38 protein-coding genes (2 of these 38 running past the window's edge) are annotated in these 57,671 nt (G+C 36.6%); 6 read left to right on the top strand and 32 right to left on the bottom strand.

Going from position 1 to position 57,671, the window contains the following annotated elements; genetic code table 11:
• The 7 genes from K412_RS0110045 to K412_RS0110015 all read right to left on the bottom strand — a co-directional run.
• Positions 1-1,471 carry the 5' portion of a calcium-translocating P-type ATPase, SERCA-type gene (locus K412_RS0110045; protein WP_024832990.1) on the bottom strand. Its footprint begins 1,256 nt before the window's first position, so the window shows 1,471 of its 2,727 coding nt (coding positions 1-1,471); the start codon lies at positions 1,469-1,471; its stop codon lies beyond the left edge, outside the window.
• A 124-nt stretch (positions 1,472-1,595) separates the two neighbouring features.
• The gene (locus K412_RS0110040) at positions 1,596-2,291 is read right to left on the bottom strand and encodes an MgtC/SapB family protein (RefSeq protein WP_024832989.1); all 696 of its coding nucleotides are present in this window, start codon (positions 2,289-2,291) and stop codon (positions 1,596-1,598) included.
• 144 nt (positions 2,292-2,435) lie between these two features.
• Entirely contained in the window at positions 2,436-3,122 is a 687-nt protein-coding gene (spoIIR, locus tag K412_RS0110035; protein ID WP_024832988.1) for a stage II sporulation protein R, read from the bottom strand.
• Between the two features lie 226 nt (positions 3,123-3,348).
• On the bottom strand, positions 3,349-4,953 hold the full coding sequence (locus tag K412_RS0110030; RefSeq protein WP_024832987.1) for a CTP synthase: 1,605 nt from the start codon (positions 4,951-4,953) through the stop codon (positions 3,349-3,351).
• Between the two features lie 177 nt (positions 4,954-5,130).
• On the bottom strand, positions 5,131-6,597 hold the full coding sequence (locus K412_RS0110025) for a S41 family peptidase (RefSeq protein WP_024832986.1): 1,467 nt from the start codon (positions 6,595-6,597) through the stop codon (positions 5,131-5,133).
• Positions 6,598-6,623: 26 nt separating this feature from the next.
• On the bottom strand, positions 6,624-8,237 hold the full coding sequence (locus tag K412_RS0110020) for an S-layer homology domain-containing protein (protein WP_024832985.1): 1,614 nt from the start codon (positions 8,235-8,237) through the stop codon (positions 6,624-6,626).
• A gap of 27 nt (positions 8,238-8,264) precedes the next feature.
• Complete coding sequence (locus K412_RS0110015) at positions 8,265-10,988, bottom strand: S-layer homology domain-containing protein (protein ID WP_024832984.1); 2,724 nt, start codon at positions 10,986-10,988, stop codon at positions 8,265-8,267.
• A gap of 267 nt (positions 10,989-11,255) precedes the next feature.
• On the opposite strand from K412_RS0110015, the gene K412_RS0110010 reads away from it, so the two are divergent.
• Both K412_RS0110010 and K412_RS0110005 read left to right on the top strand, forming a co-directional pair.
• The gene (locus tag K412_RS0110010) at positions 11,256-12,950 is read left to right on the top strand and encodes a methyl-accepting chemotaxis protein (protein ID WP_024832983.1); all 1,695 of its coding nucleotides are present in this window, start codon (positions 11,256-11,258) and stop codon (positions 12,948-12,950) included.
• 322 nt (positions 12,951-13,272) lie between these two features.
• A complete protein-coding gene (locus K412_RS0110005) occupies positions 13,273-14,199 on the top strand; it encodes a polysaccharide deacetylase family protein (RefSeq protein ID WP_024832982.1) in 927 nt (308 codons plus the stop codon).
• A gap of 69 nt (positions 14,200-14,268) precedes the next feature.
• Here K412_RS0110005 and argS read toward each other — a convergent pair whose 3' ends face one another.
• The 15 genes from argS to K412_RS0109925 form a co-directional block, all read right to left on the bottom strand.
• Positions 14,269-15,963: an arginine--tRNA ligase gene (gene argS / locus K412_RS0110000; protein ID WP_024832981.1), complete on the bottom strand. Its 1,695-nt coding sequence runs from the start codon at positions 15,961-15,963 to the stop codon at positions 14,269-14,271.
• On the bottom strand, positions 15,926-16,393 hold the full coding sequence (locus K412_RS0109995) for a YwiB family protein (protein WP_024832980.1): 468 nt from the start codon (positions 16,391-16,393) through the stop codon (positions 15,926-15,928). The genes argS and K412_RS0109995 overlap by 38 nt, the downstream gene beginning before the upstream one ends.
• Before the next feature lie 71 nt (positions 16,394-16,464).
• Positions 16,465-17,595 (bottom strand): D-alanine--D-alanine ligase family protein, encoded by a 1,131-nt coding sequence (locus tag K412_RS0109990; protein ID WP_024832979.1) that lies wholly within the window; start codon positions 17,593-17,595, stop codon positions 16,465-16,467.
• Positions 17,596-17,780: 185 nt separating this feature from the next.
• Positions 17,781-18,605, bottom strand: a complete 825-nt coding sequence (locus K412_RS0109985; protein WP_024832978.1) for a M23 family metallopeptidase — start codon at positions 18,603-18,605, stop codon at positions 17,781-17,783.
• 71 nt (positions 18,606-18,676) lie between these two features.
• Positions 18,677-19,705, bottom strand: a complete 1,029-nt coding sequence (gene spoIID / locus K412_RS0109980) for a stage II sporulation protein D (protein ID WP_024832977.1) — start codon at positions 19,703-19,705, stop codon at positions 18,677-18,679.
• A gap of 183 nt (positions 19,706-19,888) precedes the next feature.
• On the bottom strand, positions 19,889-21,151 hold the full coding sequence (murA, locus tag K412_RS0109975; RefSeq protein ID WP_024832976.1) for a UDP-N-acetylglucosamine 1-carboxyvinyltransferase: 1,263 nt from the start codon (positions 21,149-21,151) through the stop codon (positions 19,889-19,891).
• Positions 21,152-21,191: 40 nt separating this feature from the next.
• The gene (locus K412_RS0109970; RefSeq protein ID WP_024832975.1) at positions 21,192-21,944 is read right to left on the bottom strand and encodes a YwmB family TATA-box binding protein; all 753 of its coding nucleotides are present in this window, start codon (positions 21,942-21,944) and stop codon (positions 21,192-21,194) included.
• 135 nt (positions 21,945-22,079) lie between these two features.
• Positions 22,080-22,928, bottom strand: coding sequence for an S-layer homology domain-containing protein (locus K412_RS0109965; protein ID WP_024832974.1), 849 nt, complete (start codon positions 22,926-22,928; stop codon positions 22,080-22,082).
• An 18-nt stretch (positions 22,929-22,946) separates the two neighbouring features.
• Entirely contained in the window at positions 22,947-26,903 is a 3,957-nt protein-coding gene (locus K412_RS0109960) for a fibronectin type III domain-containing protein (RefSeq protein ID WP_024832973.1), read from the bottom strand.
• Between the two features lie 50 nt (positions 26,904-26,953).
• Positions 26,954-31,846, bottom strand: a complete 4,893-nt coding sequence (locus K412_RS0109955) for a hypothetical protein (RefSeq protein WP_024832972.1) — start codon at positions 31,844-31,846, stop codon at positions 26,954-26,956.
• A gap of 452 nt (positions 31,847-32,298) precedes the next feature.
• Positions 32,299-33,009 carry an ABC transporter permease gene (locus tag K412_RS0109945; RefSeq protein ID WP_024832971.1) on the bottom strand — a complete coding sequence of 237 codons (711 nt, stop codon included), beginning with the start codon at positions 33,007-33,009 and terminating at the stop codon, positions 32,299-32,301.
• Positions 33,010-33,025: 16 nt separating this feature from the next.
• On the bottom strand, positions 33,026-33,772 hold the full coding sequence (locus K412_RS0109940; RefSeq protein ID WP_024832970.1) for an ABC transporter permease: 747 nt from the start codon (positions 33,770-33,772) through the stop codon (positions 33,026-33,028).
• 51 nt (positions 33,773-33,823) lie between these two features.
• Positions 33,824-34,729: an ABC transporter ATP-binding protein gene (locus K412_RS0109935; RefSeq protein ID WP_024832969.1), complete on the bottom strand. Its 906-nt coding sequence runs from the start codon at positions 34,727-34,729 to the stop codon at positions 33,824-33,826.
• A 133-nt stretch (positions 34,730-34,862) separates the two neighbouring features.
• Positions 34,863-37,682, bottom strand: coding sequence for a type 2 lanthipeptide synthetase LanM family protein (locus K412_RS0109930; protein WP_024832968.1), 2,820 nt, complete (start codon positions 37,680-37,682; stop codon positions 34,863-34,865).
• Between the two features lie 26 nt (positions 37,683-37,708).
• Positions 37,709-39,832: a type 2 lanthipeptide synthetase LanM family protein gene (locus K412_RS0109925; RefSeq protein ID WP_024832967.1), complete on the bottom strand. Its 2,124-nt coding sequence runs from the start codon at positions 39,830-39,832 to the stop codon at positions 37,709-37,711.
• Between K412_RS0109925 and K412_RS21820 the strand changes: the two genes are divergently transcribed.
• The 4 genes from K412_RS21820 (at position 39,792) to K412_RS22310 (ending at position 41,996) form a co-directional block, all read left to right on the top strand.
• On the top strand, positions 39,792-40,688 hold the full coding sequence (locus K412_RS21820; RefSeq protein ID WP_081741752.1) for an ATP-binding cassette domain-containing protein: 897 nt from the start codon (positions 39,792-39,794) through the stop codon (positions 40,686-40,688). The two genes, K412_RS0109925 and K412_RS21820, sit on opposite strands and share 41 nt — an antisense overlap.
• Before the next feature lie 10 nt (positions 40,689-40,698).
• A complete protein-coding gene (locus K412_RS0109915; protein ID WP_024832965.1) occupies positions 40,699-41,433 on the top strand; it encodes a flavodoxin family protein in 735 nt (244 codons plus the stop codon).
• A 210-nt stretch (positions 41,434-41,643) separates the two neighbouring features.
• Positions 41,644-41,817 carry a septum formation initiator gene (locus K412_RS22170; protein WP_117385195.1) on the top strand — a complete coding sequence of 58 codons (174 nt, stop codon included), beginning with the start codon at positions 41,644-41,646 and terminating at the stop codon, positions 41,815-41,817.
• 41 nt (positions 41,818-41,858) lie between these two features.
• Positions 41,859-41,996: a hypothetical protein gene (locus tag K412_RS22310; RefSeq protein WP_157833820.1), complete on the top strand. Its 138-nt coding sequence runs from the start codon at positions 41,859-41,861 to the stop codon at positions 41,994-41,996.
• Between the two features lie 280 nt (positions 41,997-42,276).
• Here the strand turns inward: K412_RS22310 and K412_RS0109900 are convergent, their stop codons facing one another.
• The 10 genes from K412_RS0109900 to atpF form a co-directional block, all read right to left on the bottom strand.
• Positions 42,277-43,494, bottom strand: coding sequence for an IS256 family transposase (locus tag K412_RS0109900; RefSeq protein WP_024832964.1), 1,218 nt, complete (start codon positions 43,492-43,494; stop codon positions 42,277-42,279).
• 210 nt (positions 43,495-43,704) lie between these two features.
• Positions 43,705-46,203, bottom strand: a complete 2,499-nt coding sequence (locus K412_RS0109895) for a BslA/BslB family hydrophobin (protein ID WP_024832963.1) — start codon at positions 46,201-46,203, stop codon at positions 43,705-43,707.
• A gap of 21 nt (positions 46,204-46,224) precedes the next feature.
• A complete protein-coding gene (locus K412_RS0109890; protein ID WP_024832962.1) occupies positions 46,225-48,573 on the bottom strand; it encodes an S-layer homology domain-containing protein in 2,349 nt (782 codons plus the stop codon).
• 158 nt (positions 48,574-48,731) lie between these two features.
• A complete protein-coding gene (locus tag K412_RS22515) occupies positions 48,732-52,202 on the bottom strand; it encodes a hypothetical protein (RefSeq protein WP_024832961.1) in 3,471 nt (1,156 codons plus the stop codon).
• A 244-nt stretch (positions 52,203-52,446) separates the two neighbouring features.
• On the bottom strand, positions 52,447-52,851 hold the full coding sequence (locus K412_RS0109880) for a F0F1 ATP synthase subunit epsilon (protein WP_024832960.1): 405 nt from the start codon (positions 52,849-52,851) through the stop codon (positions 52,447-52,449).
• A gap of 55 nt (positions 52,852-52,906) precedes the next feature.
• Entirely contained in the window at positions 52,907-54,304 is a 1,398-nt protein-coding gene (atpD, locus tag K412_RS0109875; RefSeq protein ID WP_024832959.1) for a F0F1 ATP synthase subunit beta, read from the bottom strand.
• A 59-nt stretch (positions 54,305-54,363) separates the two neighbouring features.
• Complete coding sequence (gene atpG / locus K412_RS0109870) at positions 54,364-55,248, bottom strand: ATP synthase F1 subunit gamma (RefSeq protein ID WP_024832958.1); 885 nt, start codon at positions 55,246-55,248, stop codon at positions 54,364-54,366.
• 92 nt (positions 55,249-55,340) lie between these two features.
• Positions 55,341-56,849: a F0F1 ATP synthase subunit alpha gene (gene atpA, locus K412_RS0109860; RefSeq protein ID WP_173585621.1), complete on the bottom strand. Its 1,509-nt coding sequence runs from the start codon at positions 56,847-56,849 to the stop codon at positions 55,341-55,343.
• Between the two features lie 32 nt (positions 56,850-56,881).
• Positions 56,882-57,409: a F0F1 ATP synthase subunit delta gene (locus K412_RS0109855; protein ID WP_024832956.1), complete on the bottom strand. Its 528-nt coding sequence runs from the start codon at positions 57,407-57,409 to the stop codon at positions 56,882-56,884.
• Positions 57,409-57,671, bottom strand: the 3' portion of a protein-coding gene (gene atpF / locus K412_RS0109850) for a F0F1 ATP synthase subunit B (RefSeq protein WP_024832955.1). 223 nt of this gene lie beyond the right edge of the window; only the last 263 of its 486 coding nucleotides appear in the window; its start codon lies off the right edge, out of view; the stop codon is at positions 57,409-57,411. The genes K412_RS0109855 and atpF overlap by 1 nt, the downstream gene beginning before the upstream one ends.

Below are 57,671 nucleotides of genomic sequence, written 5' to 3'. Positions count from 1 at the left end.
CACCCCGAGAAGACAGTATTCTACTGCATTTGTCAATAATCACGTCAGGTGCTCCCTTTGTAAACACAAGCAACTCTCCACCGCTATTTTTGCATATGATGGACATACATTTTCTTTCAGAGTCAAAAGGTATCTCATCAATACGTTTATATGACCTGTTTAGGTAACTTTCATTTATTCCGGCCTTTGCAGCAGCTATGGTCAAAGCTATTTCAGTAGGGTCCCCTGAAATTTTGAAGTTTTCTTGCTTTGAAAAAATTGATTTTATTTTTCCCACAGTGGTATGCTCAGGGGTAGGACGTGAAATTACCGAGTTATTGCATAGTGCACCTATTTCAAGAGCCAGTCGGACTCCGTCAACTCTTAAAGGGTCAGAGGGTTTGTTATCAACAAGAAATTTCCCCTCCAGATTATAGCCGTTTCCTGTTATGTCAAGCTGGTAGCCAGATGCATACATTTTCCTCACTGTCATTTTGTTTTCAGTAAGAGTTCCTGTTTTATCTGAGCAGATAACACTGGCGCAACCAAGAGTTTCTACTGCTGGCAGCTTGCGTATCAACGCATTTCTTTTCAGCATTCTCTGAACACCCAAGGCCAGAGATATTGTTACTATTGCTGGCAATCCCTCAGGAACAGCTGCAACTGCTAAACTTATTCCTGACAATAGCATGTTGAACAGCTTTTCGCCCCTCATTATTCCCGTAACGGACACTATTGCACATATAATCAAACATCCTATTGCTATAAATTTGCCCAAATGCCCCAAACGCTTTTGAAGTGGAGTTTGGTCGTCCTCTATATTTTGAATCATGTCCGCTATGCTTCCCATTTCTGTTTTCATGCCTGTAGCATAGACTACTGCTTTAGCCCTTCCCCCAGTTACAACTGTCCCCATGTATACAGAGGTATTCTTATCAAAAGGGTCCATTAATTCATTCGGGTTCATTAACCGGTGTTTTTCTACTGGCAGTGATTCACCGGTCAAAAGAGATTCGTCAATGGTAAGGCTGTTACATTCTAGTATAGCAGCATCAGCTGCCACCCTGTCCCCAGTCTCAAGTACAAGGACATCTCCTGGAACTATATCCTCTGCAGGTATACTTGCTTGCTGCTCATTTCTAATGACCTTTGCATAGGGTGCCGCAAGAGATTTTAACGCCTCCATGGTTCTCTCAGTCCTGTACTCCTGCACAAATCCCATTATTGCATTTACTACGATTATTGCTATTATTGTGATTGCTTCTGTCATCTCACCCATAAAGCCCGAAATAACAGTTGAAATCATAAGGATTATAACCATTAAATCAGTAAACTGCTCAAATAGAATTTTAATCGGGGAAATTTTTTTTCTTTCCGACAACAGATTGGGTCCGTGTTTTTCAAGTTTGTGTCTGGCCTCCTTATCAGTAAGGCCCTTTGATAAAAGGTTGTCGGAGTTAGTAAAGTTAAGCATGGATTCAGTTACACTCATCTTGTCACCTTTGAAAATCACCTTTCTTATATTCTAGAAATATGTCTATTCGATGAATTACAAAAATAGTACAAGATTTTACTTGTTGTCCATACATATATTATGTTTATTTATTTAAAATTTTCTAGACTTCTTCGTAAACACGCCTTACTGACTCATTACAAAGGATAGCTTCTATAATTTCGGCAACCGAAACCTGCATATTTGGAGCTAAAGTAAATCTGAGAATCATTTCCCCATCTCTTTCACTGCTTATAAAATCCGTCTTTTTTACCTGTGCCCCCATTTCACGAATAATCGTTGACAGCTCGTTTACTTCCCCTTTTTTAATTTGGGTGTGTACATATATTCGTGTACTTTTTTTCACAGTCATTCTGCTTTGTGTCTTCTTTGCCACACCAAGTGTAAGAAAAATACAAGCAGTGGCAATAAAAGCTCCTACATAAAAACCTATTCCTACTGCAATTCCTATACAGGACACAGCCCAAAGGCTTGCTGCTGTGGTCAGCCCCTTTACACTTATTCCTTCTTTTATTATTGTTCCTGCCCCAAGAAAACCGATTCCGCTTATTACCTGCGCTCCAAGCCTTGCAGGGTCAGTGTTTACATGAGAAGAAAAATTATAATATATATATTCGGAAGTTATCATAACTAGTGCTGAGCCGACACAAACCAATATATGGGTTCTGAAACCGGCTGGCCTATGTACATGTTCCCTTTCAAAACCTATAATCCCCCCTAGCAAACAAGCCAGTGCCAGCCTTATAATCATTGATAAATAAAATTCAGAGTTACTGTTAAACCAGTTTATAATCCACATAAATTACCGCCATTCCTATTTTATAGATTTATATATTTTACTTAAATTATATCAGTACTTATTAAAATTAGAATAATTAATTCTTTGGAAATATAAAAAGCTATGCAGCAAACAACACTACATAGCTTTTTAGCACGGGAGGATTTAATTAAACATCTTGTTTATAACTCCAGATATTCTTACTTTAGAACCTTCAAGGAACTCCACCAATTTAAACTTAATTTTTACAGGTATCTCCTCATCAGATGTGGTAATAAGTTTGTACTCTTCCGCAGATAATGATGTTTTTAGATCCTTCTTAACTGAATCAGGAATAGTACCGTGCGTTGCATCAATAAAGCAGAGAGGCGGGAAAAGCACACACCACCAGTTTGCTCCGGTTCCTTCTCCTATAACCACTCTTAATGCTTGATACTCTCCAGCCGGAAGAGCTATATCACCATAAGTCTTTGTAGGAAAGGTGTAGTTCCCTAACGAAGCCTTAACGGAATAATTGCTTTTATTCTTTTTAATTACATCTCTTGAAATATTTTCAATGTTCGATAAGTTCTCATTTATTATTTTTTTTGTTTGATCAATATTTTGTGAAGTTGCAAGTTTATCTTTCATATATTCAATAATTGCATCTCGTACTTTAAGCTTTAGTTCCTGGTCTGCTGCAGAATCACTGTTCGCTATTACATGAAGTCTTACAAGATTCTCTGACAATCCTGCATTTACATCCTCTGCATATGTGTAAGATAGCATCCACAAAGAAAATACTATCAAAATCGCTACTATAATGCATACCTTTAAAATACTTGATTTATTTAGTGACAAACCCTTATTCATTTGATTCCCCTCCATATCCCCAATGTGCCTTTTTTACTATGGCACTAACAGAAATTTTTAAATTACTAAAATTATGTCCCTTGTTCATAATTATAGTAAATAAGTATCTATGAATAATTGTTGACAACTATAAGGTTAATTATGCAAGAAATGAAAAAAAAGCTTCCATAAAAAAACTGCTGCCGATGAATATTTATTCTTCGTGCAGCAGCTTTTTTATCTGTATTTATTTATTTTTATATTCATATGCGGCTCTAATAAAGTCTTTAAACAATGGATGAGGCTTGTTTGGCCTCGACTTGAATTCAGGATGGAACTGAACTCCGATAAACCACGGATGTTCCTTTATTTCAATAGTCTCAACAAGCTTTCCGCTTGGAGACAAACCTGAAAGTGTCATTCCGTTCTTTATAAATATATCGCGATATTCATTATTGAACTCATATCTGTGTCTGTGTCTTTCATATATAAGCTCATCGGCATAAATGCTCTTTATCATTGTGTTTTCAATAATCTTACACGGATAAACACCCAGTCTCATTGTCCCACCCATTTCATCTATATCACGCTGGTCAGGCATAAGGTCAATTACTGGATATGGTGTTTCTCCGAATTCTGAGCTGTTTGCATCATGAAGACCTGCAACATTTCTTGCAAATTCTACAACAGCCATCTGCATACCAAGACAAATACCAAAGAAAGGTATTTTGTTTTCTCTTGCATAAGTTATAGCCTTTATCTTTCCTTCTATTCCTCTATCACCAAAACCGCCGGGAACAAGGATTCCATCTACTCCCTGAAGGAATGTGTTTACATCTCCGTTTTCTATTTCTTCGGAATTAACCCATCTTATGTCTACTTCAACATCATTTCCGATACCACCGTGACGAAGTGATTCAGCTACACTTAAATAAGCATCATGAAGCTCAACATATTTCCCAACCAAACCTATAGTAACAGAACTCTTTGGATTCTTCTGTCTTCTCACCATTTCTTCCCATTCAGTGAGATTTGGTTCTTTACATTCAAGTCCTAACCTCTTGCACACAATCTTGGCAAGTCCTTCTTTTTCCAACATTAATGGAACTTCGTATAGAACCTCTGCATCAAGATTCTGTACAACTGCACCTTCAGGAACATTACAGAACAGACTGAGCTTGTCCTTCATATCCTGAGACAGATACTTTTCAGTTCTGCACACTATTACGTCAGGCTGTATTCCGATACTTCTCAATTCCTTGACACTGTGCTGTGTAGGTTTGGTTTTTAATTCTCCTGATTTCCCCAAATATGGTACTAATGTAACATGTATATACATTACATTTTCTCTTCCAACCTCTGTAGCAACTTGTCTGATTGATTCAAGAAAAGGAAGACTCTCGATATCACCTACTGTTCCTCCTATTTCGGTAATAACGACATCTGTTCTCTCGGATTTTCCAACCCTGTAAATTCTATCTTTTATTTCATTTGTTATGTGTGGAATTACTTGAACCGTACCTCCGAGAAAATCACCTTTTCTCTCTTTACTGATAACTGACCAGTAGATTTTCCCTGTTGTAACATTACTGTTTTTGCTAAGATTTTCGTCAATAAACCTTTCATAATGACCTAAGTCAAGGTCTGTTTCTGCTCCATCTTCAGTTACAAAAACCTCTCCATGCTGATAAGGGCTCATAGTTCCGGGATCAACATTTATATACGGGTCGAATTTTTGGATAGTGACATGTACTCCTCTTGCTTTTAGAAGCCTTCCTAATGATGCTGCTGTTATTCCTTTGCCTAAGCCAGAAACCACACCACCAGTTACGAAGATATACTTTACCGACATTGTTCTGCTCCTCTCAATATGTTCACATAATTACAATATATAGAAATGCATTGTTTAATTAATTATTAATAATAAGACAATACTTATCCATTTTACTCATACTTTTAATATTTTATATTTTGGCAAAACAAAGGTCAATATATTTATTTGAATTACTTAATTTTTTCAAATTAATACTCACTTCAATAATTCAGAAACTGCTCTGGAATATACTGCATCCTGTTTTTGCTTAAGCTCACTTATCTTTGTGTTAAGAAGCTTTTGAGTAGTAAAGTCAAGAATACCTGAACTGCTCAGATTATTACTTTTCTGAAATTTCTTTATAGCCTCTACGGATTTTGCATCAAGTATGTAGTCAGGTGTGTCTATATCATATTTCAGAAGCTTTAATGCACATTCCGCATTTAATACATCATAATAAAGAGTTCCAAGTGTAGGCTTTACTGTTACAGACATAGGCTCCAGCAGATTAACACGTATTCCAAATGGTGTTGACTCCTTTACTTGTATATCAGGTTCAATTCCCTTTAAGTCAATACAATTTCCATTAGGAGTATAATAAAGACCTATAGTCATTTTTGCCCATCCTGACAAATCAGTCATATATGAATCGAAGTCATAGGCATTTGCAGACTTTTTGTCACTGCCTTCATTAAATCTACCATATGCATCATATGACAGAATTGGTAATGATTCCTGAACTTTTGCCTTTCCAAAGGTTTTGCTGCCGATTACCACACCTGCTTTTGTGTCCTTTATTGCCCCTGTTAATATTTCCGCAGCGCTGGCTGTGTTTTCGTTTACCAGCACGGCAAGTTTATATTTTATCTTCTCTAATTTAGAATAAAACTTTTTATCTTCCAAGGTTGAATCTTTATAGTCCAGGGTAGTTATTATCCCTTTTGGTACAAAGTTCTGGGCCACCGCTATGGCCTGGTCAAGATATCCTCCAGGATTATTACGTAAGTCCAAAACAACTGATGTAATTTTTTTACTGTCAAAATAGCTCAATGCTTCTGATACGCCTTTTGATGTATTCTGGCTAAAGGAATCTATAAGAATATATCCTATCTTTCCTCTTATTTCATAATGCACACTTGGCAAATCAACTTGTGCCCTGTACATTTCAAGAGTTATCATATTCTTTATTCCCTGTCTCACTAGCCCCAACTTGACTTTAGTTCCGGCAGTACCTTTAATCTTTGATGCAACCTCTTGCATTTCCTTTCCTTGAACCGATTCACCGTTAACCTGTACTATCCTGTCTCCTGAAAGAACCCCTGCCTTTTTGGCAGGGGAATTTGCAAAAACTTTGTTAATTATCAAATTATTGTTAATTAATTCCATAGAAATACCGACTCCTTCAACTGCTCCTTCAAGAGAGCCATAGAATTTATCGAATTCCTCGGGTGTATAATATTCGGAATACTGATCCAGAGTAGTGAACATACCTTTCAAAGCTCCCTGTAAAAGCTCCTCATCAGTGATATTTCCATTGTACTTCTGTTTTATAAGGTTTATAACGCTTTGCAGATATTCTCCATCTGAAGATTTGCTGTCAGCTGCAAAAGCTGCTGAAGTAAATACTGTCAATGATATGGATATTACAAGAATTATCACCGTAATTCGCTTTAATTTGTTCATTTTTCAATGTCCTCCATACAGGTTTCTTATTTGTAACTTATAATACGCTCCATATATTCTTCGCGTATTCCGCTGTTCATATATTCAATATATACTTTCATAAGTCTAGCCGCATTTGCCTTAGTTATTTTGGCTGTAGGATAAATGTATCCTTTGCTGTCCTCCTGAATCAAGCCTATTTTTTCGGCAACATACATTGGAGCTCTTGCATAACTAGGTATTTTGTCGTTATCCTTGAAGCTTGTAACAGGTGACGGGTTAGGAGCTAGCCCTTTTAGTCCCAATGAATTAATTATCATGGTAACTGCTTCGGCTAAGGTTATTTTTGCATCAGGCCTAAAGTTTCCTCCTGTTGATATAATTCCTCTGTTAGCAGCGTCATTTATACTTGCAAAGTATTTGTTCTTTTCCGGAACATCCTTGAAAAGCAATACCACAGGTGTTTTCTTTTTGCTGGAGCTTGTGGTGGTTTTTGTAGTCTTAGCCTTGAAAACCGGATCTAGAGGTACTGCTGGTGCAACCTTGGTGAAAGCATCAACAAACTCGCCTCTGCTTATATATTCCTGAGGATTAAAGCTGTCTATATCCTTAAATGCTTCAAGACCAAACATTATAGCAATACTCTCTTCAGCAGGATGGCCTTTTATCTTTTTAAGATTCGGCGCAACCAACGGGTCATTAAATGGAAAACTTTCCAGCTTTAGGCTTTTTGTATATGTTACGGTTTTACTTGTAGGTACACCGTTTTTATCCAGTTCTTTTAGATTAGCTGTATATTTTAAGACATTTTCATTGTACTGTGTCTTATAATAGCCACCTTCAAAACTGATTTGCTCAGGTTGATTTTCATAGTATTTCAACTGTTTTGTAGTAGTAGTTGATATGTCTATGTTTGCATTTCCCAATACTATTGAAGCCTGCCCTGCTTTACGGCTGGTAATTGTCTGCTGTATGGTTTGGGTTTCTGCAGTACTCCAGTATTCATCATATCCAAATGTATTACAAGTGGAATCTACTATAATTACGTCTGCACTGTTGCTGCTTCCTACATGGTAAGTCTTTTTACCTATAAGTGTTCCGGCAAAATAGTTAACCGCAGGCTGATAGTCGTTTGTAATGGCCTTTGATATCATATAATCGTTAGGATTGCTTTTTGATATATAATAACTTGTTCCATTGAGCTTGAGAGTTTCCGAAGCACTTGTCAGCTTTGTTGTTTCTGTTTTCTGGCCGTTATCTCTGGGAGTTATTGTGGTAGTCATTACTATGTTTCTCACCAGAGAATTGTTATTTGAGTTTGGTACATTATAATCGTATGTAGTTGTAAGTGTCTGAACACCAGTCTTTGAATCAGTTTTAAGTGCCTTTTTTATAGTCATTGTTCCAGTAAGAACTATGGGGACTCCTGTAAGAAAAAATGGCTCCTGATATTGATAACTGATTTTGCTTGTTGTTGATGTTACTGTAACATTTGGGTTTTCCCCTGAGGATATACCTCCTTCGTAGCCGCTGTCTCCACGGAGTGCGTAGGCAGTTCCGGGAGCTGCCATGCCTATTGTCAAGGCAGCTGATAAAACAAGGCCTGCAGTTTTTGCTAATATGCTGTATTTGTTATTTCTTTGGTAAAGTATGTTCCTCAATTTAATACCCTCCACTCTTTTATCCTGTTATTCCACTATAATAATGTAAGCATCTCCAGTAACTGCATTATCCTTCTTGAGTATCCTTAATGAATCTCCCTTTTTAAGTTCACTGGGATTAATTTTTTTGTTGTTTTTGAGTATCAATGAATTTGGAAGTATTTTAAAATTACTGTCCCCCATAGTTACCCAAAGGTGTGATGAAGTATTGTAATACCGGCAATTTTTCAAAAGGATTGATTGAGGCTCCTGTATAACTGAACCGTCTTCTGCCAAAGTACCACCTGTAGTACCGCTCACTGTACCTTGTATATTATAGTTGCCAAATGGTGCTGTACTTATTTCTACCGCATCTGTTCCATCACTAAGTATATATACCGTCCTTCCCTTAAAGGTATTTTGGGTATTTTCAGCAGTAAAGTCTCCCTGTCCTATTATTCCATCCGTATCCGTAATACGTGTATTGGAGGACAAGCTGAATGTCATTGGTGTATTTGCATAATCCCAATTTGTGCCATTAAGTTTAGAATAAGATTCCAATGTTACCGTCTTGTATTCGTCTATACTGCTGATTCTTCCTCTGTATAACTGAACTGCCTCTGTTCCCGGCCTCTGTTCTATTGAAACTACTCCTGCTACTAAAGTACTACCGCTGCCGGAATTGTCTCTGTTAGCCATAACATAAGCATAGTCGTCTGTTGATACACTGCTTCCCTGAACAAGGCGTCCATCTTTAATAACAATTGTTCCTGGATTATATGTGATATTTACCAAATTCTTTTCAAGTACAAATCTGTTTGTTCCAGTTATGTAAACCTTGTCGTCATATGGTACTTCCTTGTCTGAGCTGTCCATAAAGGAAGCCATAACAGCAAGCTCACCATTACCGTAGTCTTTTTCACTTGCAATATAAACTGTATTATCTTTTAATAGAGAAAGATCTTTTAAATCTCTTTTTTGTCCGTCAAAATACGCCGTAAAACCGTTTCCAAGCTCAATTACCTTTGAACCGTTAGTTTCCTTTATCCAACTTCCGTTTCTGAAAGTCCACGGATCATTCAGGTATATTGTGTTTGATATACTATTATAGTTATCAAAAGTTCCTTTATACACATTAGAAACAAGCTTGTCTCCGCCTTCTATCATGATTTCTTTTAGAACCGTCAGATTTGGGGCTTCGTTTATCAAAAGCTTTACATTATCTCCATCTTTGAGTTGACTGTATTTTACAAGTTTTCCATCTTTTATAATATTTGTGCGGTCAATATTATAGGACTTCTGCTGCTTCTTATCAAATTCTACTATTATAGAACTAAGCTTTTTTGAAATAATCTTTCCATATCTTACAGTGTAGTTTGCAACACTACTTACAGAGGTAACCAGGTTATTTGAATCAACCCTTATAAATACCGTATCCCCTGCTTCAATATCATCAAGTTGAGCTTCTACATGATTTTTATATACCTGAATATCATTTGGGTCCGCATAGTTATATGTTCTAAGTTTTGAAAGTACAAGGGGAGTTTTTCCTGTTCCGTCCTCATTGTAAAGTGTAATATATCCTAACTGCGGGTTGTTTTCCTCAACTATTCCTGCATATAAGCCTTTTTCAACTTCGTCGGGCACCACTTCATTCTTTGCCAGAACGCGGACATAACTTACTATCTGATCTTCCATCCCTGCTATGTATTGTATTTTGTCTCCTGTTTTCAAATCAGCAGAGCTTGTTATTTTACCATTCTTAAATACGGGCAGTTCCGAGCTGTATGATGCCGAAGCAGAACCAGTAAGTTCATTTGTATTTGATACGGGTTTCCTGCTGCTTTTCACCACAGTGATTTCATCCAGAAGTCCCTCGGAATTTCTTAAAGTAATCGTAGTGTATGTAGTGGTGCTTCCGTTGGAATTATCTTTTCCCTGTTGAATACCTGTTACAGTTGCATTCCTTTGTTCAAGGCTTCTAAGAGGTAGTATAATATCTTCCGCATTTTTAAGGATTGCTGCCGCCTGCTGACGTGTAACCAGTCCTGTGGGAAGGAATTTTCCTGAGCCGTTACCGTTCATGATTTTTGCTCTTAACACAGCCTCCAGATAAGGTACATTTTCAGGCTTGCAGCTTTCCCAGTCAGAAAAGTTGTTTAGTAATTCCTGTTGCTGTGGTTCAGGCGGTATCATTAATGCTTTTGCAATCCATGTTGCAAACTCTTGTCTTTGAACGGGAGCACTTCTCTTAAAGTCTGATGCACCAAGATTATTTTGGTTTGCCTGCATTGCATCAGCCAAATCTGTTTCTGATATAAGTCCGTCATTTGCAGCCAGTTGCAAGCTGCCGTCAAAGAGTACATCCTGAGGGTTAGTTTTCTTTACTGTTCTTTCGCTGTTAAGCGCCTGGCCCTGTTCATCTATCTCACGGACTCTGTTTGCAGCGGTATATATTAAATAAAGGGCCATTTCTTTTGAAATATAACCTTTTGGGTTAAATTTTTTACTTCCTGGTGTTATGTAAATTCCCAAGGCACCATTTTGAAATATGGAATTTTTTGAATTATTATCAAGGCCATCTATATCAGTATATTTGAGATTATTTATAATGGCCTGTCCAGTTGATACTGCATTATAAGAATTTATGACCTTCTCATTTGCAGCACTCACAGTAAAGGTCTGAGTAATAAGAGTCATACTCAATACTGTTGCAGCTACCTTTAAAATGATATTTTCTCCCTTTTTATTTTTCAGCTTAAATAGATTCATTTTTCTGACTCCTGTTTTCCAAGTAAGTTATAATATTCATATTAATTATATCGGGTTTTTGCCATATTTTTTTATTAAAGTTTTATTACAACTATAATTTGGTAAAAAATAGCACTATAGTACTATTTTTATGGTACCGATATGAACATGTGAAACTATGTTTGATTTTGTGATTTTGTGGTAAAATCTAGGGTATATTATGTCTTAGTAACTTTATAATGTTACATAAAATATTTTTATCCATAGATTAACAAAGGAGACGGTATAATGAAAATAAAAACTAAACTCGTTTTATCTTTTTCATCAGTACTACTGTTATTTGCTCTAGCTATATTCCTGCTTATGAATTTTATGGTTTCAAAATTGGTTAAAGACCAATATGAGTATAATATAAAATCCAATGCAAATTTAGCTCTGTCATTTCTTAATGAGAAATATCCCGGAGCTTGGAAAGTTTCCGGAGATTCTCTATTAAAAGGGGATCATGTCATTAATGATGATACTCTGTTTGTAGATCACATTAAAGAAAGTACCGGAAACCTGGCAACAATATTCAGAAATGACACCAGAGTATCTACAAACGTACTACAGGAAAATGGAGAAAGAGCTATTGGTACAAAAGCATCTAAGGAGGTTATAGAGCAAGTTCTGGTAAAAGGCAATGTTTATAGTGGTGTTGCCTTGGTTGCAGGAAAAAGTGCATTTACATACTATACTCCCTTAAAGGACGTCAGCGGTAAGGTGATTGGTATGTGGTTTACAGGTATAGACAAATCCGTGGTAGACAAGGAAATTAATAATATTCTTGTTAAAATAGCCACTATTGTATTAATTATACTACTGTTGGGAGCTGCTTTTTCCTATCTCATTGGAAATAATATGTCCAAATCTATCAAAATTATAAACGATTGCCTTAATAAATTCTCAGAAGGTGATTTCAGTGTGTCAGTACCCAAAAAGGTTCTCAAAAATTCAAGCGAAATAGGACATATGGCAAGATCAGCAAATACATTACATGATTCTGTATCAGGAATTATTAAAACTATTATAAGTGAGTCTGGAAACATAGACGATTCTGTTAAAAAGTCCGTTGTAAGTATAACTGATTTGAATTCATCTATAGAAGAAATTTCAGCAACCACTGAAGAATTGTCAGCAGGTATGGAAGAAACCGCTGCGGCTATGGAGGAAATGAATGCAACATCGGCAGATATAGAAACAGCAGTGGAAAATATTGCAACTAAAGCTCAGGAAACCTCCTTCGCAGCTCAAGATATTAGTAAGCGTGCTGAGGAGCTCATGGTTTCCGCTAAAAAGTCAAAGGACTATGCTTATAGTGTATATGAATCAGCAAACAGTGAGCTGACAACAGCTATTGAACATGCACAGTCCATTGAAAAAATCAGAGTATTGTCAGAGTCCATTATGCAGATAACCACTCAAACCAACTTGCTCTCATTGAACGCCGCCATTGAAGCCTCCCGCGCAGGTGAGGCCGGCAGAGGTTTTGCTGTAGTTGCCGATGAAATAAGAAAACTTGCTGAAGATTCCAAAATAGCAGTCAGTGAAATACAAGGTGTGACAAAAGAAGTGTTTTCATCTGTTGAAGATCTCATAACCAGTTCCAAAAACATATTGGCGTTTATAGAAAACACCGTTATTCCAGACTATACAAGCCAAACTGCCGCAAGCGAGCAATACAGTGACGATGCAGGACGTATTGACAATCTGGTTATGGAATTTACTTCTACTTCTCAGGAGCTTTTGGTATCAATTGAAAACATGCTAAAAGCCATTAATGAAGTAACAATTTCTGCTAATGAAAGTGCATCAGGTACAACAAATATTGCTTCCAGAACTTCTGATATGCTAGTCAAGGCTTCCGAAGTAGTAAATCTTTCAGAGGCCTCAAAGAAGTCGACTGAAAGTCTTAGGAAATATATTGCAGGTTTTAAAATTTAATTATTACGCATTTGTTATACTCAAACTCCTCTGTTGCTTTTATGCCAGAGGAGTTTTTTTATAAATTCTTTTATAAATTCTTTTATAAATATCTTTTACAAATAATAGTTTTTTACCTAGAAATTTCTATATGCCTGTTATATAATAATGTACAGGCAGTATAATCATTATATTATCAATATTATATTAATTATAATTCTCGGCTAATATCAAGCCCTAATCTGTCTCAAACTACTGTTTAATATCTAATTATAAGGAGGATGATAAAAGAGGTTCTTTTTTATTTCACAACAACTATTTTATTTTAAAAGGAGGCAAATTTATGTTTAATTTAAGAAAGGCTTTCAAGGGATTTCTAGCTATGTCCCTGGTTGCAGCTTCTGTGCTTGTAATGAGCCCAGCAAGTAACGCTGCAGATACCGTAAAATACGGTGATGTAAATAACGACGGAGTCGTTGATTCAATTGATTATGCAACTGTAAAAGCATACCTTTTGGGTAAAGGTACAATCGCTAACCTCGCAGCTGCTGATACTAACTTTGATAAGACAGTAGATGCCATCGATTTTGCTAATCTTAAAAAGTTCCTTTTAGGAGCTATTACTTTACCAGTGGGAAATCCGCCTATAACTGGAAAGGTTGTTGCTCTGACATTTGATGATGGTCCTGATGTAACACTTACTCCAAAAGTTTTGGATAAACTGGAAAAGTATAATGTTCCCGCTACATTTATGATGATAGGCCAAAAAATCAATGATTCAACAGCACCTGTAATTAAGAGAATAATAAGCTTAGGTTGTGAAATTGGAAACCACTCATGGGCATATGACACTATGAGCGGAATGTCCTATTCTGCTATCAAAAAGTCAGTGGATGATACAACTGCTGCTATTATAAAATATTCAGGAACTACTCCAAAATTCTTCCGTGCACCAAACTTGGCTATAGGAGGCTCAATGTTTGACGCAATCGACCTTACATTTGTTGGCGGTGTAACCTGTAATGACTGGTCTCAGTCAACTACTGCTCAACAGAGAGCAGATGCTATAATAGCAGGTGCAAGAGATGGTGCAATACTCCTTATGCATGATGTTCAACCTTTACCTCACCCAACTCCTGAAGCCCTTGATATTATAATCCCTACGCTTAAAAATCAGGGTTATACCTTTGTTACTTTGAGCGATTTGTTCGAAATAAAGGGTGTTAAATTAAGTCCTACAGATAATAAAATTTATACTTATGTTCCGTAATACATAAGTATACTAAAAAAGCCGGCCCCTTCACTTTCAATTTGAAGGGCCGGCTTTTTTATGTCATTGTTACATTCTCTCAGGAGCATTTATACTAAGCAAATCAAGAACATTTTTTATTACTGTTCTTGTACAGTTAACAAGCACAAGTCTTGCTTTCATAATCTCTTCTTCCTCTCCCCTAACTCTGCATGCATTGTAGAAGCTATGGAAGGTTGAAGCAACCTCGTGAACATATCTTGTAAGTCTGCTTGGTTCAAGAGTTTCAGCTGATATTCTTACTTCGTCTGGATATTCTGAAAGCTTCTTGATAAGTTCAAGTTCTTCTGGCTTATCAAGTAATTCAACTTTTATTTCACTTACAGCAGGAATCTTTATGCCTTCGCTTTCAAGAAGCTTAAACATGCTGCATATTCTGGCATGTGCATACTGTACATAAAAAACAGGGTTTTCATTGGACTCCTTGACAGCCAAATCAAGGTCGAAATCCAAATGACTGCCTGAAGCTTTTGTGTTAAAGAAGAATCTTACTCCGTCTCTTCCTACCTCTTCAACCAAGTCCATAAGTGATATTGACTTACCTGTTCTTTTGGACATCCTTGCAATCTCGCCATTTCTGTATAGTCTTACCAATTGGAACAATACTACATCCAGTTTATCAGGGTCAATCCCCAGTGCAGCCATAGCCGCTTTCATCCTGGCTACATGACCATGGTGGTCAGCACCCCAGAGATTTATTACCCACTCAAAACCTCTCTTTTCAAACTTATTTCTGTGATATGCAATATCCGCGGCAAAATAAGTAGGAATACCGTTATTTCTTACAAGTACCTCATCCTTATCGCTTCCAATTACTGAGCCTTTTAGCCAAAGAGCTCCATCTTTTTCAACGGTGCAATCCTTGTCTTTGAGAAGCTGTATTGTTTCTGCTACCTCACCGCTTTTGTGAAGTGTCTGCTCTGAAAACCACACATCAAAATGTATTCCGTAGCTTTCCAGGCCTTCTCTTATCCTTGCTATATTTCTTGGAAGTGCAAAGTCTACGAATACCTTCTTCCTCTCTTCGGAATCCACATTAATGTATTTATCGCCATGTATAGCAATAAAATCCTTCATATGTTCTATGATGTCTTCACCATGGTATCCGTCCTCTGGGAACTCTATGGCATCCTCACCCTTTATTAGCTGAATATATCTGGCTTCAAGTGAAGTACCGAATTTCTCTATCTGATTTCCGGCATCATTTATTAAGAATTCTCTTGTAACATTATAACCCGCAGCATCCAAAACGCTTGCTATACAGTCTCCAAGTGCTCCTCCTCTGGCATTTCCCATGTGAAGTGGTCCTGTTGGATTCGCACTTACAAACTCAACCATAACCTTTTTACCGTTTCCGATATTGATACGGCCGTAGTTTTCCTTTTCCTGCTCTATTATATTAATTGTTTCATAAAGGTATTTGTTGTCCAGTGTAAAGTTAATAAATCCAGGTCCTGCACATTCAACCTTTATTATATATGTTCCGTTAGTGTTTATGTTTTTTATTATAGTATCAGCTATTTGTCTCGGTGGTTTTTTAGCGGCTTTTGTAATTTGCATTGCCACGTTTGTTGAAAAATCACCATGACCTTTTTCTCTTGGTACTTCAATATTAATATCATTTATTTCCAGAAAAGGAAGCTCACCTGTTTCAACAGACTTGTTTATTGAATTGATAACAGCATCCTTAATTTGCTGGCGTATTTCCGAGTTTATATTTCTCATTTGCAGTTCCTGCCTCCCTGATTAACATATAAAAATCATTTCTTCCTGAACCTTGGTTGTCTATTTCAATCTGATAACCTATTCTGATTTCTCCACCTGCTTCATTTATATTTATATCTACATTATTTGCATAAACCCCTATTGTAAAGCTTCCATACTCAGTATTATAGCTTGAAACATGCTTTTGACCTTTCTGAAAAACAAACTGTGAATTAACCTTTCCAAATCTCATGAGGGTTACAACCCCCTCTCCCACCTTCAATGTAGTGGTAGTCCCTTCCATACCAGTTACTTCACTTTCTTTGTAGGTAATGTAATAATTACCGCCTTTCTGATAGTACTTCCCTTCTGTGATAAGTTCAAGGGTATTGGGGTCATTGTCGTCGCCAATCTGAACACCCTTTACATTTATTATCACATCTTTACTCATTAAGTCTCCTCCTTGAAACCTTTTGTACTTTCAATATAATATACATTTGCGGTAAATTTTTCAACATTTATTTAATCCAGTGTGTTTGTATACTCTCTTCTGGTGTCCTCATATCTCTCGAATGCCAGCTCAATCAATTTGTCAATAAGCTCTGAATAAGGGATACCGCTAGCAGCCCAAAGTTTGGGGTACATACTTATCTGAGTAAAACCCGGTAGAGTATTAATTTCATTTATATAAATTTTCCCTGTGTCTTTATGAACGAAGAAGTCTACTCTGGATAACCCGGCACAATCAAGGCACTTGAAGGCTCTTACCGCATACTCTCTGATTTTTGCTACAGTTTCCTCAGACAGATTTTCCGCAGGAATCACTACTTTTGAGCTGTCACCCACCTGGTATTTTGCCTCATAATCATAGAATTCATTGCAAGGTACTACTTCTCCCACCGTTGATGCTATTGGATTGTCATTACCTAGAACAGCACACTCGATCTCTCTGCCGTCGATAAATTCTTCCACAAGAATTCTCCTGTCATTTTTAGCTGCAATAATCAAGGCCTTTTCAAGACTTTCTCGGTCAGAGGCTTTGTTAACACCAACAGATGAACCAGCATTAGATGGTTTTACAAAGCAGGGATATGTAAGTCTGCCTTCTACCTGAGCTACAACTTCATCCATCTGGTTATATACCTGCTTTCTGTTAAATACAAGATAATCACCTTGAGGAAGGCCTTCCTTTTCAAATATTATCTTTGTATACGCCTTATCCATTCCAATTGCAGCACCTAGTACACCACAGCCTACATACGGAATTCCTGCAAGTTCAAAAAGTCCCTGAATAGTTCCGTCTTCACCGTTACAGCCATGTAGAACCGGAAATACAACATCAATGGGAGCTTTTGCATTGCCAACTATAACCTGCTTTGCTGAATTTATGGTAGTTATGTCAGATGGGGTTTCATTTGCTGAAATATTACTTCCCAGAAGCTTTTTCTGTGCAATGTCCTCCCATTCACCATTTCCTATTTTTTCAACAGGCCCGTCATATTTAAGCCACTGTCCGTTTTTTGTAATTCCTATGATTTCAACATCATATTTTTTCCTGTCTATATTTTCTATTACTGACTGGGCTGATATTCTTGATACTTCATGCTCGGATGATTGCCCGCCAAAAATAATAGCTACTCGTTTCTTTGACATCTGGTTACCCCCAAATATTCTAATTAATTATTAAATTATATTTACTATTTTACTATTTAAGTACCAATAATACAATAATGCCCAGAGAAAGCCCTTTCCATGAATTTTACATAAAGAAAAGTACCTCCATCTATTAATCCTAGATGTACGGTACTTCTTCTGTAATGTATTATGAGTGTTTTGTTTTATTTTTCTTGTCCATTAGCAGTTGACGGTACACTTAAATAGGGTGCCGGATCAACTGATTTACCGTTTTTCAAAACCTGAAAATGAAGGTGCGGTCCGTCTTCACACTCTATCTGAATTGGGTCACCTACAAGTCCAATTATCTCATTGGCTTTGACCTTTAATCCACAGCTTATGTCCTCAAGATTCTGCTTGGACAATCCCGCATATCTGGTTTTCAAGTTATTTGAATGGGTTATCTCAACAGTTATTCCATTGGCATTATCCTCTACCTTTGATATTGTTCCGGCTGCAACTGCTCTAACTTTTGTAAGCTTATCTACCTTGAAATCAATACCGTCATGTGCTCTTATATCTCCCAGAGTTTTTGATTCTGAGAAAGTATTAATATCACGGGTAAAGTCTTTCATAATAGGACCATCTACCGGCCTACAGCTGAACTTAACAATAGCATTTACATTTGCTGAGGTACTTTTACTTTTATCGGTACCTGATTTTGGTGGTGTTGGTGTGGACTTTGCAGTCTCATTTGCCGCCGACTGTGCAGTTTTTGCACCCGTAGTCTGATTTGCTGCTCCAGTCTTGTCCAATTTGCCGGACACTGCTTTTGATGCATCATCCTGACCATCATTAGCAACTTCACCAGGAATTATTTTACCGGTATCCATACCGACATCAGAGTTCATGTTTTGAGTTGTTAATAATATTGCCGTTGCCGCAACAAATATTATACAAACTGCCAAAACTATATAAAGCCCCTTGCCGCTGAAAAATTTAGACAATTTGTTTTTCCAATTATTTTCGTCTGGAATAAGTTTCTTCATATTGTATATTCCACCTCCATTAAATATTGTTTCCTATATTGTAAACAATATACATGGATATAATGGTGGATTTAATTTTTCCTCGATAAGTCCAGCTTTGTAATCTCAACACCTTTATAATAGTACTTCAAAATCTCCTTATATGTACTTCCCTTCTGAGCCATATAGTCTGCACCACACTGGCTCATACCCACTCCGTGACCATAACCGTATGTTGTAATGGATATTTTACCTCCAGCTATTCTTTTTAATTTAAAGTTGGTAGACTTTAGATTGAACATTTTACGAAAATCAGTTCCCTTTATTTTTACGTTGCCTATATTCATACTTAATACTCTATTCCCTGAAGAATATCCATTTATTTTAATATTTTCAAGTAGATTCTTGCCACTAATTTTAATCTTAGGATTATTTTTTTTCAAGGTATTTATCATTTCAGATTCCGACAACACAATAGTACTTTCATACTCCTTAAACTTATCCTCACCCATGCTTTTAACTCCCTTAAGGTATGGCTCACTTGTCCCACTCCAAACATCCTCCACATTCTCTGTGTGCCCTCCACTATTGGAATGGAATAGCGGGTTTATAAGTACTTTGTTATATTCGATAACCTGACCTTCTGTTTCATTAACCGCCTCGGTTATCTTATTCCAGTATTTAAAAGAAGATAGTAGTCCCCAATTTTTCATGGCCTGTTCCTTGCTTAACCACGCTTGACAATGTGTATGGTCAGTGCATACATCTGCATCATCATGTACACCCCTTGAACCATACAGCTTGGCCGCCCTTCCCAGTGCATATGTTCTGGCAGCCACAGCCTGTGCCTTTAAGGCCTCTATATCAAACTCAGCAGGCATTTCCGCTGCTAAAACACCCTTAATATAGTCCTCCAAGTACATCTTCACGGTTTTTTTTTGAGTATGTATGTAAACATTTATAGTAATTTCATTTTCTTGTTTTTCAGTACCGGTATTTGACTTTATTTTGTCCGGAACCTGTATTGGGCCTTCCTCTTTACCATTCATCTTGATAATCCCAAAAGGAACCAATACAACAATAATAGCCATTAATAATATATAGCTGATAACTTTTTTCATTTTAACCACCCATGTCCCAATGTACCTGTTCAAAATACGGACACTTTACAGTGCCATTGATTATATATATTCATAAAAAGATTTTTTATGAACTGGCATAATTATATATTAACATGCAAAAAACGAGCTTACCATATTAGCAAACCCGCTTTTAAATATATATTTTTATGTTTTTATTACCCTCTAATCCTCAACTCTTTCTATTTTCGCTCCAAGAGATCTCAGCTTTTCTGCAAATCCTGAATATCCTCTGTCTATGTGCTGTATTTCGCCTATTTCGGTTGCGCCCTCTGCTGCAAGGCCCGCCAGCACCAAAGCCGCGCCTGCTCTCAAGTCCGTTGCTTTTACACATGCTCCCGTAAGGCATGATTTTCCTTCAATTACGGCGGTTCTTCCATCAATCTTTATGTTTGCACCCATTCGCTTTAATTCACTTACGTGCATAAACCTGTTCTCAAATATAGTTTCAATTACCATACTTGTACCGGGAATACGTGAAAGCATTGATGTGATTTGAGCCTGCATATCAGTTGGAAATCCGGGATATGGCAGTGTTTTAACATCTATTGGTTTTAATTCTCCCGTACTTCTTACTGTTATTGCAGACAATTCCTCTGAAATTTCCAGTCCTGTTTCCTTTAGTTTTGCAACTACTGGTTTTAGGTGGTCTGGAACCACATTTTCAATTCTTACTTCACCGTTTGTAATTGCAGCAGCTATCATAAATGTACCTGCCTCAATACGGTCTGGAATGACAGTATGTCTACACCCCTTTAAACTCTTAACACCCTCTATTCTTATTGTATCTGTTCCTGCACCGATAACATTGGCACCCATTTCGTTGAGATAGCTGGCCAAGTCAACTATCTCTGGTTCATTGGCAGCATTCTCTATTGTTGTCTGACCTTCAGCCATTACGGCTGCCATCATAATGTTTTCTGTAGCACCTACACTGGGAAAATCTAGATATATCTTGTTTCCCACCAGACTTTTATTTCTTCTGGCTTCTATATAGCCGTGCCCCTGAGTTATTTCTGCTCCCAAGGCAGCAAAGCCTTTTAGGTGTAAATCAACAGGCCTTGAGCCTATGGGACATCCTCCCGGCAAAGCAACTCTCACATAGCCTGTTCTGGCAAGCATGGGCCCCATTACCAAAAAAGATGCTCTAAGCTTGTTTACCAGCTCATATGGAGCAGTTGCATTTGTTATTTCCCCAGTCTCAAAAGATATGGTTGTGGAGTCGGATTGCTTTTGAACATCTGTCCCCAGACACCTTAATAAATCACACATTACCCTTACATCATTCAAGTCAGGAACTTCTTCTATTATGCTTTTTGAATCACTTAGCAGGGACGCCGCTATAATTGGAAGAACTGCATTTTTTGCACCGTCTACTTTTACACTGCCTCTCAAAGGCACACCTTCACTGATTACATATTTAGCCAATTGAGCTCTTCCTTTCGTATTTTATTATTTTATCTTTTGTTTAATACTCTGCATTGACTACAGGTGTTGCCACCCATAAATATGTCCTGTTTTCTAGTTTGTTGTACCTAAAAGCTATTCCAAGATTTACATTTTTACCGCCAATTCTTAACTTATCTCCTATTAAAGGTGAAAAAGCTGATACACTGATTTCGTTTTGTTGTCTGAAGCTATCAATCTTTTTAGCTGAACTTTCATTAAGTATTTTTCTACATATATTTTCTAATTGCTCGTCTTTGAGATTACCTTCATATGTTCCGGTAATGCAAGAGTTTATTTCTGCTTTGAGTTTATGTCTTTTAAATACATCTTCGATTTTTTCCCTAAGCAGTAATGCTTTTCCATCTCCGGCCTCAGTTGCATCTATAGTTATATATTTGTCTCTATTACCTGACTTATTCCCAACAATACTTGCCATTGCAGATATTTTAACTCCATCCTTTGTTGTTCCTTGCATATCTGTTTTTGCCAGATAATCAGAACTAGTTGTATTCTTTGAGTACTTGGAAATTTCCAGAGTTTTGAATACATCCTCACATACTTTTGATAACTCACTTACAGTCTTATATTTGTCCGATGCCCTGGCGAAAAAATATACATCGTTAACTAACATTTTAGCGCCGGAGTAATTAAAAGCATCCTTAATAGAAATCTGTCCTTCATTAATGTTGTTTTTTTCCGTTATGTAATATGCAGTACCAATAATAGCTCCAACTAATAAAACAGCCACAAAAATAAAAGAAAACTTTCTCATATATACTCACCTTATAATAATTAAATTTCCTTGCCGATTTTGTCCGAATTTAATCAAAATCAGTTCAAGATAATAAAATTATTACCTTTTTGAAAAAGTCGTATACATGATAAGTTTTCTTACATTTTGTATCTATTAAAACGTAGAAAGCGCTCTGCTGAGCATCATTGCAAAGTTTCCTCTGGAAATATTTCCATTTTCGGAGAAGTTTTTGTATATACTATCCTCAATAGTTAAAATTTTTAAATTAAATACGTTTTGTACATAAGCTGAATACCATTGGTTTTTCTTCAATTTTCCAAATGTACCCTGAGCTTTTGTTTTAAAACTAAAGGATTTGCTTATTATTGTACAAACCTCTGCAACCGTTATTTTATTGTTTGGTCTAAATGTCTTGTCCGAGTAACCAGTCATTATGCCTTTATTAACAACGGCATTTATATACTTCTTGCCCCAATGATCGTTTACATCCTTCAGTTTGGTATTTTGAGAATCATCAGGTTTTAAGTTTAATGCCACCGATAGCATTGTAGCCGCCTCAGCACGTGATAGTGTATTACTCGGTCTAAATGTTCCATCTGAGAACCCTGAAGTTATACCCACATCGTGCAAGTGCCTGATATATTCATCAAACTCGGTATTAGCAATATCTGAAAATGGTCTTCCATCTATATCATCGGAGTTTGTTGTTATAACTCTGAAAGGTGCTAAAACCATTGACTCATCAATTTCTGTTGAAGCAGAAGTCACTGCACCCTTTTTTAATGTATAGGCAATATTAATTGTTTTACCTTTTGAAATACTGAATGCCAGTATGTTAACGCCTAAACCGGACTCTTGACTCGTAAGAGTGAGCTTGTATTTGCCGTCAATCTTCTGTGTAGTTACTTTAACTCCATGCGCCTGAACATCCTGTACTCCTATAGTAAACAATACTACTGCCGCTAATAATATGGCTATATATCTGGTAATGCGCTTTTTCATAAATTCTCCGTCCTTTGTTTATATGTCTCCTGCAAGTACCAGCGCTTTTTCCAACATATACATCAGTTCTCCCCTTGTAACACTTTGGGTTGGGTTAAACAGTGTAGATGACTGATAAGGTAAAAATCCGTTTTCAGCCGCAAAGGCAACTTTATTCAGGATTGTCTTATCTATCTTGCTGTAGTCTTTGTATGTTGAGATTACGTCCTTGTTTCCATTAACTCTTGTATTTGTTTTCATTTCATACAATACTGTTGCCAAGTACGCAGCATCCTGTCTTGTAAGAATTGCTGAAGCTGTTTTTCCGGACTTTATTAATCCCGTCTTTACTGCCAAATCCATAAAATCACTGCCATAGTTATATTCCATGCTGTCAAATGCAAGCTTTACTGCTTCTCCTACTGTTGCATTCTTATCAGGATTAAACATACGACTTGTTATACTTTTAAGATTGTGGGCCATGGCAACATTCAGTATAGAGTCTTCATAGGTATGGCCATATATATCATCAAACAAGTTATTAGTCCTGTCAGCAAGTGCATAAATTCCGGGTGTCTCTGCTTGGAAGCTTATAAAGCCCTTGCTGTTGTCTATGTCGAATTTGTTTGACGTAGCTTTTTTCTCCCAACTGCTTGTTACTCCGTTATATTGGTATCCCAAAGTTTTCCCCTCAACATAATCCTTTGAGTTTGTATAGGGATAACTGATTATCAACGGTATTGCAAATTTTGATATAGTCATTATACTTGCACCTGTGTCAAGTGTTACCCCCATCTGTGCCAGAGGCTGCCTTAGTATAAGCTCATTTGCCCGGGTATATGGTTTCTGAGGTGTTAGTACAATATCAAAGGTATATATCTGTTCCTTTTTAGTATCTGTGGTAGTTACATTTGAAAGTATTCCTGCTTTCAAATTATATGTGACAGCCGCAGTCTTAAAGGCAATATTCTCTTTAAGTTGTTCCAGTTTGTCAAACACCTTTTTTGATATCATAAGGGATATATTTGTTGCAGGCGCCGGCGGCTTGGATAAATCAACGGTGTAGTCAAGTATATTGTCAGTCATTATTATCTGTACAAGTCTGTCAGCATTTACCCCTGTTATCTTAACAACCCAAGTGCCATTTACAATGGTGGGCGCCTTCTCTATAACATCTCCTGTAATCGGATGGTCTACATCCTGGTCTGAATCATAGTCGTCACTGCTTCTCAATGTTCTGACGCTGATACTTTGAGTGGGCAGTGAGCGAAGTTTTTTAACCGGATCATATGCATATAGCCTTGCATAATATCTGAAGTTGGATGTAAGTCCTTCAACCTTGAATTCGGCAACACTTCCACACTCATATACTTTTGCATCGGAATAGTCAATTTTCCCTGCAATTTCAAGTATATAAGTAAGTCCCGGTTCCTGAATCCATTCAAAGGTTATACTGTTCTTGGTCACTGCATCCGCAGTATTCTTAACTCCAAAGCCTCTTGGTGTTGAAGGAGGTATCAGCTTTAATGTCCTTAAAGGCAGTGAATCACTCCATTCTGATTTTTCACTGGCTGATAAGTCAGAATTGAATGCTTCTGCTTGAATCCAGAAATAATACTGAGTATCTGCAGTCAATCCTGTTATCCTCACATAGTCAAGGCCAGAGTTTTTTATCTGCGCTCCTGTGATTTTTAAAGAGCCTTGTGCCCTTGCGATATCATCCACAGTGCCATATTTTAGATAATATGTATTCTGCTCCTTGTAAGTCCATGCCAAATCAGCAAATGTATCAGAAACATTAGTACATCTGAGTTCAGGAACTACAGGCTTTTCTATAGTATCATCAGGTGTAGGCAAAGTAGTAAAAATTATTGGATTAGAAACATCTGAAAGCAACGGAGGATTACCAGCTCTGGCTGCTCTTACCCACAGTATATAGGTTGTATTAGGTTTTAAATCTTTCACAGGTACAACTACATTGTGCTTTGCATAAACTGGAGTTCCAGAAGCCGGAACGGGTACATTTTCAGGTACATTAAGATACATGTCCTCCAAATCATCATTAGGAGTTGTTGACACATTTTCCAATTTATACGTGTTTATTGATGATATATCAATACCTGGCGTATACTCGGTACAACCCACATACAAAGTTACTCCACTATCATATTCAACTTTTCTATAGTTCTGATTATCCGGCGGCGTTGTTTGTGGATTATATGGTGGTATGTCAGACATAGATGTTTTGTCTGCCTGTATATATGACCATTTGCCCGTAGCAGAATCAAACTGTTCAAACCACCTGTTTTTCAACTGTATTGTTATGCTAGTATCGGTAATCATGTCTTTGATTCCGTCTTCCTGTTTCCTTATCTGAAGAGGTGGGTTTGACGGTATCAACGGGGTATCTATTGACCCTCCGGGTAGTGTAACAATTACCTTAAGTGCTGGAGTTGAAGTATGCTCTACATTTTGAATAATTCCGTCTTTTTCTTCTGCAAAGGTTTTCTTGGCTATTATTCTGAAATAATAGGTATGGTTTGGCTGTAGGTTTTCAATTTTATATTTATAGCCTATAACCTTTCCACCATTGGCTTCGTCCTGTACAAAATTCGCATTACCCGGTTTAAAATTTGTCTGTATCTTTGTTTCTATAGGAGGAGCATCTATTGCTCCTGAATCCTCTAAAAGCCATAAATCATACATAACATCCGAGTCTATTGTACCATCCGCCTTTTTAGGCAAACGCCATAATATAGTTGCCGTATCCTTTCCAAGTTCTCCTTTTTTAATGATTACTCCGTTAGTGTCCTTAACATCTTCGTAGGCTATTATAATGGAATCCAACGAATCCCTAAACTCAGGTACAAGTTCCGGTGTGGAAGGCGATGCAGGAACATCACTCTCCTTAAGTGTAACCTTGTCTGAAACTATATCTATATTGCTTGGATAATATGGCAGTCCATCCTTCTTTACAATTGCCCTTATCATGTAACTGTTTTCCTGCCCGTCAGGCACTGTAATAAATGTTGTTGTACCAGTTTCCACCATTATTATCTTAGGCATATTGTCAGATTCAAATCTATTTATCTGATACTGAACGGTTATGTTAGAAGATGAAAGTCCTGTTATAACGGGACTCCAATCAAGTCTCCAGATTGTTCCGTCATCTGTCGTTGATACTCTAGATGTTTTTACTAAAATATGTGTGCTTACCAATATAGTTTCTGTTTGTGACTTTTTAATAATTGACTGGTCAGATACAACAGGAACAATTTTGACATAATACACTCTTCCCGGATCTTTAACTGTATGCTCATACTCCAGTGTTCCATCAGACTGATTTACATATACCGGGCCGGTTGCGCTTATCTGTTCCTGTGTAACAGTAATAGGAAGCGTATTTGCAAAATCCTTATTTTCTGAAACATACAGTTGATAATTTATTCTCTTGCCGTCATTCCATACATCATCCCAAACTATCTTTATTTTATTTGTTCCTGATGTAATACACTGTATGTTTATATCAGTCATAAATTTTACAAGGTTTGAGCTCTCGGACTCACCGGATTTATATACTTTACCTGTTAATGGGTCAACCTCTGTTGCATATGCTTTTGAAGTTGCAGTGTACACAGTTCCCGAAGTAAGATCTCTCATTCTAATTGGGGTTGTAATTGCAGGAAGATCTTTCTCTTTTAAATATGTAGGTTTCGCAGTTCTGTAGCCTTTTGGTGATTCCTGAAGGTATATATTCACATACTTGCCTGCCGGATTTGCCACCTGCCACTGAATGTCTGCATAATAACCAGACTTTCCCCCATCTGCCGAATCATATCCTATGCTGGGCTCTGTACCTTGACTGCTTTTTGGAATTGACAGCTGTGTTGGTGCGGCAGGTACAGGCACATCAATGGTTGCTGCATACACTGAACCATATGTTGTTATGAAAAATATCGTTAATACTAAAGCTGCAAATATCCTTTTTGTCCTCATTTTTAACCTCCACATGCCGGTATTACCGGCGGGTATACATACAAGTTAATCTATGCTTCAAGCATCTTTTCAAACGCAACCACAATGTCTTTTCTGTTAATTGACAGGGATGGATTGAACTTCGAGCTTGTATCAAGGGTCATGATATTCATATTAAGACATGCATATACAGGTGTTGCATATTTTGCCTCGATAGCTGAATCATCTTTTATTATTTTATTATAGGAAGCCCTCAATCTGTTATAGTCTGCTCCGGTTCTCTGGCAGTAAAGTTTTATTATCAATGCCGCCGTTTCCTGTCTTGTTATATTTCTGTTTACGTTGCTTATATTTATTATTTTGTCAAGTCCATAGTTCTTTGCTTTTATCTTTACATCAGTTGTGTTGTCCACCTGTGAATCGGATACCAGTTCATAAAGTGTTATGGCCTCTTTCACCGATACACTCAAATCCGGGTTGTAGGACTCTCCTGCCCCGGCAAATACCAGAGTCAGGTCATATTTTCCTGCAAGCTTTGTAATATAAGGCTTGGCGGGACTCTCATCACCTATTGTTGCGGTTACATCCTTTCCGCCAAACACAGTATATTTCCCGGGACTTGATACAAGGAAAGTAACATACCCTGTATCATACTTTAAGTTTTGTGTCAACTTCTGCCAGTTACCTGCATTTCCGTAAAGTACATACGGATTTGCAACAGTATTCCCCTTATATGACATTTTAACGGACATTGGAGAATTATATCCTGCTATATCAAATTTCTCTGCAAAGAATCCCGATGAATAGTTAGCACCATTCAAGGTATCATTTATATAATATGACAACTCACTCTTTATCTCCTCAATCAGTTGGTTTAAATACTTGTCAATGCTGGCATCGCTGCCTTTTATGTTAGGGTTGTTAGGATTTTTTATTACATCAAGCTTTTTCTTTATTATACCAGTGTCTTCATTGTAAAGCTTGTCTTTTATCATATCCTTTATGTTCTCACTGGTCTCTCTACTTGCAACTGCCTGTGCAGTAAGTATATTTACCTTGGATACGGAAGTAGTGTTTGCAGGTGCCTTTGGCTGTATTTCCCCTGTCTGGATATTATCAAGCTTAAGGTATACATCCTTTGCTCCGGCTGCTTCCCTGGCTTTTTTAAACTCCTCCATATTGTTTATATCAAAGGTATCCGGCCTTATAGTAAATTCAATATTCTTTGTCTTAATGATTACACTCTTGTTATAGGTCTTCATGGCCGTTAATATATTTTTAGCCATATACACCTCATCAGTATTTATATATGCAGGTATCTGGGATATATCTATTGTACAGGAAGTATATCCCGGACCTTCAAGGAGATTTACCACTTTGTCATCCTTTACATACACCTTTGCCATGGTACTACTGCTACCCTTGTTTACATCCCAGTATAGTCCCTGTTCAAGTTTATCAATCATATCAAGGAATTTTGCCGTAATATTCGTATTTTTATCATTATCGTCATAATCACCTTGATTGAACTCGGTTCTTGTATTTACAGGCCCTATATATTTAGAGCGAGTAATTGCCTCTAAATTTGAGGGATCCTTTTTATAAGCCCTTACCTTTATATAATATTTTGTGTTTGGCTTCAAAGGCTTATGTTCCTTTGTTCCGTTGGATAAAGTTACCTCTGCATATTTTATTCTGGCAGTATAGGTATAGTATTCTGTACCAAGGTTGTTAAATGTTTTTTCAATATAATACGGGTATGTGTGTCTTGTTATATCAATATATTGCTCCAAATCTGAGTTACTGAGGACTTTATAATCCGTATCATCCTCAGTTTTAATTGCAATTTCATACCCTGTATAATCATCAACTTCTATTCCCTGCCACTTTACTTCTATCTGATAATAGTCATTTCTAGTTGACTGGGTAGTATTGCTTAATACTGCATTATCAATCGTTCTTACAACCTGTATATTGTACTGTGTATTGGACTTAAGTTTGTAAATTCTTCCATAATACACACTACCATCTTTTACTATGTTGTACTGTGCTTTTGTAAGCTGAGTATAGTTTTTGTCATTGGCAGCTTTTATCTTTATACTGTAGCTGTCTGCTGTTGTTTGAGGATTAGTATCAAACCAGTAAAAGCTTAGTTCACAGTCACTTATAGTCTGAAGCATAGTTGGGCTTTCTATTAATGATGTTGTTACAGGTATGGATATCCATACACTGGACTTTGATTTATTTGCCTCCACTACCTCAGACCTCAAACTGAAATAGTAAACCCTGTTTGGATATAACCATGTATTTATAGTATATCTGCATTTCTTTGTCTTACTGTCGTATACCAGATTAGGCGGAAGTGGTGATGCCTTTGGGTCAAGAGTCAGCTTTTGTGAATTGCCGTCTATATTTCCGTCTTTATCACCAAACACAGATATATAACTGATATACGTAGGATCCTCCAATATAGATGGATCTGTATCAGGTGTATCAAGTGCAACCTTTTTAGCTGTTGAAATGAGGTTGTATGACGCCTCATTTTCCTTTACAGTCCACTCAAATGTAACGGAATGTCCCGTAACCATTGGGTTCCCGTTTTTATCCAAAGCTATGGCAAAATCAGATGGAGCCACTGGTTTCTTTGCATTATCATCGGGCTTTGTAGGCTCACCCCTTGGAGTTGTCACTGAAAGTAAACTGGTCTGTGTGGATTCCCTTTCCTTTGGATTCTCATTTTCAAGATTCAATCTTACCTTTATCATAAAGTAATATATTGTATTCGGCGATAAAGAGTATCCAAATGAATTGATATTATCCATATCACTAAATTTATTTATAACCATATTTATCCATGTTGTATTACCGGATATAACTGGTTTAAATTCAACATCACTGTCAGCCTGATTACTGGAACCTATAAGTTTGAATGTGCTAAGGTCAGGCTGCTTACTCATATAGAGATCATATATTACAGCATCGTCGGTAGCACTATGGTTGCTTGTATATTTGCTCCAGTCAATTTTAAGATCTTCAAATCTCAATGTTATAACCGCATTTGCAGGTGTTGTTTCCGTTGCAGGATTTACTTTTGTACTAACCAATTGAAAATTGTTAGGAGTAGGTACATCCCTGCTTGTCAGGGAAAGAGTTGTAAAGCTTGTTGTTAATGATTTTTCTGACATCTTAGAGCTATCGGTTGTATTGCCCTTATCAACCGGCAGTGTGGTATAAACCTGCAAATAATATGTTTTGTTAGGCAATAGAAATTCAGGGTAAGCATCCGGGTTAGTAATAGCTGAAACTGTGCCGTCTCCCTCAAAACCCTTAAAGAGATCCAAACCCTTTATTGTATATTCTAGTTTTGTATTGTCATTTGCATTTTCTTTTATCAAACCAGACTTTGTGCTTACATATTGAACCAATCTGTATTTAACCGAATAGCTGCCTGTTCCATAGTCCTTTCCATTTGCTGTAAGCGGATATTTCACAGCAGGGTCAAGATCCTTCTGACCTGTACTCAACAGGAAATGGTAGTATATGTCATCATCTTTTGTATCTTCCCAGTTAGCCGGCTTATCCCAGATTATTTTAATGTCAGAAGTCCTTTCTGTATCACCTGGTATTGCATCCGACAGATTTACTCCTATCACTGACACATTTTTAGGTACAGGCGTCTTAGAGGTATCATCTAACATCCTGTAAGGCATAGCCAAGGACATAATCCTATCGTTTACCGATGCAGACCTTACTACAATTCTGTAATATACTGTATTTCTAGGGTTGATTCCCTGAAGATTAGTTATAGTATATTCACCTGTAACATTTGTAATTTCTTTTATATTTTTCCAGTCGCTATCATCATCAGAATCAACATTACTTGTCTGAACAAAGTAGCTCAGTTCAGGCATAGAAACATCTCCAAGGTTCACTGTGTTTATTCTGATTAATATATTGTCCATGGAGTCTTTGGTTAACTGGAACCTAACAGGAGTATAAGTATAATTTACAACCCCCGTCAATGGACTTGTGGTAGCACCTGACAGTGCTTTTGAAACGTATTGTCCATTCACGTCGCATACCAGTGTATCCATAGTTACAACATAAATACATCCTGGACGTATTTCCTGATGAGGAAGTACATAATTTACATCAGCAACAGGAATTCCTGTAGGAATTGTTGCTGTTCCATCCTTTATCTGCTGTATTGTCGGAATTGGTGTTTCATCGTCTTTTACACCAAACAGATACAAGGAATATTCACCTTGTGCATTATCCCATTTTACATCGGAAACCCTTGTTGTATCTCCAGACACCATAGCAGTGTATCCGCTGCCATCATTTTTCATATTTACTATTACATCTGCGAGAGTTGGTTTTGTCTTGCTTGTCTCCATATGGAATTTATAGTTTATCCTGTCGATTGCAGGAGCTATTTTGCTGAGTATGGTACCTTTAGCAGGAACAAATGCACCTGTTCCGTCATATATTTGTGGAAGCTTCCAAGATAGTTTTATAGCTGGATATACCCCCGTCTCCCTTCCCCCTCCGGGATGGTCAACATATTGCTGTCTAATCTGCTCAGCATATACAGATACACCTGCAAGATAAAACTTTTCTGCTGTATAAGCAGTCGATGGATTTGATAATGAAACGTTTATATCATATATATAATCCTTTTTGATATCTGTAAGCAGAACCGAACCCATTCCTTCACTTACATTTATGGTTACCGTCTTGTGCCCTGAAGCAGCGGGTGCCTCATATGTTATTGTTCCCGTTACATTTAGCTGTCCATTCCAGCTTGCTTTAACCGTTCCTGCATTTTCATTAAATGTACTATGATCTATGGAAAAATTAAGAACATCCGGAGCTGCATAAACAGGTTGTATTAGTCCCGTAAAGTTCGATAATATCAGACTTAATACAAGTATAGCTGAAACAAATCTTAATTTAATCTTCATTGTAAATTTACCCCCGCAAGTTAAATACTAGTGTTACATCCTATTTATCGGCATTTTGGGACTATTTACTTAAGTATCGGTTAAAGTTGTAATGAAAACGTAAAAAAAGAAGCACAACATGCCGGGTGGCAGGTTGTGCTTCTTTTTTTATGGATAGTTATTAAATCTTACTTTTTATACGATTTACTTTGACCTCCGATAAAATAAATACAACATGTAATAATTACACTAAAAAAATAACTGTTATATGTATCACATATCGCCTGAGCTATCTACCAATGTCTTGTAAAGAGTTACTTTACTACCAAACTTACCTTTATTTGGCTCAAAGTATTTAACAGGTCGAAGGAGCTCTATAATAGTTACAAATACAAAGCCAATAATATAAAGTGCAATCTTTAAAATTCTTATTACTCTCATTAACTATTGGAGAATACAGATATGCTCACCTATTAAGCAGTCCATTGCCTTCTACAAAAACGAATAAAACCTATAAGATTTACTGCTAAGGTAAGTGCAAAATTAATACCAATACATTTTATAGTCAATCCTAGCGAATTGACTATTGTGACTGCTGTCGGATAACACCAGGGGCAATATATCCATACAATTTCTGACTGTATAGCCAAAAATCCAGATAACAAAATGACAACTCCCACTCCCAGATAAATGATTATTGAAGTTTTTTCTAAAGAAAAAACATAAAAAAATGACAGTATTGAAAAGGTGCATATAAACGATAATAACAACTCCAGTAAAATCTCCATCACAGGTAGTTGAAAATTACTTGCAATGCCTCCAATAAATAGGATGCCGGTTGTATAACCAGCATAAAAAACAAATATCATTCCCAACAATGTAATTATTTTGGCAAAGTATATGGTACCCTTTTTGATCGGCATGCTCAGCAAAAGCCCCCAATTGTTATTTCTTTGCTCCATCTCTCCAGCAACTCTGGTAATCAGGATAATATAAGCCGGAACAGCTATTGCACAAAACAAATACCGAGAAAAAACATACAATCCTAAACCAATATTTGTAACATCAGCTATTTTTGATGAAATCACAAAATATAGCATACAGAGTACCCAAATGATGGATGCAAAAAAAGTTATGGAGATCAAATGCATTCTAAAGTATTTATACAACTCTGCTCTTAGCATATTTTGTATCCTTTCATTATCTGTAGATGTTTTTTCTTTTAAATATGGATGTAGAAGCTAGTAACCCAATAATAATATAAATACATGAAATTAGTATCATAAATACAGCTTGATTCCAATCCGAACGATAACTAAAATCAGAAAATGAATATGGGTTAAATTTACCGAATACGCTATTAATGTATGTATCCTGCGAAAGCAAACCCAGAAATAGCCCAATGAAAAGGCTTATCCATTTAGATGGAAAAATCTCAATAGCAATCAATTGAATTGCTGCCGTTGCAAAGGTTGATACCAATAGTATCAAAAAACACCTTAAAAACAGTTCTGTATCAAATGGGTCCTTAATACCTGTTATGAATCCTGCAATCGCCATCGTCACAATATTAACAACAATTAAAATTGTGATATATTTGCAACTAATAATATATTTTGATAAAAGTAACTGGTATCGCTTTATTGGTTGAGTTAAAATCATAGACCAACCGTTGCTTCTTCTTTCCACAGAAAATATCTGCGTCAGAATCAATGTCGCAAAAAAAGGAAGAAGTGCAGGAAAAAATAAAATACGCTGTTCTTTTAATATCAATTGCCAACAGGAAATGTTCATTTCCTGTTGATGTATAAGCAAATATCCCGTATATCGGAATTGGAGATCTATTGTAATTAGCATATTAATCGCAAGCGGTATTAAAATAGTCATAAAAATAAGTCCGGTTCTCTTTAGCTTTAATTGCTCGGAACGTAAAAGTTTTAATATCATTGATAGTGACCTCCGAAAAATTTATACATATTCAATTATGTATTTTAGTAGTTAATTTGATTGACCATCCATCATTCTTAAATAAATATTTTCCAAGGAATCATTTTGCTTATAAATACAAGTTATACCTATTCCCTGTCCCATCAGCCTTTTCGAAATATCTTCAGTAGAGTAATTACCCTCAATCATTAAATCTTTCTCCTGAATTGAAACCTGTATTCCCACACTCTTGAAATAATCAACGGCTTTTCGAAGATCGCTAACTCCTACCGTGATTCGATTTACCTGTTTATCAGTCAGTTTCTGTAAATCTCCTTCATATAAAAGCTTACCATCTTTTATAATTCCAAGTTTATCTGCCATAAGTTCCATTTCATTTAATAAATGACTTGAAATCAAAAAAGTAATTCCGGACTTTCGAGCCAAGGATTTAATAATTTCCCTAACTTCATGTATACCGGCAGGATCCAATCCATTGACTGGCTCATCCAGTATAACAAGCTTAGGTCCACCAATAAGAGCCTCTGCTATGGCCAACCGCTGTTTCATACCAAGGGAAAATTTACCCACCTTTTTTTTACCACAATTTTGTAGACCAACTAAATCAAGTATTGGATTAATTTCATCTGTGTTAATTTGTTTCATCATACAGATAATTTTGAGATTCTCCCATGCATTTAAATTTGCATAATAGGACGGAGTCTCAATCAATGACCCGACATTTTTTAAAATTGCTTCGCGATAAAAAGATAGGTTCTGACCAAATATATGTACATCTCCACCATCCGGCCGGATTAACCCAAGCAACATGCGAATGGTTGTAGTTTTTCCGGCTCCATTGGGTCCCAGAAGTCCATATATGCATCCTTGCGGTATACTTAAGCTTAAATTATCCACAGATTTATGTCCATTAAAACTTTTAGTCAAATTACTAGTACTCACAGCTATATTACTCATAATATCCCCTTTTCTCAACTATATATGTTATTTAAAAATGCTGTAATTATTACAATTATCTTATTTTGAGCAACAGTTCCGTAACCCACTCTTTGCTTTAATACAATTACTAGCCTTACCAAAAAGTAAATTATTACATTACATCCAAGGATAAAATAGATGGATAATTATGATTGGCTAATCGTACTAAGGCGTACCCGATACCGCCAAGTCCCTGCATAAATGAAAAATCACTAAGGGATGCCACATCACCAAATCTTACTCCATTTTTCTGAATATCTGCTAATTCATCTTTCGCAATATCTTCAGCCAAACTTACCCACCTGTCCATATGCCTTGATTTACCAATCTCCAAAAGAATATCGATGTTTCCAAATGATCCATGACAAAGAGAATGTGATTTAGCTTTATTAAGTTTTATACTCTCAATCCCATTCTGTAAATCATTAGTCAACACATCGTCAGCCTGATTTATCAGTTCCAAAACTTTCATTCTGCACAAAGCAATTCCTGCTGCTCCGTAACACCAATAAGATAAAAACTGGTGGTCATCACGTAAATCTCTCCAATTATATTCAGAAGGTTCATAATAGGAGTTTTCTTTTCTAATCAATTCCAAACCAAAATCAATATATGTTTGGTTATTTGTAAACTTACCCAATTTGATTAGTGCCCAAGCATATCCCGAAAGCCCATGTGCCAGTCCTGTTATTAAATCCTGATTTTCAGACCTAAGCGACCGATACAATTCTTTTCCCAACCATTCTGCTTTTTCTATAAATAAGCTGTCCTGTTCTTTTTCAAAAATATTTAACAATAGTATAATTAATCCAGAAATACCCCCAACGAAATCATTGGGGCAATTATCCACAAAATTTATTTCAGTAACCAGCCTCCGGCACTTTTCATAGTATATGCTTCGATTTGTAAGTTTAAACATATTGTAGCATATATATGCACCAGAACCAATACCTGTATATGCGGATAACGATTTTTGCTGTTCCGCACTTGACAATTGGTAATTTAAAAATTGTTCCGCAAGACGGGTATATTTCTGTTCTTTGAGCTCTTGCCCCAAAACAGCCAGAAATAATATAATTCCCCCGCCAGTATATATGTTGAAATCCATAGAACTTATAAGTCGTCTCATATTAGGCAATTCCAATGTCATCAGAAAACTTGCCTCATCTTTCTCGGAATTAACCACAGACAAGTTGTAAATTTGATCAGCAATCTTTTTGGCATTAGAAAGATAGCTGTCCTGACCAGACATTCCAAAATTATATGAATAATTTGTTACATGCTCTTTTAATGTGCTTAAAGATTGGCTTATATAATACAACTGTTTATTGACATCATTATTACTGAACTGCTTTACCTTATCCTCAATAACCTGATAAGCAGTTTTCTGGAAATATTCTGGTATCTTCTCTACCAGATTTCCTAATAGTGTACAACTGTCTATCTCTGAGGAAAAATACGGAACATCATGCTTAAGTAAAGCTTCTACTTCACATTTGACAATATCCAGTTGTGTGTTATTATTATATAGCTTTGAAAACAAAGCCTTCCTTGCTTCCATATTTTCAAGATAATTAGGCTGGGTGCTAGCCTCAAGGAATCTTGCATACACAGCAGTTGGTCTAAGGACATGCCGTATAACAATCCTATTGCTGCAAATTATATCTAAAATTTCATTTCTATTATTTTCTATAACATTATAACAATCCAAAAAACCATTTTGGATACTCAACACATTTAATTTAGGTGATACAATTTCATCCTTGTACATTAAAGCATTCTTCATTCTGGGTGAAGTACACGGTTCTTTATTCAGACAAATTTCATCAGTTCCGGCGTTTTTAACTTGAAAATAAAACCATTTTCTGGAAACTGAATCATCAGACCCAGCTAATCCGCTCAAATCAAAATCAAAAGCTCCATTGACGAAGTTTGCAGGTAATAACATAGTTCCTAAAACGGAACACGCGAACTCCCTTGATATATCTGCGTTAGTATTTCCACCTTCAATAGATTGTTGGAAAATATTAACCAAAGTTTCTAAATCAAAAATAGCAGGTGAATCCTTGCATGCCAAAATATTTTCATGGTGCAGATCACTACATGAAAACATGTAAAAAATTGCGAGCAGAGCTCCGGTACGGTAATAGAACCGATAAATGTCCTCGTTATTTTCAGCCTTCTGATAAACAGCAAATTCCTGCCATCCATAATTAACACAATCTATACACTTGAGTTTTTTCAATTTACAGTGAAATGACGCTTTTTTATTAATATAATCAACTATTTGGTTAAACAAACTTTCAGGTGAAAGTCCATGGGGTTTATATACAAGATATCTTTCGCCAAATTGCAGTATCGTAACTTTTCTCCCGTTATTATGGGAATCACCTGAAGATATATTTACATTTGTGAGACTGTGCATACAAATATTAAACGTACTCTCGATACTTTGTTTATCCTCTCCAAGCCGTTCTAATAACTCATCAACCAGTTGCAGCCTGCCGGTTATTTTAGTATCGATTAAATAAAGCAAAACTGGATAACGTTTGAAAAATGCTATCAAATATGATACATCGGACAATTTTTGATTAAAATCATTATACCTTTCTGTAGAATCTTTTCCTTGTAATTCATTATTAGATTTTAAACAGTTCAGTTCTATAATCAGAATACGTATTGTCAGTGCTGTAATTTCTTCAGCTACACTTGCCAGAACTGAACTCATTATTACTTCTTTATCAACTTTTATAGAATAATTTAAAGAAAACTTGTCTAGGGAAACTTCTATATGCTTTTCACAGTATAATAAAAATGGTCGGTGAATATTTCCGAAAGCAGCTGATAAATTACTGCATATTTTGTCTACTAAGTTTGATGACCCTAAATTTTCAAAATACCTACTTTCCAGTACATTTTCAACTTTTTTCATAACTTTCTCCATTCTAACAGATGTTATTAAACCAACCATAAAAATTCATCAACATTATCAAAGTCATATTGCTTAAGCATGGCAAATCCTAATCCAGAAGCACCGAGCATTAAACCGTTAAACTTATTTATGGTTTTCTTTTCAGATTCCCAGTTATCTTTAATACGATCAAATAATTGTTGAAACACGTTTATACACTTTGATTCCAACTGCAGATTATTCATTGTTTTAGCATAATACCTAATAATAGTAAGGGCCGATAAGTCTCCATGACAGTATGTAAGGTTATACCCGAAACTATTTTTTATTGTCAAGTCATATGCTAATTTAATTTCCATATCGAGCAATTCATCATGATAGCCAAATTCTCTCAATAAAAGTTTGCTTAAAAGTATTCCGGAAACACCATTGCACCAGTTATTGTCCATTTCACCTTTTTTAAGTGATGAGTGCCCTCCAGGCATTTCTGGGGCATAAAAAATATGCCGCTCATATGCTAAAATGCTCTGAAACAGCTCGAATATTTCGTTATTTGATGTAATTGTATATAATTTATATAGGTATGGGGAGAATCCTGCTGTTCCATGGGCAAACCCTGAACTGATCCGCTCTTTATCCAAGTTTATAACTTTGCCGTACTCAACTTTTACAAACTTATTCTTAAGGAATTCATATACTTTAATTGCCAGAGACAGTGATCTATTTTTAACTGTTTGATTATATGGCTTTTGATATATAGACAATAGTGCTGCCAAACAACCAATACCGCCACCTACTAAGTCATAATTTATATCATGGTAAATATTTTTATCAATTAAATCCAATACACTCTCAACAGCATGCGACAAGGATAAGTCTTTCGTCAAGAGAGCTATTTTATTAAGTGAGTATGCCAACCCACCCAGCCCCTTATAAGCTCCTATTGCACCTTTGTAATCTATCTCGTCACTATGGTTTACAATTTGAACTACAGGCTGAATTGTATCAATCGCATAGTTAAGATACTTCTCCAGCCCGCTGACTTTCCATAAATAAGTGAAAAAAAGTGCCACACCTGAATTCCCATCGTATAAATCCAAACCATCAACATCTTTGTTCCACTCTTCTGTATCAGTCATCAATGTCTGAGCACCTATGTATGCTCTATCAGCCCACCCATCATCGTTAATTCCACAAAAACTGCGTGAACATAAATATTCAGCTATTTGCTGCGATAATGTCAACCATTCATTGGGATTAACCTCAATGTTTTGTTTATAATTAAATTTAATACCAGTTATATCATCCTCCGGATCACGAACAAAAAAAGCATCTTTGATTAAACTAATTTGTGTTTTCATATCCTTTGTTGATAAATTTAACACCTTATCAACAAGCATTTCTGGAGTATTACGTTCGATAACATTAGGAAAGCATACATTTGGGTAGCCCTTCAAATCGTGTGATTTAAACCTGGTATAGAAATATGGAACTTGATTGCGGCAGAGCTCTGAAAGTTCAAATCTTTTAATATAAATATTATAGTAATCGTTAGCACCTATCTTAGAAAGCAATATTACACGGTGAATTGGATGCCTCATAAAATCAGGATGTGAAGCAATATTTAATAAACTTGTATATGTAACTGTAGACTTAAGTATTACTCTTATTTGACATTCTGAAAATAGCGACATAGTGTATGCAATCATCTCTGATTTGGCATTTTGTACAAACTTATAAAAAGCTTGAAATCCATATATTAAGTCATCCATAAACAATTTTGGATCCAGTGCTTCTCCTAAAAGTTTTGGAGAGTTTTTCTTTTGTTCTATAGATAAGTACTCATATGATAAGCACAAATTGTCTGATTGAGTATTTTTTAAAACCAGTGACTTAAGAATACTACTCTGATTTTTGCTTTCGCTTAATGCACCTACATCAACACTTTGAATTTTATTGTCTCTTTTAATTCGCACTCTGGTAGGAAGCAATCCGATTTTGGACACTGACTTGTTAATAAAGCTGTTTGCAGCTTGGAATCCACTATCTTTATTTCTAGCACTTTGAATCTTTACTTTAGGGTAAAACAAAGTTTCCAAGTCCACTAAAACAGGATCTTCTCCATGAGCAATTACATTTTCAAAATGTGCACTTACATCTCTTTCCGACATATCAATTACATTTGCACATTTTTATTCTACAATCGAAATACTAACCCCTATTTTATCAACACCTCCTGACTCATCCGAAAGTAAACAAACCGCTAAAAAGCTATGTGGAAATATAGAACTTAAAAATGTATATTTTAAATATAATTCCCATGGTCCACACATTATTGAAGATTTTTCACTAAAAATTTCAAGTGGTCAGCATATTGCCATAACTGGACCTACAGGGTGTGGAAAAAGCACTTTACTTCGACTTTTACTTGGATTTGAAGTCCCAGAAAGTGGGTCGGTTATATACGACAAAGTTAATATAAATGAGATAAGCTTGAAAAGCCTCAGGAAGCAGATCGGCACAGTATTGCAGGATGGGAAGCTATTGGTTGACAGTATTTTGGCAAACATCACATTTTTTGATCCTGATTTAACATTGGAGGACGCATGGGAAGCAGCTGAAATTGCAGGAATCGCAGACGATATACGCAGTATGCCAATGGGCATGTATACGGTAATAAGCGAAGGAGATGGCTCTATTTCCGGTGGGCAAAAACAAAGGATTTTAATTGCAAGAGCAATTGTTAGAAAGCCTAAAATTCTTTTTTTGGACGAAGCGACTTCTGCCCTTGACAATATTACACAGGAAATAATAACCCACTCTCTGGAAAAATTGGATTGTACGAAAATAGTAGTAGCACATCGGCTTTCTACTATTCGACAATGTGACAAAATTGTCATGATGGACAATGGTCGGATATTAGAAGAAGGAACGTATGACTCATTAATGAACAACAAAGGAATATTCTTTGATTTTGTATTACGGCAACAATCCAATAAAAACATAACTGAATTTAATATTTACTAAGGAGGAAGATATGAAAAAAATCTTTGCCTACGTTGGAAGTAAACAGGGGCATCATTCCTATACTTGGCAGCTTACAAATATTGTATTGGAGCAAGTGTCTTTGTTAGGTTCGGGAAGTATTCAGTATAAAATCTATTCTGCAGATGAAGTAAAGATAGAATTTTGTCAAGGGTGTAAGTGTTGCTTTATTGAAGGATTTTGTCCATATGATACATCCGATGCAATGGAATCAATAAAAAATGAAATCCTTCAGTCAGATTTAATATTACTTGCAAGTCCTGTTTATGCCCACAATGTATCCGGCCATATGAAAGTGTTTCTGGACAGAATTACTTATTGGATGCACCTTTTCCGCCTATTGGGAAAACTTGGAGTTACTATTTCAACTTCTGACTCCAATGGCAATGAATACGTCAACGGATACCTTAATAAATTTATGCAGTATTGCGGTGTGAATGTAATATCCAACTTTAAAGCGTTAAAAGCAGATGATACTGGAATCAATTTCGGAAACCTTGATATTGAATCACTAAGTAAACATATTTATTGTAATTTAATTTCTAACGAACCAACAATTGCTACTCCTATTCAAGAATCCTTGTTTAAAAGTTTAAAAAATCACTACCTGCTATTAGAAGAGAATAATATAAAAAGTGCCGAATATACATATTGGAAAGAACATAAATATTTAGAATGCGAAAGCTATAGTGAGCTTATTAAAAAAATTGGAAATCCAAAATTGTAAAGCAATACTCTAACAATATTAAAGAGAATTTTTTTGATGATTTGAGAAATAAGGCTAATAAAAACAACTAGCGATTGAGACTATTCTGAGATACAGCAATGACCGAATACCAAGCTTTTATATGAGATTGCTTAATTAAATAAAATTTATGCTCGAAAGCACTTTCATTATGTTTTATGCCTTGAGCGAAGTGAAAGGGAGGATATATTTATGAGTAAAAAGATATCTAATAAAAAAACTAACAATATGATTTTTTTATTACTGCCACTCTGTATAGTAATCGGTATTTTTATCGGTTTTTTTACAAATAGTTTTGTACTGTGGTTTTCAATTAGTGTTGCAATTGGATCTGCATTAGTGTTTATAAAAGGCAGTTCAAAGTAAGTATAAGACCGACAAACAGAAAGAAAAAGAATGTCACGCTTATGTTCTTATGGAAAGAATACAAGAAAGAGCATCCTGAAGGAATAATGTACACTAAACAACAAAATCTCCATGCACAAAAATATAAAGTTGGTGAAGAAGTCGAGGTTGATTGGGCTGTGGATACAATGTCTTTATAGATACCTGTACAGTTGAATTAAAGACGCTGTAAATAATTTTGTGTATGAAGCCTTTCAAACTCAATGATGGCTAAGTATTTCCAAAGTATTAACTCTCAAAAATTTAATGTTATATCTCAAATTATTGCCAGATTATTCTATTTTTATGCATTATTTAGATTAAATCTGGCAATAATTATTTAATAATGGTATTTCTATGCTTATACCTGTATTTTGAAGGTCTAGCCCGTCCGGCAATGAGGACGAGCCCTTCAGGGCGGTGGGGGCTTTGCTCTATGTTTTAAATATAGTTATCCAGTCTCCCATCGTACATAATCATTAATTGACTCATGACCTGATCCCAATTCCGGTATCGTTGAGTCCATTTTTTTATTACATTCATTGATGCCAAATAAAGCATCTTTTCAAGAGAAGTATCATAAGGAAAAACGGATTTTGTCTTAGTAACTTTTCTGAACTGCCGATGCAATCCTTCAATTATATTGGTTGTATATATTATTTTTCTTATCTGCTCTGGGAACTTGTAATATGGTGATAAAACTTCCCAATTGTTTTCCCAACTTTTAAATGCATATGGATAATCCTTGCCCCATTTGTTTTTCAGGTCTTCAAACCGGTTTAATGCTATTTCTTCACTGGGGCTTGTGTAGACAGTTTTAAAATCCTTTGAAAAAGCCTTCAAATCCTTATATGAAACATATTTAAATGAGTTTCTTAGTTGATGAATTATACACCTTTGAATTTCTGACTTTGGAAAAGCAGCTGCAATAGCTTCTTTGAGCCCTGTAAGTCCGTCCACACAGAATATGAGTACATCTTCTATACCTCTGTTTTTAAGGTCATTTAACACACCTAACCAGAACTTGGAGGATTCGTTCTCTCCAATCCATATTCCAAGGATATCTTTCTTACCTGAAATATCTACACCCATAACAACATAAGCAGCTCTATTTACTATTTGTCCATCAGTTCTTACCTTGTAATGGATAGCATCCATAAATACAAAAGGATAGATAGCCTCAAGGGGCCTACCTTGCCATTCTTTTATTTCAGGAAGGATTCTTTCAGTTATTTTACTAACCATTTCAGCAGAAATATCTATTCCATAAAGCGCTTTAACCTGATCGTGAATATCTCTGGTAGACATGCCTCGGGCATAAAGAGAAATCACCTTATCCTCAATTCCTGATACATCCCTTTTGTACTTGGGAACTATTTTAGGCTCAAATTCACCTTTTCTGTCCCTTGGAATATCAATCTGTACAGGACCGAATTCACTCTTTAGTTTTTTTGTTGAGTAACCGTTTCTACTGTTGTCGGTAATTTTATGTCTTGACTCATCTCGGGAATACCCAAGAGAAACATCCATTTCGACTTCAAGCATTTCCTGAAGAACATCTTTAAATACCTCCTTTAAAAAGGAGATTATTTCTCCGGGATTTTTAAAATCATTCTCCGCAATTATTTTCTGTACTAACTCTTTTGATAATACACTCATAAAAAATACTCCTCTCTGGTTAATACTTAAATTCTTTTAACCATAAAAGAGTATTTCCTATGTTTCATACACAAAATTATTTACAGCGTCAAAATCTTAAAAGTATACCTTCCACTACCCACCATTAATCCCATCAAAAAAGACCAACCCAAACGTTTTGTTTGAATTGGTCTTTAAAATTGTGACTATACATCTATTTTTCTACAAATCTCAGTTAACCTTAATATCAATAAAAGCCTTAACCTTGTATCCTATGGTACTATCCCCATCAACTGCCGCCAGCATCAGATGCTGGTTTGGAGCAATGGTTATAGCACTTCCTACAGTATATTCTGTTCCTGAAACTGTATCATCATAGCCAGGACGTATAAATTCTTCGTCTTGAACAGCTATAAGCCATTTAGTAGCCCCTGTAAATCCTGCAAATGACAGTTTTGTGAAGCTTACAGTTCCGGTTTCGGAATCATAGTCAGATAATGTGTAATTTGTGGTCTCCAAGAGTGTTTTCAGTTTATCTGAAGCAAATACTACTCGCTCATCCTGACCTGATGTCGGCAGCTTTGGTCCTGTTCCATCGGCATCTGCAACAACACTAAATACGTATTCTCCTCCTTGAGGTACCGTTTTATTCTTGAGCTTTACAACTATCTTCTGTCCCTTGCTCAAATTAAGATTTGTAAAAGACAGAGTTCTGACATTAAGTCTCTGGGATGAATTCAAGGTTACCTCTGCACCATTTCCTATCTTTACTGTATCAGATTCAAATGCAGGGAATCCTTCCGGCAGCCAGAAAGTAACTGTACCGTTTGAAAAATCATCATTTAAAGTATATGTTATTTCAAAGTCCTTAACTGTCGCTGCTTCACCTGTTGCAGGACTTATTTCCACACTTCCCGGAAGTGTAATATTACCCGGTGTCACATTTACGTCTATTCGTTTTATACCACTGGTAAAGCCAGAGTACTGTCCAGTTATGTATATTTTAGCGAATCCGGCTGCAATTGCTGTTATCACACCTTTATCAGTTACAGTGGCAACACTGCTATTTAGTGATACGAATCCTACTGTACTCTTATCAGGTGATACAGACAAGCCTAAGTCTTTATACAAGTCAATTGACTTCCCTTCCTGCAGAGTTATACTGTCATCAGCTGCACCCGATACACTAATATTAACACTTGGCAAGAAAGGATCATTCGGATCCCAACCGGATACATACTTATATGAGTAAAATGATGGTGTAATCCCCATTTTAACGTTGTTTGCATAGGAATATGCACTATTAATTTTACCATATCCAGTTATTTCAGCATCTGCCATAATAATAAGGTTTCCTATATACGAACCGCTCATCATGTTTATATATGAACCTTGGGAATTTGCATCCAACACTAAAGATGTTACAGTTCCATTTTTAAAGAAAATTTCAGTGGTACTTTCAATGTTTGCAGCATTGATTTCCGCTGAGCCGTCTAAGGTTATTTTATTCCCTTTGGCTTCTTTTGAAATATTCAAAGTCGTAACTTTTCCGCCCAAAAATTCAATTTGTTTTTTAATTACATCCGCATTAATGGTCTTAACCGTTCCAGACAAAAGAGAAAAAATTCCTTGACTTTCTTTGGTTATGCTAACATTATCAGCGTTACCGCTTAACTTAATATTCAAGTTACTGTCTTCAGCTAATATATTTTTGAAATCACCTTTGAGTATAGCATTCTGGCTTTCAAAGGCCCCATGCATGGCGGTAATATTTTCGAATCCGTCGCCGCTTGTCATGTAACCTTCCTCAAGGGTACATCCAGATTTTAAATATGCCTGCTTAATGGTTGTACTTCCAACCACTCTTATATATACGTTACCTTCACTTTTTTCAACGGTAAGAGTTTCACCTATCTGGGAATTCTTAATAAGTACTCCGTTGTTAGGCCCTCCACCTCTTACTATAAGCCTTCCTGACAACTTTACGCTTTCTAGAGTAATAACTTGGTCGCCTACACCCTCACCGATAATTAAATCTCCAGAAACGGAAATATTTCTTAAGGTAACAGCTCCAGCACTGATAAACAAATTTCCTGCAACATTAGTAGTTATGGCTCCCGACTTAAGCGCAATCTGCCCAACACATTTATCCAGCATAATTAATGCATCTTTTAGCTTTAGTACTCCTGTCGGTGCATACCTTCCAGCAGCGACCTCGGTAAGTCCCCCTTTTTCAATTACCGCAGCTAAATCATTTAACTGTTTCTTTTCAAGAGCCTTACCATCAGTTATCTTACTTAGTATTTTCTCGTTCTTAAGTTCAAGTCCAAAAACATATGCAGACATCTCTGCAGCCTCTACTCTGGTCATTAAAGAAAAGGGATAAAATTTAGTATTTTCCTTTGCTGAAATATATCCGCATGCCACAGCCTTTGCTATCTCCTGTCCATACCATGAATTCTTAGGTACGTCTATGAAATTTATGTCAGCCTTTTTTGATGACTTCAATATTGCGTTGAGCATTTTAATAAAGTCAATTTTCTCAATAGGCTTGTCTAAATCCAGACTTGAGTAGCTCTTATCCAAGACACCGTTATTTTTCCACTTGGTAAGCAATGAACCTGTGTAGTTAGAATATGATGCTCCCGTAGCTGCAAATGCAGACAAAGGGATAACCATAAAACATATTACTGCAAGCATCAAAGATATTTTATTTGCATATCGTTTCATTAACTTGCTCCTTCTCTTTATTTATTGATTACTCTGATTATATATTAATCCCTTATAGGACATTAGTGCGGCTTCTGCTCTTGTGACATTATTGGAGGGTTGTAAATAAACCTTTCCATTTATTTTTCTTCCCGAAATAATACCTGCCCCACATACAGCTGCTATATTTCTGGAAGATGCGTCCGAAATCGACTTAAAGTCAGCAAACTGCTTCAAAGTACTGCTGTCTTTTTGGGGTAATGGAGTTCCCTTTATTTTCAGAGCCAAAGCCAACATTACCGCTGCTTGTTCTCTTGTTATCAGCTTATCTGGATAAAGCTTGTTATATTTATCCTTGCTTATTATGCCGAAGTATTCTGCTGCCATAATTTCTTTATAATATTTATGTTTTGCAGTAACATCTGCAAACCTTCCTGCAACTGCTTTTTCCATACCAAGACTTCTAACAAGAATGGCACAGTATTCACCTCTGCTAATAGACTGATTAGGATTAAATCTATTGCTGGTAGAGTCAAATACATTTCTGCTTGCAAGGTTATTGATTGCCTCAACAGCCCAGCTTACAGACTTCAAATCACTATATGTATTATTCACCAATGTAGCTGTGGCAACTTCATTTGACGGGTTACTCTGAACCAAGCCCTTTACAGCTCTGATTCTGTATGTCATTGTTTTACCTGGTACTGCATCGTGATATATAAAAGTAGTCACATTGGAATCAACTCTGCCTATTTCCTTAAAAAGATATAACTGTTTTGCCTCTATAATGAATCCTTCTTCAGTAGAAGAATTGTCCTTCCACGTTAGTTTTACGTCATTAGTTGATATAACCGATGCTTGTAAATTGCTCGGTGCTTCCGGAGCATCCAATGACAACTGCACCTCATTGCTATAGCTGACAGCAGTTGACCTGTCAAAAGCCTTAATTCTGTAAAATGTAGGCTCTGTGCTACTAATCCATTTATCATTATATTTTGTTGTATTAGGTTCAAGCTGTGAAATCTGATACCACTGTGACAGTAGACCAATCTTTTTCTCTACTATGAATCCAGCCTCCATGCTACTGGTATCGTCCCATGTAAGTTCAACCTCTGTTTTGCTTATAATGTTAAATGACAAGTTCGCAGGAGGACTCAGAGGAGTTGTCAATGCACCTGCCTCATTTGAAAAATCGGAATACACTTCATTATCATTAATTTTCGCCCTTACCTTGTAAGAATAGTTTGATTGTGGAGATACATTCAAATCAATATAACTGTTTGCATTTCTCCCCATTGTGTCATACAATGTGTAGTCTGTTTCATTGGGAGCCTTTCTCCAGATTTCAAAGCCTGTTTCGTTTGTAGTCAAATCCTGCCATGACAAGCTAATTTTTTTACCATCTACACTGAAGGCTGTAAGCCATGAAGGAGGCTTTAGATATGTACTAGCTACATTTAGGACATCTGAATACTCAGAGCTAGTAACACCTGTTAATGCCTTGATTCTATAACTGTATATGGTATTTTCATGTGCAACGTTATCAATATAGCTAGTTGTATTCTGAGGTAAAACAGCAACTTCTATGAAATCACCTTCGTTTGCTGCTCTCCTTTCAATAATATATGCCGTTTCAAAAGATACATCCTGCCATTTAAGCTGTATTTTATATCCCGACAAAGCAAAACCAGACAGGTTTGACGGTCTAGGCAGCATTGAAACTGCACTGCTACCTTCATATTCATCAGGGTATGCAGAAGATTTTATATAATCCGTTGAATACGACCTGACCTTATAATAATACTTTATACCCGCAGCTATTGCTTTATCGCTATAGGTATTTTGACCTGCGGGCACTCTGGCTACTTCTGACCAGGAGGTGGAACCTTCCGTTCTTCTCTCTATTATGGTATTGCTTATTTTCCCTTCAGGATACGTCCATTTTAAATCTATCTGATTTGATGAAATAGTTGTTGTGGTCAATGAATCTGGCCTTGCAACTTCATCTGTACGGATTGAAATCTCATCAGTATACACATATGTTTTGTATTCTGAGTCCAGAACTTTTACCCTGTAAGTATAAATATGCCCTGGTTGAACCGAACTGTCTGTAAAAGTTGTAAGGTTTGCCGCAGAATATGATACTGTATAAAATATCCCGCCATCCTGACTGCGCTCCAAGTAATAATTTATCTCATTGGATAAATAGTCGTTCCAATTGAGGGTAACCACGTTTATGCTATGTATTACTGCGGTAATATTTGATTTTACTGTAGCAGCTGCAGTATTCAATACAACAAGACTTTGAATTAATATCGCTACTGCAAGTATTATTGCTAACTTAGAATTGTGTTTAATTTTGTGATATTTTTTTCCCCTGTTAGAAATCAAAACATATACCCCCAAGAATTTCTTTTATTATTTTTTATCGGCAATTTTAAGATTTGATTTTATAAGATTGTATATTTTGTAATGTTAATGTCACATTACAAAATAAAAAAGCTGTACACCAATTGATTAGTGTACAGCTTCCTATCAGCTATTATATTTTATTCAGCCGCAAATGTAACTGCTATTCGTTTACTTTCACGCTTACCTGAGTTAGTAACTGTGAAGTAGAAAGTTCCACCTGCTTGTCCAAGTTGAGATATTGTAATTACAACCTGTGACTGATTAGCTGCTACAGTTGAAGTAGCAATTGCTTTTCCACCTTCTTCAACATCATAAATATTAACTACATCTCCTGACGCTAAACCATATACAACAACCAGATCGTTTCCGGTATTATTAATAGCTAAGACTTTATCGGCATTAGGGTCAGAAGTTACTTCTTCTGCTGCATATGATACTTCTGTTCTTGTACTTTCCAGTTTACCTGCACTTGTTACTGTTACATATACCTTTCCAGCTTCTGTTCCTAACTGGGTTATGCTAACTGTAGCCTCTGTTTTTCCTGTTGCTACTGTTGCTGTTCCTAATGCTGTCTTTGTTGCTTCGTCTTTGTATACCTTTACTATATCTCCCGCGGTAAGTCCAGTTACTACTACAGTATCTGCTTTTCCTGCATTATTTGTTACTGTTACTACGTCAGCTTCTATTGCATCTGTTACTTCTTCTGCTTCGTATTCTTTTTCTACTCTTGTACTTTCTTTCTTACCTGGAGATGTTACTGTTACAAACACACTTCCTTCTTCTACCCCAAGCTGTTGGATTGTTACTGTAGCTTCTGTTTTTCCTGTTGCTACTGTTGCTGTTCCCAATGTTGTTGTTACTGTTCCATCTCTGTATACCTTTACTACATCTCCTGCTTCAAGTCCAGTTACTACTACAGTATCTGCTTTTCCTGTTACGTTGTTTTTTACTGTAATATTATCTGCCTCAGGTGCTGTAGTTGTTGCTTCTTCTGCATATGATACTTCTGTTCTTGTACTTTCCAGTTTACCTGCACTTGTTACTGTTACATATACCTTTCCAGCTTCTGTTCCTAACTGGGTTATGCTAACTGTAGCCTCTGTTTTTCCTGTTGCTACTGTTGCTGTTCCTAATGCTGTCTTTGTTGTTTCGTCTTTGTATACCTTTACTATATCTCCCGCGGTAAGTCCAGTTACTACTACAGTATCTGCTTTTCCTGCATTATTTGTTACTGTTACTACGTCAGCTTCTATTGCATCTGTTACTTCTTCTGCTTCGTATTCTTTTTCTACTCTTGTACTTTCTTTCTTACCTGGAGATGTTACTGTTACAAACACACTTCCTTCTTCTACCCCAAGCTGTTGGATTGTTACTGTAGCTTCTGTTTTTCCTGTTGCTACTGTTGCTGTTCCCAATGTTGTTGTTACTGTTCCATCTCTGTATACCTTTACTACATCTCCTGCTTCAAGTCCAGTTACTACTACAGTATCTGCTTTTCCTGTTACGTTGTTTTTTACTGTAATATTATCTGCCTCAGGTGCTGTAGTTGTTGCTTCTTCTGCATATGATACTTCTGTTCTTGTACTTTCCAGTTTACCTGCACTTGTTACTGTTACATATACCTTTCCAGCTTCTGTTCCTAACTGGGTTATGCTAACTGTAGCCTCTGTTTTTCCTGTTGCTACTGTTGCTGTTCCTAATGCTGTCTTTGTTGTTTCGTCTTTGTATACCTTTACTATATCTCCTGCGGTAAGTCCAGTTACTACTACAGTATCTGCTTTTCCTGCATTATTTGTTACTGTTACTACGTCAGCTTCTATTGCATCTGTTACTTCTTCTGCTTCGTATTCTTTTTCCACTCTTGTACTTTCTTTCTTACCTGGAGATGTTACTGTTACAAACACACTTCCTTCGTCTGCTCCAAGCTGTTGGATTGTTACTGTAGCTTCTGTTTTTCCTGTTGCTACTGTTGCTGTTCCCAATGTTGTTGTTACTGTTCCATCTCTGTATACCTTTACTACATCTCCTGCTTCAAGTCCAGTTACTACTACAGTATCTGATTTTCCTGTTACGTTGTTTTTTACTGTAATATTATCTGCCTCAGGTGCTGTAGTTGTTGCTTCTTCTGCATATGATACTTCTGTTCTTGTACTTTCCAATTTACCTGCACTTGTTACTGTTACATATACCTTTCCAGCTTCTGTTCCTAACTGGGTTATGCTAACTGTAGCCTCTGTTTTTCCTGTTGCTACTGTTGCTGTTCCTAATGCTGTCTTTGTTGTTTCGTCTTTGTATACCTTTACTATATCTCCCGCGGTAAGTCCAGTTACTACTACAGTATCTGCTTTTCCTGCATTATTTGTTACTGTTACTACGTCAGCTTCTATTGCATCTGTTACTTCTTCTGCTTCGTATTCTTTTTCTACTCTTGTACTTTCTTTCTTACCTAGGGATGTTAGTGATACAAACACACTTCCTTCTTCTACTCCAAGCTGTTGGATTGTTACTGTAGCTTCTGTTTTTCCTGATGCTACTGTTGCTGTTCCCAATGTTGTTGTTACTGTTTCATCCCTGTATACTTTTACTACATCTCCTGCTTCAAGTCCAGTTACTACTACAGTATCTGATTTTCCTGTTACGTTGTTTTTTACTGTAATATTATCTGCCTCAGGTGCTGTAGTTGTTGCTTCTTCTGCATATGATACTTCTGTTCTTGTACTTTCCAATTTACCTGCACTTGTTACTGTTACATATACCTTTCCAGCTTCTGTTCCTAACTGGGTTATGCTAACTGTAGCCTCTGTTTTTCCTGTTGCTACTGTTGCTGTTCCTAATGCTGTCTTTGTTGTTTCGTCTTTGTATACCTTTACTATATCTCCCGCGGTAAGTCCAGTTACTACTACAGTATCTGCTTTTCCTGCATTATTTGTTACTGTTACTACGTCAGCTTCTATTGCATCTGTTACTTCTTCTGCTTCGTATTCTTTTTCTACTCTTGTACTTTCTTTCTTACCTGGAGATGTTACTGTTACAAACACACTTCCTTCTTCTACTCCAAGCTGTTGGATTGTTACTGTAGCTTCTGTTTTTCCTGATGCTACTGTTGCTGTTCCCAATGTTGTTGTTACTGTTTCATCCCTGTATACTTTTACTACATCTCCTGCTTCAAGTCCAGTTACTACTACAGTATCTGATTTTCCTGTTACGTTGTTTTTTACTGTAATATTATCTGCCTCAGGTGCTGTAGTTGTTGCTTCAGCTATGTATGCTTTTTCAACCTTATCGCTCTCCAAACTACCAACATTAGTTACTGATACATACACAACACCTGCTTCAGTACCTATTTGAGGAATACTTACTATAACTTCTGTCTTCCCTGACAATACAGTTGCAGTACCTATTTGTGTTTTTGGGCTATATACTCTTACTACGTCACCTGCTGATAATGATGTTACTTTAACGGTATCAGCTATACCAGCATTGTTGGTTACTGTAATATTTGCTTCATCAGGCTTTGGTGATATACCATCGGCTAATGCTACATTTGTTGTTGATAAAAATAAAGCTGCTGCAACCAAAATACTTTGAACTCTAAACTTAGATTTCATACCATTTAACCTCCTTGTTAATGTGATTAATAAATAATTTTAATCTTCCTTTAATATATATCGCCCAAATTATTCTTTTACTTTATACAAATTTCGCTATATTACGACTTTTTTATTTGAAATATACTATTATTTAGCATTAGTTCTATATTTGCATGTCGAAAAACTGAAGTTACGTAAACAAAAGAGCCTATGCCAGATTTATTTAAAAATCCGGTATAGGCTCTTAAAATAACTTTAATATTTAACTTCTCTTGTTTGTTGCATTCAAACGTGCCATCGCTCTCGCAAGAGCTGCTTTTGATCTCATATATTCCAATTGACTGAGTTTCTTCTGAAGCCGTTCCTCAGCACGCTGTTTTGCAGCCTTGGCTCTGTTAATATCTATTTCTTCCGGGTATTCGGCCGTATCGGTAAGTATAACAACCTTGTCGGGCATAATCTTTGCAAACCCTTCGGTAACAACTGCCTCAATCCACTTACCCTGAGCATTGATTCTGAGAGGTCCGACGCTTACAGCTGAAACTGTGGGTGCATGTTTTGCCAAAACGCCCATCTCGCCATCACTGGATTTAAATATTACACACTCTGCCTCTCCTGAAAAAAACTTTCTATCAGGTGTTAATACCTCTAAAAAAAATGTGGCCATGTCTTTTTAACCTCCATAAGCCATATACCGGCTTAAAATGCATTAAATCAGGGGATTATTCTTCCATTTCCTTAGCAGCCTCGTAAACTTCTTCAATAGCGCCCTTCATATAAAAAGCTGCTTCAGGTATATTGTCCATCTTACCGTCGATAATCTCTTTAAATCCTCTAATAGTTTCCTTTAATGGAACATACTTTCCTTTATATCCTGTAAACTGTTCTCCTACAAAGAAAGGCTGTGACAAGTATCTCTGAATCTTTCTAGCCCTGAAAACAGTCAACTTATCTTCTTCAGGTAACTCATCCATACCGAGAATAGCAATAATATCCTGAAGTTCTTTATTCCTTTGAAGAATTTCCTGCACCCTTCTTGCTACAGTATAGTGTTCTTCACCTACAACCTTGGGATCAAGTATTCTTGATGTTGATTCAAGAGGGTCAACAGCAGGATATATTCCCATTGCAACAATATCTCTGCTTAAAACAGTAGTTGCGTCAAGGTGAGCAAAAGTAGTTGCAGGAGCAGGGTCGGTCAAGTCATCTGCAGGAACATATACTGCCTGAACAGAAGTAATTGAACCCTTGTTTGTAGATGCTATTCTCTCTTGCAGTGCACCAACGTCCGTTGCCAACGTAGGCTGATATCCAACCGCCGACGGTACTCTTCCTAATAGTGCAGAAACCTCTGAACCAGCTTGGACAAATCTGAATATATTATCTATAAACAGAAGAACATCCTGTCCCATTTGATCCCTAAAGTACTCAGCCATTGTAAGTCCTGTCAGACCAACTCTCATTCTTGCTCCCGGTGGTTCATTCATCTGTCCGAAAACCATGGCAGTCTTATCAATAACTCCTGAGTCATTCATATCGTGCCATAAGTCATTACCTTCTCTTGTTCTTTCTCCAACACCGGTAAATATTGAATATCCGCCGTGCTCTGTTGCTATATTTCTTATCAATTCCATTATAAGAACTGTCTTACCAACTCCAGCACCGCCGAAGAGTCCAATCTTACCTCCCTTTGCATATGGCGCCAGCAAGTCTACTACCTTAATACCTGTCTCAAGTATTTCGGTGGAAGGCCTTTGTTCTTCCAAAGAAGGTGCTTCCCTATGTATGGGAAGGTAAGCAGTTGGTTTAATGGGGCCTGCCTTATCTACAGGCTCACCCAAAACACTAAAAATTCTACCCAGAACTTCCTTACCTACAGGAACAGTAATCGCATCTCCTGTATCTTCGGCATTCATGCCCCTGACAAGTCCGTCTGTAGAAGACATTGCAACACATCTAACTGTATCATTTCCTAGATGCTGCATTACTTCCGCAGTAACAGTACCAGAATCTGTAGGAATCTTAATAGCATTATATATGTTAGGCAAAATACCATTTTCAAATCTTATGTCAAGTACAGGACCTATAACCTGTACAATGACTCCGGAACTTCCAGCCATTTTATACACTCCTTTCAAAGTTAGGAGAACTTTTTCTTAGTAAATTTTGTCCTCTATTTCTATTTTAAAGCTGAGGCACCGCCAATAATTTCAGAAATCTCCTGAGTTATAGCTGCCTGTCTCGCTCTATTGTAATACAGATTCAACTTTTGCAGCATTTCATCTGCATTTTTAGTTGCATTATCCATTGCAGTCATACGGGCATTCTGTTCACTTGTAAAAGCTTCAACAAAGGTGCCGTACATAATACCTTTTATATACTTAGGAATAAGAACATCAAGAACTTCTTGTTCTGACGGTTCATATTTAAACTTCTGATCCAATACAATCTCATCAGCCTTTACATCCTCACGTAGAGCACTGATTTCAATTGGTAGAAGCTTTAATAACCTTGGCTCCAAAGATATAGCCGATATCATTTGGGTATAAGCTATATATACCTCATCAACTTCCTGCTTATTGTATAAATCAAGTATAATCTCTGTAATTTCCCTTGCCCTGAACACTGTAGGATTCTGAACTGCATAATCAAATTCAGTGTGGACATGGTATCCCTTTCTGGTAAAGTAAGACCTTCCCGTAGTACCTGCTACCAGAAGCAAAGCATTTTCTTTGTTATCACCGATTTCACGTTCTGTCAGCTTTAGAATGTTACTATTGTAACCTCCCGCTAACCCCTTGTCACCTGTCATAACAATATATGCTTTCTTTTTACCTTCCTTCTCTTTTCTTATATCAAAAAACCTGCTTTCAACCTCGGCACTATGTGCAAGAATGTCGGCTATGGTTTCTCTGACCTTGTTAAAGTACGGAAGTGTCTCTTCCAACTGTGTTCTGGCTTTTTTTAGTTTTGACGCCGATATCAACTTCATGGCCTTAGTAATTTGTCTCATCTGATTTATACTTTTGATACGTGATTTAATTTCACGCATATTATTTGCCATATGATAACCCGCCGTTTCTGTCCCACAGCATGACAAAAATATAATTATACTGCTTATCTGCTGTGTTGTTGTTTAGATAAGCTTTAATTAATTTAAACAAATTGAGCTTTAAACTCATCTGCCGCAGTCTTCATAAGCTTTGAAATTTCATCGCTTATATCTCCTGTTTCGGCAATACTGGTCAGGATTCCAGGGTACTTCTCTTTTACATACGCCACAAATTCCTGATTAAATTTTCTAACCTTGTTAACAGGTAAGTCCATAAGATAGTTATTTGTAGCCCCATACAGTATTAGAACCTGCTCTTCAACTGGCAATGTTGCATACAGAGGTTGTTTTAGTGTCTCTACAAGACGTTCCCCCTGAGTGAGCTTGTCTCTTGTGGATTTATCAAGGTCTGAGCCAAACTGAGCAAATGCTTCAAGTTCTCTGTACTGTGCAAGGTTTATTCTCAAAGGACCTGCAATTTTTCTCATAGCTTTTATCTGAGCAGAACCTCCAACCCTGGAAACTGATAATCCAACGTTAACAGCTGGTCTTTGTCCTGAATGGAACAATTCAGACTCCAGATATATCTGACCGTCAGTTATGGAAATAACATTGGTTGGAATATATGCCGAAACGTCTCCCGCAAGTGTTTCAATGATAGGCAGTGCGGTAATTGAACCTCCACCCAGTTCATCGCTAAGTTTTGCTGCTCTTTCAAGTAGTCTTGAGTGCAAATAAAAAACATCTCCGGGATAAGCTTCTCTTCCAGGTGGTCTTTTCAGCAGAAGGGACATTGCTCTGTAAGCAACTGCATGCTTGGACAAATCATCATAAATTATTAAAACATCTTTATGATATCTGTACATAAAATCCTCTGCAATAGCGCATCCTGCATAAGGCGCAAGATACTGAACCGATGAAGGGTTGCTTGCCGTTGATGATACAACAATAGAATATTCCATTGCTCCGAATTTTTCCAGAGTATTTACAATACCTGTAATAGTAGATGCCTTTTGTCCAATTGCTACATAAACACAAATAACATCTTTGCCTTTTTGATTGATAATAGTATCTACAGCTATAGCCGTTTTACCAGTCTGCCTGTCTCCAATTATAAGCTCTCTTTGTCCCCTTCCAATTGGAATCAAGGCATCAAGTGCCATAATACCTGTCTGAAGTGGCTTGTTAACACTCTTTCTGTCAATAACACCGGGAGCCGTAAACTCAACAGGACGATATTCTTCTGCTACAATATCTCCTTTTCCATCCAACGGTTTTCCAAGAGGACTGACAACTCTCCCGATAAGGCTTTGTCCCACCGGAACCTGAACAGTCTTTCCTGTTCTTTTAACCGTTGAGCCTTCCTTTATTCCTCTGTCATCTCCCAGAACAACACATCCCACGTTATCTTCTTCGAGATTGAGAGCCATACCAAATACATCATTTTCAAATTGTAAAAGCTCGCCGGACATACATGATTTAAGTCCGTATATTCTCGCAATATTATCTCCCGACTGAAGAACATATCCAACATCATCAGTCTTTACAGCAGTATCATAATTTTCAATCTGCTGCTTTATAATTGAGCTTATTTCTTCTGGTCTAAGACTCATGTTTCTCACCCCATATGTTCCGATACCGTCAGCTAAACACTGACTATCTCAGTTAATGATTCTATCCTGCCTTTTACACTCCCATCGTAAACCTTATCACCTATAATCACCTTTATGCCACCAATAAGTGATTCATCTACGATTTCAGTGGAATTTACTGCTACTGCATTATATTTCATTCTAAACTTTTGCCTTACAGCCTCCAATTGTACTTCATCCAATGGAGCAGCCATTATTATCTTCATATCCAGAACATTTGACGTTTCATTTGCCATTTGGACAAACTGGTTGTATATTCCGGGTATTTCAGATGTTCTCTTTTTGGAAATCAGAAGTAATACCAAGTTAAGGAGATTTTTACTTAATCGCCCGGTAAATACATTTTTGACAAGAGCCTGTTTCTTATCGGTTTTAACAACAGGGTTATTCAAAAAGTCTCTGAAGTCCTTATCAGTATTAAATAAATTGATAAAATCTCCAAATTCCTCTATTACGGAATTAATATTTGAACCTGACAATTGCAACAGTGCCTGTGCATACCTTTTTTCAACAAGTGGCATCAAATAGCACCTACCTCGTCTATAAATTTATCTACCATTGCTTTATTAGCATCGGTATCCATATTGGCTTGAACTAACTTTGTTGCTGCTGCAATTGCTAGTACTGCAATCTGCTGCTTTGTCTGGCGAAGCATTTCTTCTCTTTCACGTTCAATCTCTTCGCGACCTTTTTCTACCACTGCTAAAGCTTCTTTTTTTGCAGCTGCCAGTATTTCATCATACTCACGCGCGGCTTTAGCTCTTGCTTCATTCAATAGTTTGT

The organism is Ruminiclostridium josui JCM 17888, assembly GCF_000526495.1.
Lineage (GTDB): Bacteria > Bacillota > Clostridia > Acetivibrionales > DSM-1351 > Ruminiclostridium > Ruminiclostridium josui.
The sequence above is the reverse complement of the archived record's forward strand: the minus strand, read 5'-3'. Positions and strand labels throughout refer to the sequence as shown.

What these genes read in the sequence shown, in the direction of transcription:
- atpG (WP_024832958.1), bottom strand. Translation starts at nt 55,248, where the DNA reads ATGGCAAATAATATGCGTGAAATTAAATCACGTATCAAAAGTATAAAT.
- spoIIR (WP_024832988.1), bottom strand. Translation starts at nt 3,122, where the DNA reads ATGAATAAGGGTTTGTCACTAAATAAATCAAGTATTTTAAAGGTATGC.
- K412_RS22170 (WP_117385195.1), top strand. Translation starts at nt 41,644, where the DNA reads ATGAGTAAAAAGATATCTAATAAAAAAACTAACAATATGATTTTTTTA.
- atpA (WP_173585621.1), bottom strand. Translation starts at nt 56,849, where the DNA reads ATGAGTCTTAGACCAGAAGAAATAAGCTCAATTATAAAGCAGCAGATT.
- atpD (WP_024832959.1), bottom strand. Translation starts at nt 54,304, where the DNA reads ATGGCTGGAAGTTCCGGAGTCATTGTACAGGTTATAGGTCCTGTACTT.
- K412_RS0109990 (WP_024832979.1), bottom strand. Translation starts at nt 17,595, where the DNA reads ATGTCAAAGAAACGAGTAGCTATTATTTTTGGCGGGCAATCATCCGAG.
- K412_RS0110015 (WP_024832984.1), bottom strand. Translation starts at nt 10,988, where the DNA reads ATGAATCTATTTAAGCTGAAAAATAAAAAGGGAGAAAATATCATTTTA.
- K412_RS0109925 (WP_024832967.1), bottom strand. Translation starts at nt 39,832, where the DNA reads ATGTCGGAAAGAGATGTAAGTGCACATTTTGAAAATGTAATTGCTCAT.
- spoIID (WP_024832977.1), bottom strand. Translation starts at nt 19,705, where the DNA reads ATGAAAAAAGTTATCAGCTATATATTATTAATGGCTATTATTGTTGTA.
- K412_RS0109895 (WP_024832963.1), bottom strand. Translation starts at nt 46,203, where the DNA reads ATGAAACGATATGCAAATAAAATATCTTTGATGCTTGCAGTAATATGT.
- K412_RS0109985 (WP_024832978.1), bottom strand. Translation starts at nt 18,605, where the DNA reads ATGAAGAAACTTATTCCAGACGAAAATAATTGGAAAAACAAATTGTCT.
- K412_RS0109955 (WP_024832972.1), bottom strand. Translation starts at nt 31,846, where the DNA reads ATGAAGATTAAATTAAGATTTGTTTCAGCTATACTTGTATTAAGTCTG.
- K412_RS0109855 (WP_024832956.1), bottom strand. Translation starts at nt 57,409, where the DNA reads ATGCCACTTGTTGAAAAAAGGTATGCACAGGCACTGTTGCAATTGTCA.
- K412_RS0110010 (WP_024832983.1), top strand. Translation starts at nt 11,256, where the DNA reads ATGAAAATAAAAACTAAACTCGTTTTATCTTTTTCATCAGTACTACTG.
- K412_RS0109970 (WP_024832975.1), bottom strand. Translation starts at nt 21,944, where the DNA reads ATGAGAAAGTTTTCTTTTATTTTTGTGGCTGTTTTATTAGTTGGAGCT.
- K412_RS0110030 (WP_024832987.1), bottom strand. Translation starts at nt 4,953, where the DNA reads ATGTCGGTAAAGTATATCTTCGTAACTGGTGGTGTGGTTTCTGGCTTA.
- K412_RS0109995 (WP_024832980.1), bottom strand. Translation starts at nt 16,393, where the DNA reads ATGAGTAAAGATGTGATAATAAATGTAAAGGGTGTTCAGATTGGCGAC.
- K412_RS0109915 (WP_024832965.1), top strand. Translation starts at nt 40,699, where the DNA reads ATGAAAAAAATCTTTGCCTACGTTGGAAGTAAACAGGGGCATCATTCC.
- K412_RS0110040 (WP_024832989.1), bottom strand. Translation starts at nt 2,291, where the DNA reads ATGTGGATTATAAACTGGTTTAACAGTAACTCTGAATTTTATTTATCA.
- K412_RS0109965 (WP_024832974.1), bottom strand. Translation starts at nt 22,928, where the DNA reads ATGAAAAAGCGCATTACCAGATATATAGCCATATTATTAGCGGCAGTA.
- argS (WP_024832981.1), bottom strand. Translation starts at nt 15,963, where the DNA reads ATGAGAAATATAAACTCGGAAATACGCCAGCAAATTAAGGATGCTGTT.
- K412_RS0109930 (WP_024832968.1), bottom strand. Translation starts at nt 37,682, where the DNA reads ATGAAAAAAGTTGAAAATGTACTGGAAAGTAGGTATTTTGAAAATTTA.
- K412_RS22310 (WP_157833820.1), top strand. Translation starts at nt 41,859, where the DNA reads ATGTTCTTATGGAAAGAATACAAGAAAGAGCATCCTGAAGGAATAATG.
- K412_RS0110005 (WP_024832982.1), top strand. Translation starts at nt 13,273, where the DNA reads ATGTTTAATTTAAGAAAGGCTTTCAAGGGATTTCTAGCTATGTCCCTG.
- K412_RS0109960 (WP_024832973.1), bottom strand. Translation starts at nt 26,903, where the DNA reads ATGAGGACAAAAAGGATATTTGCAGCTTTAGTATTAACGATATTTTTC.
- K412_RS0109935 (WP_024832969.1), bottom strand. Translation starts at nt 34,729, where the DNA reads ATGAGTAATATAGCTGTGAGTACTAGTAATTTGACTAAAAGTTTTAAT.
- K412_RS0109940 (WP_024832970.1), bottom strand. Translation starts at nt 33,772, where the DNA reads ATGATATTAAAACTTTTACGTTCCGAGCAATTAAAGCTAAAGAGAACC.
- K412_RS0109945 (WP_024832971.1), bottom strand. Translation starts at nt 33,009, where the DNA reads ATGCTAAGAGCAGAGTTGTATAAATACTTTAGAATGCATTTGATCTCC.
- K412_RS0110025 (WP_024832986.1), bottom strand. Translation starts at nt 6,597, where the DNA reads ATGAACAAATTAAAGCGAATTACGGTGATAATTCTTGTAATATCCATA.
- K412_RS22515 (WP_024832961.1), bottom strand. Translation starts at nt 52,202, where the DNA reads ATGAAATCTAAGTTTAGAGTTCAAAGTATTTTGGTTGCAGCAGCTTTA.
- K412_RS0109900 (WP_024832964.1), bottom strand. Translation starts at nt 43,494, where the DNA reads ATGAGTGTATTATCAAAAGAGTTAGTACAGAAAATAATTGCGGAGAAT.
- K412_RS0109880 (WP_024832960.1), bottom strand. Translation starts at nt 52,851, where the DNA reads ATGGCCACATTTTTTTTAGAGGTATTAACACCTGATAGAAAGTTTTTT.